Annotated in this window: 42 protein-coding genes and 1 pseudogene; 28 read left to right on the forward strand and 15 right to left on the reverse strand. The window is 66.3% G+C overall.

The genetic code is table 11. From position 1 onward, the window contains the following. Positions 1-2,795, reverse strand: a 2,795-nt coding sequence (locus AC6A67_RS11005) for an autotransporter-associated beta strand repeat-containing protein (protein ID WP_498036603.1), incomplete at its 3' end; no start/stop codon positions are given. A 716-nt stretch (positions 2,796-3,511) separates the two neighbouring features. On the opposite strand from AC6A67_RS11005, the gene dnaE reads away from it, so the two are divergent. The 6 genes from dnaE (at position 3,512) to tgt (ending at position 12,207) form a co-directional block, all read left to right on the forward strand. Further along, the gene (gene dnaE / locus AC6A67_RS11010; RefSeq protein ID WP_498036604.1) at positions 3,512-6,982 is read left to right on the forward strand and encodes a DNA polymerase III subunit alpha; all 3,471 of its coding nucleotides are present in this window, start codon (positions 3,512-3,514) and stop codon (positions 6,980-6,982) included. 647 nt (positions 6,983-7,629) lie between these two features. Next, positions 7,630-8,133 (forward strand): pantetheine-phosphate adenylyltransferase, encoded by a 504-nt coding sequence (gene coaD, locus AC6A67_RS11015; RefSeq protein ID WP_498036605.1) that lies wholly within the window; start codon positions 7,630-7,632, stop codon positions 8,131-8,133. Positions 8,134-8,197: 64 nt separating this feature from the next. Then, positions 8,198-8,776: a peptidylprolyl isomerase gene (locus AC6A67_RS11020; RefSeq protein WP_498036606.1), complete on the forward strand. Its 579-nt coding sequence runs from the start codon at positions 8,198-8,200 to the stop codon at positions 8,774-8,776. Between the two features lie 408 nt (positions 8,777-9,184). Next, complete coding sequence (locus tag AC6A67_RS11025; RefSeq protein ID WP_498036607.1) at positions 9,185-9,634, forward strand: peptidylprolyl isomerase; 450 nt, start codon at positions 9,185-9,187, stop codon at positions 9,632-9,634. 260 nt (positions 9,635-9,894) lie between these two features. After that, on the forward strand, positions 9,895-11,010 hold the full coding sequence (queA, locus tag AC6A67_RS11030) for a tRNA preQ1(34) S-adenosylmethionine ribosyltransferase-isomerase QueA (protein WP_498036608.1): 1,116 nt from the start codon (positions 9,895-9,897) through the stop codon (positions 11,008-11,010). Positions 11,011-11,037: 27 nt separating this feature from the next. Beyond that, on the forward strand, positions 11,038-12,207 hold the full coding sequence (gene tgt, locus AC6A67_RS11035; RefSeq protein ID WP_498036609.1) for a tRNA guanosine(34) transglycosylase Tgt: 1,170 nt from the start codon (positions 11,038-11,040) through the stop codon (positions 12,205-12,207). A gap of 971 nt (positions 12,208-13,178) precedes the next feature. Here tgt and AC6A67_RS11040 read toward each other — a convergent pair. The 4 genes from AC6A67_RS11040 to AC6A67_RS11055 form a co-directional block, all read right to left on the reverse strand. Beyond that, on the reverse strand, positions 13,179-13,739 hold the full coding sequence (locus tag AC6A67_RS11040) for a hypothetical protein (protein ID WP_498036610.1): 561 nt from the start codon (positions 13,737-13,739) through the stop codon (positions 13,179-13,181). A gap of 106 nt (positions 13,740-13,845) precedes the next feature. Further along, entirely contained in the window at positions 13,846-14,175 is a 330-nt protein-coding gene (hspQ, locus tag AC6A67_RS11045) for a heat shock protein HspQ (protein ID WP_498036611.1), read from the reverse strand. Between the two features lie 88 nt (positions 14,176-14,263). After that, positions 14,264-15,307 (reverse strand): HpcH/HpaI aldolase/citrate lyase family protein, encoded by a 1,044-nt coding sequence (locus tag AC6A67_RS11050; protein WP_498036612.1) that lies wholly within the window; start codon positions 15,305-15,307, stop codon positions 14,264-14,266. 159 nt (positions 15,308-15,466) lie between these two features. After that, positions 15,467-16,732 carry an FAD-dependent monooxygenase gene (locus tag AC6A67_RS11055; protein ID WP_498036614.1) on the reverse strand — a complete coding sequence of 422 codons (1,266 nt, stop codon included), beginning with the start codon at positions 16,730-16,732 and terminating at the stop codon, positions 15,467-15,469. A 253-nt stretch (positions 16,733-16,985) separates the two neighbouring features. Here AC6A67_RS11055 and AC6A67_RS11060 point away from each other — a divergent pair, with 253 nt between their 5' ends. After that, on the forward strand, positions 16,986-17,744 hold the full coding sequence (locus AC6A67_RS11060) for a TerC family protein (RefSeq protein WP_498036615.1): 759 nt from the start codon (positions 16,986-16,988) through the stop codon (positions 17,742-17,744). Positions 17,745-18,179: 435 nt separating this feature from the next. Next, positions 18,180-19,157, forward strand: a complete 978-nt coding sequence (locus tag AC6A67_RS11065) for a quinone oxidoreductase family protein (protein WP_498036616.1) — start codon at positions 18,180-18,182, stop codon at positions 19,155-19,157. A 201-nt stretch (positions 19,158-19,358) separates the two neighbouring features. Here the strand turns inward: AC6A67_RS11065 and AC6A67_RS11070 are convergent, their stop codons facing one another. After that, the gene (locus AC6A67_RS11070; RefSeq protein ID WP_498036617.1) at positions 19,359-20,072 is read right to left on the reverse strand and encodes an outer membrane protein; all 714 of its coding nucleotides are present in this window, start codon (positions 20,070-20,072) and stop codon (positions 19,359-19,361) included. 516 nt (positions 20,073-20,588) lie between these two features. Here AC6A67_RS11070 and AC6A67_RS11075 point away from each other — a divergent pair. From AC6A67_RS11075 to AC6A67_RS11120, 10 genes are all read left to right on the forward strand, one after another. Beyond that, positions 20,589-20,915 carry an FtsB family cell division protein gene (locus AC6A67_RS11075; protein WP_498036618.1) on the forward strand — a complete coding sequence of 109 codons (327 nt, stop codon included), beginning with the start codon at positions 20,589-20,591 and terminating at the stop codon, positions 20,913-20,915. 972 nt (positions 20,916-21,887) lie between these two features. Beyond that, positions 21,888-23,012 (forward strand): pyruvate dehydrogenase (acetyl-transferring) E1 component subunit alpha, encoded by a 1,125-nt coding sequence (pdhA, locus tag AC6A67_RS11080; RefSeq protein ID WP_498036619.1) that lies wholly within the window; start codon positions 21,888-21,890, stop codon positions 23,010-23,012. A gap of 108 nt (positions 23,013-23,120) precedes the next feature. Next, a complete protein-coding gene (locus AC6A67_RS11085) occupies positions 23,121-24,533 on the forward strand; it encodes a pyruvate dehydrogenase complex E1 component subunit beta (protein ID WP_498036620.1) in 1,413 nt (470 codons plus the stop codon). Between the two features lie 12 nt (positions 24,534-24,545). Then, the gene (locus tag AC6A67_RS11090) at positions 24,546-25,943 is read left to right on the forward strand and encodes a pyruvate dehydrogenase complex dihydrolipoamide acetyltransferase (RefSeq protein WP_498036621.1); all 1,398 of its coding nucleotides are present in this window, start codon (positions 24,546-24,548) and stop codon (positions 25,941-25,943) included. A gap of 69 nt (positions 25,944-26,012) precedes the next feature. Further along, a complete protein-coding gene (lpdA, locus tag AC6A67_RS11095; RefSeq protein ID WP_498036622.1) occupies positions 26,013-27,467 on the forward strand; it encodes a dihydrolipoyl dehydrogenase in 1,455 nt (484 codons plus the stop codon). Positions 27,468-27,761: 294 nt separating this feature from the next. Continuing rightward, positions 27,762-28,043: a GlsB/YeaQ/YmgE family stress response membrane protein gene (locus AC6A67_RS11100; RefSeq protein ID WP_498036623.1), complete on the forward strand. Its 282-nt coding sequence runs from the start codon at positions 27,762-27,764 to the stop codon at positions 28,041-28,043. Between the two features lie 322 nt (positions 28,044-28,365). Then, the gene (lipA, locus tag AC6A67_RS11105) at positions 28,366-29,376 is read left to right on the forward strand and encodes a lipoyl synthase (protein ID WP_498036624.1); all 1,011 of its coding nucleotides are present in this window, start codon (positions 28,366-28,368) and stop codon (positions 29,374-29,376) included. Positions 29,377-29,698: 322 nt separating this feature from the next. Continuing rightward, the gene (locus tag AC6A67_RS11110; RefSeq protein ID WP_498036625.1) at positions 29,699-30,157 is read left to right on the forward strand and encodes a type II toxin-antitoxin system RatA family toxin; all 459 of its coding nucleotides are present in this window, start codon (positions 29,699-29,701) and stop codon (positions 30,155-30,157) included. A 1,586-nt stretch (positions 30,158-31,743) separates the two neighbouring features. Further along, positions 31,744-32,844 carry a DUF1254 domain-containing protein gene (locus AC6A67_RS11115; RefSeq protein ID WP_498036626.1) on the forward strand — a complete coding sequence of 367 codons (1,101 nt, stop codon included), beginning with the start codon at positions 31,744-31,746 and terminating at the stop codon, positions 32,842-32,844. Positions 32,845-33,073: 229 nt separating this feature from the next. Continuing rightward, positions 33,074-33,523 carry a GNAT family acetyltransferase gene (locus tag AC6A67_RS11120; protein WP_498036627.1) on the forward strand — a complete coding sequence of 150 codons (450 nt, stop codon included), beginning with the start codon at positions 33,074-33,076 and terminating at the stop codon, positions 33,521-33,523. A gap of 245 nt (positions 33,524-33,768) precedes the next feature. On the opposite strand, the gene AC6A67_RS11125 is transcribed toward AC6A67_RS11120, so the two are convergent. The 7 genes and pseudogenes from AC6A67_RS11125 to AC6A67_RS11155 all read right to left on the reverse strand — a co-directional run bounded on the left by AC6A67_RS11125 (position 33,769) and on the right by AC6A67_RS11155 (position 41,801). After that, a complete protein-coding gene (locus AC6A67_RS11125; protein ID WP_498036628.1) occupies positions 33,769-34,743 on the reverse strand; it encodes an ABC transporter substrate-binding protein in 975 nt (324 codons plus the stop codon). 164 nt (positions 34,744-34,907) lie between these two features. Next, complete coding sequence (locus tag AC6A67_RS11130) at positions 34,908-35,729, reverse strand: ABC transporter permease (RefSeq protein WP_498036629.1); 822 nt, start codon at positions 35,727-35,729, stop codon at positions 34,908-34,910. Further along, the gene (locus AC6A67_RS11135) at positions 35,729-36,514 is read right to left on the reverse strand and encodes an ABC transporter ATP-binding protein (protein ID WP_498036630.1); all 786 of its coding nucleotides are present in this window, start codon (positions 36,512-36,514) and stop codon (positions 35,729-35,731) included. The genes AC6A67_RS11130 and AC6A67_RS11135 overlap by 1 nt, the downstream gene beginning before the upstream one ends. A 79-nt stretch (positions 36,515-36,593) precedes the next feature. Further along, a complete protein-coding gene (locus tag AC6A67_RS11140) occupies positions 36,594-37,175 on the reverse strand; it encodes a carboxymuconolactone decarboxylase family protein (protein WP_498036631.1) in 582 nt (193 codons plus the stop codon). An 868-nt stretch (positions 37,176-38,043) separates the two neighbouring features. Continuing rightward, positions 38,044-38,721 (reverse strand): DUF1045 domain-containing protein, encoded by a 678-nt coding sequence (locus AC6A67_RS11145; RefSeq protein WP_498036632.1) that lies wholly within the window; start codon positions 38,719-38,721, stop codon positions 38,044-38,046. 194 nt (positions 38,722-38,915) lie between these two features. Beyond that, positions 38,916-39,956 carry an alcohol dehydrogenase family protein gene (locus tag AC6A67_RS11150; protein ID WP_498036633.1) on the reverse strand — a complete coding sequence of 347 codons (1,041 nt, stop codon included), beginning with the start codon at positions 39,954-39,956 and terminating at the stop codon, positions 38,916-38,918. Between the two features lie 853 nt (positions 39,957-40,809). Then, a pseudogene (locus tag AC6A67_RS11155) lies at positions 40,810-41,801 on the reverse strand (GDP-mannose 4,6-dehydratase). 812 nt (positions 41,802-42,613) lie between these two features. Between AC6A67_RS11155 and AC6A67_RS11160 the strand changes: the two are divergent. The 9 genes from AC6A67_RS11160 to AC6A67_RS11200 all read left to right on the forward strand — a co-directional run bounded on the left by AC6A67_RS11160 (position 42,614) and on the right by AC6A67_RS11200 (position 52,199). Continuing rightward, positions 42,614-43,642: a septal ring lytic transglycosylase RlpA family protein gene (locus AC6A67_RS11160; protein ID WP_498036634.1), complete on the forward strand. Its 1,029-nt coding sequence runs from the start codon at positions 42,614-42,616 to the stop codon at positions 43,640-43,642. 195 nt (positions 43,643-43,837) lie between these two features. Continuing rightward, entirely contained in the window at positions 43,838-45,160 is a 1,323-nt protein-coding gene (locus AC6A67_RS11165) for a D-alanyl-D-alanine carboxypeptidase family protein (RefSeq protein WP_498036635.1), read from the forward strand. Beyond that, complete coding sequence (gene tmk / locus AC6A67_RS11170) at positions 45,157-45,831, forward strand: dTMP kinase (RefSeq protein WP_498036636.1); 675 nt, start codon at positions 45,157-45,159, stop codon at positions 45,829-45,831. The genes AC6A67_RS11165 and tmk overlap by 4 nt, the downstream gene beginning before the upstream one ends. Further along, a complete protein-coding gene (locus AC6A67_RS11175; protein ID WP_498036637.1) occupies positions 45,828-46,913 on the forward strand; it encodes a DNA polymerase III subunit delta' in 1,086 nt (361 codons plus the stop codon). The genes tmk and AC6A67_RS11175 overlap by 4 nt, the downstream gene beginning before the upstream one ends. 181 nt (positions 46,914-47,094) lie before the next feature. Further along, the gene (gene metG / locus AC6A67_RS11180; protein ID WP_498036638.1) at positions 47,095-48,654 is read left to right on the forward strand and encodes a methionine--tRNA ligase; all 1,560 of its coding nucleotides are present in this window, start codon (positions 47,095-47,097) and stop codon (positions 48,652-48,654) included. Beyond that, positions 48,654-49,442, forward strand: coding sequence for a TatD family hydrolase (locus AC6A67_RS11185; protein WP_498036639.1), 789 nt, complete (start codon positions 48,654-48,656; stop codon positions 49,440-49,442). The genes metG and AC6A67_RS11185 overlap by 1 nt, the downstream gene beginning before the upstream one ends. A gap of 18 nt (positions 49,443-49,460) precedes the next feature. Then, positions 49,461-50,258: an MBL fold metallo-hydrolase gene (locus AC6A67_RS11190; protein ID WP_498036640.1), complete on the forward strand. Its 798-nt coding sequence runs from the start codon at positions 49,461-49,463 to the stop codon at positions 50,256-50,258. Between the two features lie 248 nt (positions 50,259-50,506). Continuing rightward, on the forward strand, positions 50,507-51,469 hold the full coding sequence (locus AC6A67_RS11195; protein WP_498036641.1) for a hypothetical protein: 963 nt from the start codon (positions 50,507-50,509) through the stop codon (positions 51,467-51,469). Positions 51,470-51,596: 127 nt separating this feature from the next. Further along, positions 51,597-52,199, forward strand: a complete 603-nt coding sequence (locus AC6A67_RS11200) for a hypothetical protein (RefSeq protein WP_498036642.1) — start codon at positions 51,597-51,599, stop codon at positions 52,197-52,199. Positions 52,200-52,323: 124 nt separating this feature from the next. Here the strand turns inward: AC6A67_RS11200 and AC6A67_RS11205 are convergent, their stop codons facing one another. Then, positions 52,324-54,894, reverse strand: coding sequence for an autotransporter family protein (locus tag AC6A67_RS11205; RefSeq protein WP_498036643.1), 2,571 nt, complete (start codon positions 54,892-54,894; stop codon positions 52,324-52,326). Between the two features lie 1,721 nt (positions 54,895-56,615). Between AC6A67_RS11205 and AC6A67_RS11210 the strand changes: the two genes are divergently transcribed. Next, positions 56,616-56,822 carry a hypothetical protein gene (locus AC6A67_RS11210; RefSeq protein WP_498036644.1) on the forward strand — a complete coding sequence of 69 codons (207 nt, stop codon included), beginning with the start codon at positions 56,616-56,618 and terminating at the stop codon, positions 56,820-56,822. A gap of 471 nt (positions 56,823-57,293) precedes the next feature. On the opposite strand, the gene AC6A67_RS11215 is transcribed toward AC6A67_RS11210, so the two are convergent. Continuing rightward, positions 57,294-57,590 (reverse strand): hypothetical protein, encoded by a 297-nt coding sequence (locus AC6A67_RS11215; protein ID WP_498036645.1) that lies wholly within the window; start codon positions 57,588-57,590, stop codon positions 57,294-57,296. Between the last annotated feature and the right edge of the window lie 81 nt (positions 57,591-57,671).

The following is a 57,671-nucleotide window of genomic DNA, read 5'->3' on the forward strand; positions in this document are numbered from 1 at the left end:
GCGTCGACGCGCACGCGCCCGGCGCGCACGCCGTTCACATGGCGGGCGTCGCCATTGGACTGGCCAATCGCCACGAACACCCCGGCATGGTCGCCGCTGCCGTCGTCCTGCCGCCGCCGCCACAGGTCAAGGCCGAGCTGGATCGCCGCGATATCCTGATTGAACGCGGGGCCGCCGCCATAGATGCCGCCGGCTGAGGTCGTCTCCGCGACGTGCTGGCCGATCACCCGACCCCAGCCGCCGCCAAATCCAGCTGAAGACTGACCTGACGAGGAATTACCTGGGGCCCCACCGTCCTGTCCCTCGCGCCACAGCTGCTGCTCGCCCATGTGCTCATGCATCGTGCCCATGATCGCCCGGCCATAATTGAGCGCCATCGAGGGCAGCGCGGCATAGAGCGAGGTTTCGGCGCGATAATAGGGCAGCGCTGGCGCGCCGCCGCCGGGCGTTGTGGGCGTAGTCGGCACAGGCTCAGGGCCAGGCGTCGGCTTCATCATCATCGAGCGCAGATACCAGGATTCGCCGTCGCCATCCCTGCCGCCACGATGCAGTTCATACTCGTAGGGGCCGGCGACGAGCGGGCCTGCCAGGCTGAAGGCCCCAGGCGTGGTGACCGCGCCGCTGCGGGCCGCCACCACCTCGATGCCGTCGCCATGGGTCTGGGCGCCCGTGCCGCCGGTATTGCTGACGCGCACGGTGGTGAAGCCACTGGCGCTACCGCCGTTGATCGTCAGCTGGTCGGTGGCCGAACCATCGTCGCCGAGCACGGTGCGGATCGCCAGCTGGCCGCCGTCGCCGACCCACGAGCCGACGTTGAGACGGTTGCCGACATCTGACCTGCCAGCGCCAGAGCCGAGGCTATTGCCAAGCTGAACCAGCCCACGGTTGATCACCGTTCCATCGATGGTGAACGCGCCGACGCCGGCGCGGCCAAAGCCGGTGAGGGCGCTGGCGGCGGCGATCACGCCGTCGTTGACGACATCGCCTGCGATACGGCCATAGCCGCCCAGCACGCCGCCGCTGAGCACCCGCGTCAGGCCGCCGCCGGTGAGGGCGGCGTTGGGCTCGCTGGCCCCGCCGATGACGAGACCGCCAAGCTCGACAATGGTTTCACCGCTATAGTTGCTGACCCCGGTCAGCACGGTGTTGCCTGTTCCCCGCTGTCGCACCGCGCCGGATCCTGAGATCGTCGCGGAAAATGTTTTGCTGCCGCCGTAGTTGAAGATCAGTTCACCGTGGTTAAGCACATCGCCAATGACTGAACCATCAGTGCCGCCGTCGCCCAGCTGTAGCGGCCCAGAGGCAATGGTCAGGCCGCCGGTGAAGGTGTTTTCGCCAGCCAGCGTCACGAGGCCAGGGCCGGTCTTGGTCAGGGCGCCTGGGCCGAAGATCCGATTGGGGATGACGCCATGCACACCGGCATCAGCGTGCAGCCCGCCGTTGCGCTCGGTCACGCTGATGCCGCGGCGCGAATCCAGGGTGAAGCTTGAGGCGAAGCCAAAGCTGCCGCCATCGATAATGACGTCGCCGCCATTGGGCCGGCCCACGTCGCCATACACGCCAAGCGCCTGGTCATTGCTGGCTGCCAGCATGCCCTCGCGGATCCAGGTTCCGCCCGTATGGGTGTTTTGGCCGGTGAGGGTGACGCGCCCACCGCCGGTCTTTTCGATAGCGCCAATGCCGGCAATGGCGCCCGCATAGCTCTCGCTGCCACCATCAGCCTGGATGAAGCGCACCAGCCCCCAGTTGTCGATGCGCGGGGTGAGGGACATGCCGCTGCCTTCAAGCACGCCTGGCGGCGCGACCAGCGTTTCGCCGGCAAAGCCGCTGTTGTCGCCGGCAAGGCGCAAGACGCCCTGACTGACCGTGACCTGCTGGAAACCTGTCAGGGTCCCGGTCAGGGTCCAGCGACCGATTTCGGTTTTCTCCAGCCGCTCGAAGTTCTGCAGTCCAGCAGCCGCAACTGTTTCAGGACCATAGCCGGCGAGGACAAGCGTGTCGGCGCCGGCGCCGCCGTCAATTTGCTGGGTGGACGACATGTCGCTTGCGCTCAGGTTGCGCAGCGTCACACGGTCATCGCCATCGCCCATGTCGATGGCGCCGGCGATCGTGCTGCGGTCCTGCCAGAGCAGCGTGTCGTCACCGGCCCCCATGCGGACCGCGCCGCCAATGCGCCCGCCCAGGATGCGCAGGCTGTCCGTGCCGCTGCTGACGCTGACGTCGCCGCCGATCTCACCATCCCAGATGGAGATCTGGTCATTGCCGAGGCCGGTCACCAGATTGCCCCGGATCAGGCCGCCCTCCATGTCAAAAATATTGTCATCGAGCTTCATGTCGACCCGGCCAATGACGCCGCCGGTCATGCGGGCCACGTCGCCATTCAGGAAGGCGCCAGTGATCTCACCGCCCGACATCTCGAACACGTCGCGTTGGTCGCCCTGGTCCAGCATGCCGATGACGCCGCCGGTCATGGTGAAGCTGTCGAGCCCCTCGCCCTGGCGGACCGCGCCGGCGACCGCGCCGCTGTGCATGACGACCATGTCATTGCTGGCGCCCGTCTGCATGTCGCCAGTCACGCTGGCGGAGCCTTGCTCGGCAAAGGTGATGTTCGAATAGCCGAGCGTGTTGTCGTAATGGCTGATGGAGCCCTGCAGCAGCTGAAGGGTGACCGGCGACGGGCCGTTGCCCACCACACCGCCCGTCAGTGCGCCGCCGTCGACTGTCAGGCTGAGCACCGTGCGCCCCACCTGGACGGGCGTCGTCGTAGGGTCTGGCGCGCTCGCGTCACAGCGCATGACGCCGCCCGGCTGGATGGCGCAGGATGCCCAGGCATTCCCTGATGTCAGCCATGCCCAGGCCAGCAGTCCGCTGACGCTGGTGATGGTTTTTAGCATCAAAGACAATAGATGCTCCTTACAACTGTTTATACTGCAAATTAACCCAAATGATTCTGACAATAGTTCTAGCGCAGTTGCCGAGTTCAAAGCTTTATGCGGGTAAATATGCGCCAATCACATCTGCGTTATTATAGATATGTTGATGTTATTATCCGTTGTCGCGCGCAATAATGGCCGATGACCACGCATGTTCGGCGAGTCTTGTCAGAAAAATCTGAAGTGACCTTGGGGCTTCGTGGGCGGACCATCTTCCTGCGCGCGCACGGCGGCGCGGCTGGCCGGTATTGGACGGGCGGCGCGGACAGAATTGGTCGCACGTGCGACGCCATGGGCCGCACAGAGGCGCATCAGGGTGGGTTCGGGCTGCCCTTCGCCGCGCGCTGTATGTGCAGAAATGAGGCGGGCCAGTTGCGCCGCCCATGAGGCCGCGCGGGCAGGCCGCGCCACGGCGTCTCCGCATAAGCCTTGCATGCCCGTGCGGCGGCAAACGCTCCACACGCGAAAGAACCGGCGGTTGAACCGGTTCAGAATGGCGTCATCATGCTCTATGCATGCCGGGTCCGTCAGCGTCCGCCAATTGCGGCGTCTGGGGCGGCGATCAGGAAAGGCGCGTCATGTCCTCGATCATTCGCGACGTCGGATTCGTGCATCTGCATGTGCATTCGTCCTATTCGCTGCTCGAGGGCGCCATGCGCATCCCGACGCTGGAGAAGCTGGCCAAGGCTGACCGGCAGCCAGCCATGGCGCTCACCGACACCAATAATCTGTTCGGGGCCCTTGAGTTCTCCGAGAAATTCGCCGGCTCCGGCATTCAGCCGATCGCCGGGCTGCAGCTCAACATCGCCCTGGAGGAGCCCGATCCCAACGCACGGCCGCAGCTCGAACGGCGGATGCCGTCGATCGTGCTATTGGCCGCCGACGAGGAGGGCCATCGCAATCTGCTGCAGCTGACCAGCCGCGCCTGGCTCGACGCCCAGCCAGGCGAGCCGGTGCACGTGCGGTTGCCGTTCCTGCAGCAGCACGCCGACGGGCTGATCGTGCTCACCGGCGGCCCCAACGGCCCGGTCGATATGGCGCTGGCGGGGGGGCAGGCCGCGGTGGCCGAGCGGCGGCTGCAGCAATTGCAGGATCTGTATGGCGACCGGCTCTACATTGAGCTGCAGCGGCACGCCGACCGGCAGGATTCGCCGCAAGAGGCGGCGATCGAGGCGGAGCTGGTGCGGCTGGGCTTTGCGCGCGGCGTGCCGCTGGCCGCCAGCAATGAGCCCTATTTCTCCTCAGGCGCAGATTTTGAAGCCCATGACGCGCTGCTGGCCATCGCCGAGGGTCGGCTGGTGTCGGATGTGCGCCGCCGCCGGCTGACCGAGCGGCACCATTTCGCCACCCGCGCCGAAATGCAGGCGCTGTTCGCCGATCTGCCCGAAGCGCTCGATTCCACCGTCGAAATCGCCATGCGTTGCTCGGTGCGCACCCGCACCACCAAGCCGATGCTGCCGCGATTCAGCTTGGAGATGGATGAGGCCGAGGATCTGCGCCAGCGCTCCGAGGCTGGCCTCAAGGCGCGGCTCGACGCCCACGGTCCGGCCGAGGGGCTGACCGTCGCCGATTACGAGAAGCGGCTCGACTATGAGCTGTCGATCATCGAGCGCATGAAGTTTCCCGGCTACTTCCTGATCGTCTCGGACTTTATCCAGTGGGCCAAGGCCCAGGACATACCCGTGGGGCCGGGGCGTGGCTCGGGCGCAGGCTCGCTGGTCGCCTATGCGCTGACCATCACCGACCTTGACCCGTTGCGCTTCAAGCTGCTGTTCGAACGCTTCCTCAATCCTGAGCGCGTGTCGATGCCGGACTTCGACATCGACTTCTGCCAGGACCGGCGCGAAGAGGTGATCCGCTACGTGCAGCGTCGCTATGGCGATGAGCGCGTGGCGCAGATCATCACCTTCGGCACCCTGCAGGCGCGCGGCGTGATGCGCGACGTCGGGCGGGTGCTGGAAATGCCCTATGGCCAGGTCGATCGCCTGACCAAGCTGGTGCCGCAGAACCCGGCCAATCCGGTGACGCTGGCCCAGGCTCTGGCCGATGAGCCCAAGCTGGCGGAGGCGGCGCAGGAGGACCCGGTGGTGGGCCAGCTGCTCACCGTGGCGCAGAAGCTGGAGGGGCTGCACCGCCACGCCTCGACCCACGCCGCCGGCATCGTCATCGGCGACCGGCCGCTTGAGCAGCTGGTGCCGCTGTACAAGGACCCGAAATCGGGCATGCGGGTCACCCAGTTCAACATGAAATGGGTGGAGCAGGCTGGCCTCGTGAAGTTCGACTTCCTTGGCCTGAAGACGCTCACCGTGTTGCGCACCGCCGTCGATCTGCTGGCCCTGCGCGACATCCACATCGACCTGTCGAAGATCCCGCTGGATGATCGCAAGACCTATGAGCTGCTGGGGCGCGGCGAAACCGTCGGCGTGTTCCAGGTGGAATCGGTCGGCATGCGCAAGGCGCTGGTCGACATGCGCGCCGACCGGCTGGAAGACCTGATCGCGCTGGTGGCGCTGTATCGTCCAGGCCCGATGGCCAATATCCCGGTGTATTGCGAGCGCAAGCACGGCCAGGGCGAGCCGGAAGAGAAATGGTATCTGCACCCCAAGCTGGCGCCGATCCTGCGTGAGACCTTCGGCATCATCGTCTACCAGGAGCAGGTGATGCAGGTGGCGCAGGAATTGTCGGGCTATTCGCTCGGCGAGGCCGACCTGCTGCGCCGCGCCATGGGCAAGAAGATCAAGGCGGAGATGGACGCCCAGCGCACCCGCTTCGTCGATGGCGCTGAGGAAGAGGACATCCCCAAGGCGCTGGCCGACGAGATTTTCGACCTGCTGGCCCGCTTCGCCGACTATGGCTTCAACAAGAGCCACGCGGCTGCCTATGCGCTGGTCGCCTACCAGACCGCTTATCTCAAGGCCAATTACCCGGTGGAGTTCCTGGCGGCGCTGATGACGCTGGATATGGACAACACCGACAAGCTCTCGGAATTCCGCCGCGAGGCCGAGCGCCTCGGCATCCGCGTCGAGCCGCCGTCGATCAACACCTCCGGCGTCAGCTTCGCCGTGGAGCACCAGAAAGACGTCAGCATCATCCGCTACGCCCTGGCGGCGGTGAAGGGCGTCGGCGCCCAGGCGGTTGAGGCGCTCGTGGCGGCGCGCGGCGACCGGCCGTTCCGCGACCTGGCGGATTTCGCCTCACGGCTCAATCCGCGCCTCGTCAACAAGCGCACGCTGGAGGCGCTGATCGCCGCCGGCGCCTTCGACCTGCTCGACAAGGATCGCGCCCGCGTCACCGCCGGCGTGGAGTCAATGATCGCTTTGGCCAACCGCACCCAGGAGGCGGCGTCGATCGGTCAGAACGATTTCTTCGGCGGGGCGGGCGCGGCGCCGGAGCCGCTGCGCATTCCGGACTACGAGCCGTGGCTGCCAGCCTACCGGCTGCAGAAGGAGCACGACGCCGTCGGCTTCTTCCTCACCGGCCATCCGCTCGATGAATATGGCGCGCTGCTGGAGAAGCTGCGGGTGCAGCGCTGGAGCCAGTTCGTTCGCGCCGCCAAATCCGGCTCCGGCGTCGGCCGCGTCGCCGCCACCGTGCTCGACAAGCAGGAACGCCGCACCAAGAGCGGCAACAAGATGGGCATCATCAATTTCTCGGATCAGTCCGGGCAGTTCGAGGCCATCATCTTCAGCGAGGGGCTCAGCCACTTCCGTGACCTGTTCGAGCCGGGCAAGCCGTTGGTGCTGATCCTGCAGGCCTCGGTGGAGGGCGAAGAAGTGCGCGCCCGCATCCAGAGCGTCGAGCCGCTCGACGCCGCCGTCGCCAAACACCAGAAGGGCCTGCGCATCTTCCTGCGCGATGAGCGCCCGGTCCACTCCATCGCCCAGCGCCTGCGCGAACGCGGCGACAGCGAGGTGTCGCTGATCCTGATGCTTGAGGACGCTGGCCGCGAGGTCGAGGTCAAGCTCAAGGGCAAATACCTCGCCACCCCCCAGATCGCCAGCGCGCTGCGCGCCATCAACGGCGTGGTGGATGTGGAGGTGTTGAGTTAGGGGTGAATGTTAAGGTGATGGGGTTAGTGTTGTTATATAACATACTGATTTTCAATAGGTATATTTGTTCGATATGAGGTCCTTCAGGCAGTTGAGTGGTTTTGGAGGCACAAACGCTGGCATACGTTTCGAAGTTGATAAGGTGAATTAATTTCTATATTCAAACTATTGGCTTTGTTTGTTTTTGTTAGGTCGTCAAAGTCAACGCATGGATGCCCGTGACAAGCACGGGCATGACGCGAGCTTTTCTGGTTGCCGGGAGCATCAGGGCGGTGTGACGGATTGGCTTCCTGGCGTCCCACTGTCCGAGCCCGCCAGGCATCCGGTCGTCGCGCGCTGGACGCCTCCCTCGCCACATCCCCCAGCGTCATGCCCGTGCTTGTCACGGGCATCCACGTCTTTCTGGCGGGCGCCGGAGCAAGCCATGGTCGCCAGACGCGCGTGCAAGCCTTCGCCGCCTACAGGCCCTAACGACGCTGGCGCCCCGACCGTCCCAGCGCACGGGATCCGCCGCCTCCTGTCCGCGGCTCTACCACCCGCACGCACAAATCGCGTAAAACCGCGAAAACCGCGCCGCGCGTGGTTCAGAAACGCAAGATCATGTTCTAACCTCGCCGCAAATCCGCATCGCGACAGAACGGTGGAACATGACCCGCACAGCGCTCTACACGGGCTCCTTTGATCCCGTCACCAACGGCCATATCGACGTTATCCGCGCCTCTTGCGCCATGGTTGACCGGCTGGTGGTCGCCATTGGCGTCCATCCGGGCAAGACGCCGCTGTTCACCGTGGCCGAGCGCGAGGAGATGCTACGCGAATCCTGCGGCGCCATCGCTGACAGCTACAACACGCAGCTCGATGTGGTGACCTTCGCTGGCCTCGCCATTGAGGCGGCGCGCGAGGTTGGGGCGACGCAGATCATCCGTGGCCTGCGCGATGGTTCAGACCTCGACTATGAGATGCAGATGGCCGGCATGAACGGCGCCATGGCGCCGGAGGTTCAGACGGTGTTCCTGCCGGCGTCGCCCGCCGTGCGCCCGATTACCGCCACGCTGGTTCGCCAGATTGCCGCGATGGGCGGCAATGTCGGGCTGTTCGTGCCGGAAGGCGTGGCCGCACGTCTTGCCGCCAAACGTGCCGCAAGGGCCTGACGCTGCGCGCCATCACCGCCTTTCTGACGCTGCGCAAGCGGCGACGTTATCTGGAGCATGTTTCGTGAAGCAATCTCTCGCACTGGCGCTGGCTGCGTCGCTGTCCTTCGCCCTGTTCGCCGCCCCGGCCTTCGCCCAGGTTGGCAAGGATGGCGCGAAGGACGCGGCCAAAGGCGCCAACACCGTCCTGCTCGACACCAAGGACGGCAGGGTCACCATCAAGCTGCGGCCTGACCTTGCGCCGAAGCATGTGGCGCAGATCGAAGCCCTGACCAAAAAGGGCTTTTATGACGGCATCGTGTTTCACCGGGTGATCGACGGCTTCATGGCCCAGACCGGCGATCCCACGGGCACCGGCGCTGGCGGCTCCGATCTGCCCAATCTGCCGGCGGAGTTCTCCAAGGAGCATTTCGTTCGCGGCACGGTCGGCATGGCCCGGGCCCAGTCGCCGGATTCGGCCAATTCGCAGTTCTTCATCATGTTCGACAAGGCGCCGTTCCTTGACGGCAAATACACCGTCGTCGGCCAGGTGACCGCGGGCATGGATGTCGTCGACAAGATCAAGAAGGGCGACAAGGCCGCCAACGGCCTGGTCCAGACGCCCGACAAGATCGTCAAGATGCAGATGGCGCCCGCCAACTAAGCGCCAGGGCCGCGCGCGCCCGCTCAGGCTGCGCCGCCCTCTGCGGCCACCGCCGCCCGGGCGGCGAAAGCAACTGACTAAAGCCGCTTTCGCCACTGTCGCACTCGACATCGGCGCGCGCCGCCGCTAGAGCGTCATCGGTTCGGATCGCCCGGGCCTGCGTCCTGTGGCGCTTGCCCGGCGCCCGCCGCCGTGATGCGGCCGGCGCCTTAACACAAGACATTGCAGCATGGTCGGCTCGCCGTTGAGCGGACCATGCAACCCGCCCGCCATGGCGCAGCGTCTGGTCGTCCAGCCGCTGCGATTTGGGCGCACAAAGCCGCATCGGCGTCCCCGTTGTGGCGGCGGAAGGCGGGATGATAGGGCCAGCACGCGCCGCGCGACGGCTGCGCCAGGAAGGAATACACCATGAGCGATAACACTCTCACCCTTGAGACCACCAAGGGCAATGTCGTGATCAAGCTGCGTCCTGACCTTGCGCCCAAGCATGTCGAGCGCATCAAGACCCTGGTCGGCCAGGGCTTCTACAGCAACATCGCTTTCCACCGCGTCATCGACGGCTTCATGGCCCAGACCGGCTGCCCGCATGGCACCGGCACCGGCGGCTCGAGCCTGCCGGACCTGCCGGCTGAGTTCAGCAATGAGAAGCACCTGCGCGGCGTCTGCTCGATGGCCCGCACCGCCAACCCGAATTCGGCCAATTCGCAGTTCTTCATCTGCCTCGCCGACGCGCCCTGGCTCGATCGCCAGTATTCGGTGTGGGGTGAAGTGACCGAGGGCATGGACGTGGTCGACCAGATCAAGAAGGGCGAGCCGGTGCAGAACCCCGATCGCATCGTCAGCGCCCGCATCGGCTGAGGCCTGCGTCGGTCCATTGGCCATCGCCGCCTGCAGGGGCGGCGCAGGCAGTGACGATCTGTTCCGGGATGGACGCGGCGACGCGCCCATCCCATTGATGTTTTTGGCGTCAGTCAGCGGCATGGCGGGTTTGGCCGCCCCGTGCGCGCCCCCTTTGGACGGCCTTGTGGACGCCCTTGCGGCGCCCAGCCGTCGCCAGCCCGACCCCCAGGGCGGATGGGCGGGACCAGCATGGCCGCGAGGCTCCGGAGCGCAGTGGCGTGAAAGTTGACCTGTTTGATTTCGAACTGCCGGACAGCGCCATCGCCGTGCGTCCGGCGGAGCCACGCGACGCGGCCCGGCTGTTGCGCATCCAGCCAGCGGGCGCTGAACCGCAGCTGAGCGACTGGCAGGTGTCTGACCTGCCGCAATTGCTGCAGCCTGGCGATCTGCTGATCCTTAATGACACGAGGGTTATCCCGGCACGCCTCAGCGGCCAGCGCGCCCGCGGCGACAACATCGCCAGGGTCGAGGTGACGCTGCATATGCGCGAGGCGCCCGACGCCTGGCGCGCCTTCGCCCGCCCGGCCAAGCGGCTGGCGGTCGGCGATATCATCCGCTTCAGCGCCCGCGAGACGGCGCTGGAAGGCGCGGCCTGCGCCCTGGGCGAGTTGCAGGCGGAGGTGGTGGAGAAGGGCGAGGCAGGCGAGGCGCTGCTGCGCTTCTCGCTGTCCGGCGCCTATCTCGATGAGGCGCTGCAACTGGTTGGCGTCATGCCGCTGCCGCCCTATATCGCCAGCAAGCGCCCAGAAGACTCCCGCGACCGCCAGGATTACCAGACGGTCTTCGCCCGTGAAGACGGCGCCGTAGCGGCTCCGACCGCCGGCCTGCACATGACGCCGGAGCTGTTCGCTCGGCTCAAGGCGGCTGGCGTCGATCATGCCTTCGTCACCTTGCATGTGGGCGCCGGCACCTTTTTGCCGGTGAAGGCTGACGACACCGACGATCACCGGATGCACGCCGAGATCGGCGTCATCAGCGCCGATGTGGCGGCGCAGATCCGTGAGACGCGGGCGCGCGGCGGCCGCATCGTCGCCGTCGGCACCACCTCGCTGCGGTTGCTGGAGAGCGCCGCCGCCGCCAGCTCCGACGGTTCGGTGCAGGCGTGGCGCGGCGCCACCGACATTTTCATCACGCCCGGCTATCGCTTCCGCGCCGTTGACGTGCTGATGACCAATTTCCATCTGCCGCGCTCGACGCTGTTCATGCTTGTCAGCGCTTTCAGCGGGCTTGGGACGATGCAGGCGGCCTATGCCCACGCCATCGCCCATGGCTACCGGTTCTATTCTTATGGCGACGCCAGCCTGCTGCTGCGGGCCGCCGACGCCAGCGCCTGAGCGCCGCACATGTCAGGAGAGGTCGCCGTGACCACCGCCCCAGAACAGACCGCCATCGCTGCCCCCGACTTCGCTTATCAGGCGCTGGCCAGCGACGGTCGCGCCCGCACCGGCGTCATCACCACCGCCCACGGCCAGATCCGCACCCCGGCCTTCATGCCCGTCGGCACGGCGGCGACGGTCAAGGCGATGTATCCGGCGCAGGTCAAGCAATTGGGCGCCGACGTGGTGCTGGGCAACACCTATCATCTGATGCTGCGGCCCGGCGCCGAGCGGGTGGCCCGGCTCGGCGGCCTGCATAGCTTCATGAACTGGCCGCACCCGATCCTGACCGATTCCGGCGGCTTCCAGGTGATGTCGCTGTCGAAACTGCGCAAGATCACCGAGAAGGGCGTCACCTTCCAGTCGCATATCGACGGCGCCTCCTATGAGCTGACGCCCGAGCGCTCCATCGAGATCCAGCATCTGCTCGGCGCCGATATCACCATGCAGCTCGACGAATGCGTGCGCATGCCGTGTTCGCGCGAGGAGGCGGACCGCGCCATGCAGCTCAGCCTGCGCTGGGCCGAGCGCTCCAAAGCCGCGTTCGCGGGGCTGAAGGGCCATGGCATTTTCGGCATCGTCCAGGGCGCCGACGTGCCCGATTTGCGCGTTGAGAGCGCCCGCAAGCTCATCGACATCGGCTTCCACGGCTACGCCATCGGCGGCCTTGCCGTCGGCGAGCCGCAGCAGGTGATGCTCGCCATGCTCGACGTGGTGACGCCGATCCTGCCCGAGGACAAGCCGCGCTACCTGATGGGCGTCGGCACGCCCGACGATCTGGTGGAATCGGTGCGGCGCGGCGTGGACATGTTCGACTGCGTCATGCCGACCCGCGCTGGACGCCACGGCCTGGCCTACACCCGCAACGGCAAGGTCAACCTCAAGAACGCCCGCCACGCCGAAGACGTGCGCCCGCTGGACGAGACCTCAGCCTGCGAGGCCTCCAGCCAGTGGAGCCGCGCCTATCTGCACCACCTCGTCAAATCCGGCGAGATCCTCGGCATGATGCTGCTGACCTGGAATAATCTGGCCTATTATCAGGAGCTGATGGCTGGCCTGCGCCAGGCGATCACCGCTGGCCGGCTGGATGACTTTATCGCTGAGACCAAGGACGGCTGGGCGCGCGGCGAAGCGGAGCAGAAGGGCGCTGCCTGAGTCGAAAGCGAGTTGGCCTTGGCCGGAAGGAAGGCGCATGGACGGTAGCGGTCCATGCGCGGCGGCCCATGCGCGGCCGCTTCAGTTTGGCAGGTCGGGGTTCAGACACTCTCGCCGCGGTCATCACCTCGCCACCACTTTCCAACTTCGCTGCGTCATGCCCGCGCTCGTCACGGGCATCCACGTCTTCTCCCCGGCGTTTGATCGCCCACCGCTGACGGGACGAGGCCAGCCGCAGTGCGCGCCGCACCATCCGCCCGCCACACGACCGGCAGTAAACGCGTGGATGCCCGTGACGAGCACGGGCATGACGGCGGGGGGATGAAATTGGGGAGGCGCTATATCGAGGCCTGTCATTACCTTTGGCAGCCTTCGCCAACTCGCCATGCAGTCAAGCCGACCCGCCGTCGGGCCGCCTTGCAGCTTGCCACAAGCCCAGCGTCGCTATCCGCCTTCTCTCCGTCATGCCCGTGCTTGTCACGGGCATCCACGTCTTCGCCTTGGCGTTGCCCCCCCCATCGCTGGCGGGACAAGGCCAGCCGTAGCACGCGCCACACCACCGGAAGCAAACGCGTGGATGCCCGTGACAAGCACGGGCATGACGGTGGGGGGATGAAATTGGGGAGGCGCTATATCGAGGCCTGTCATTACCTTTGGCAGCCTTCGCCAAGTCGCAATGCAGTCAAGCCGACCGGCCGCCTGGCCGCCGTGCCGGCCTGAGCAGCCCAGAGTCGCTGTCCGCCATCACTCCGCGTCATGCCCGTGCTCGTCACGGGCATCCACGTCTTCGCCGTGGCGTTTGACCGAACATCGCTGACGGGACAAGGCCAGCCGTAGCACGCGCTGCACGACCGGAAGCAAACGCGTGGATGCCCGTGACGAGCACGGGCATGACGGTGGTTGGGAGGCTTGCGGCGCATGCCCGCTTAAGGCCTGGAAGGCCGTGGCGTGCGCCGGGGCTGGCGCGTGGACTAGCGGGACGCCTTGACGCCTGCTTCCGCCAGATGCGCGAGGCAAAGGCGGGTGCGGTCGGAGAGGGAGGCGTCGCGTGGGGGCGGGGCGGCGTGGCCGGGGTCGTTGACGCAGGCGCCGAGCAGGCGGGCGAACTCAGGGTTGCAGTCGTCGGGCGTCGCCGCCATCAGCTCGGCGCCGGCGCCGGCTGTCGGTGACTGGGGGACCGCTTTGGCCTGGGTGAGCACCCGCTGGGTGGCGTCGCGCTGGCACCAGGCGTCGGGCGCCTTGGGTCCGGTTTTCATCATGTTTTTGAGGAAATTGCCGGTTTGCTGGCCCTGATCCTGTTGCGGCCTGGGCGCTTCAACGGCTGGCGCGGCGGACGGAGGGGCGTCGCCTGCAGCCAGCGCGACTGGCGCGCCGAACGCCAGCGCCGCCGCCAGCGCCACGCTCGCCAGCGCCGCCGGGAGCGCCGCCAGAGACCGCCGCGACCGCTGCGTGGCTCGCACTGTCAGGGCAGCGCCGCGCGTGGCGCCGCCCTCTACGATCCACGTGACGCGAGAGCGGTTAGCCGGCTGCATGTCGTGCTCCATCGCGTCACTCCTCACGGGCTGCTTCGCCGCGCCATCTATGCGCCCGACGTCAATGCGCCTGGGCTCAATGCGCCTGAGCTTAGTGCGCCTGATGTCAATGCGCTTGTCCTGGCCGCACCCGATAGGCGCCGTCTTCGCCGAGGGTAAAGAACTCATCGACTCGCGGATGTTTCACCGGCGCGCCCGAGGCGTCTGGCACCAGATTCTGCTCGGACACGTAAGCGATATATTGCGTGTCGTCGTTCTCGGCGAGCAGGTGATAGAACGGCTGCTCCCGCGACGGACGGATGTCCTCCGGGATCGATTCCCACCATTCCTCGGTATTGGCGAACTCCGGATCCACGTCAAAAATCACGCCGCGGAACGGATAGATGCGATGGCGCACCACCTGTCCAATGGCAAATTTCGCCGATCCGGTCTTCATGAACTGTGTCTCCGCAAGGGCGCTTCCCTGAGCTGAAGTGTGGGGCGAACGCGCCGTCGGCCCGAAGGCGACGGCGCGCTGCGCAATGTCACAGGCCGTAGAGCGCTGCGTAATCGGCGTCCTTGGCGGCGACGATCTTGGCCAGATCGACGATCACCTTGGCCTGCTTCCAGGTGGCGTCGTCCTGCATCTTGCCGTCGATCATCACCGCGCCGGTGCCGTCTGGCATGGCCTCGAGGATGCGCCTGGCGAAAGCCACCTCACCCTGGTCGGGGCTGAAGACGTTCTTGGCGATGGCGATCTGCGAGGGGTGCAACGACCAGGCGCCTGCGCAGCCGAGCAAAAAGGCGTTGCGGAACTGGGCCTCGCAGGCCTCCGGGTCGGAGAAGTCGCCGAACGGGCCATAAAACGCCTTGAGTCCATTGGCCTGGCAGGCGTCGACCATGCGGGCGATGGTGTAGTGCCACGGGTCCTGCTGGGCGATCTGGCGGGCGGCGCCGTCGCTGTTCGGGTCAGACAGCACCTTATAGTCCGGGTGACCGCCGCCAACGCGCGTCGTCTTCATGCCGCGCGAAGCGGCGAGGTCGGCCGGGCCGAGGCTCATGCCATGCATGCGCGGCGAGGCGGCGGCGATCTCCTCGACATTCTTGACGCCTTCGGCGGTCTCCAGAATGGCGTGGATCAGGATCGGCTTCTTGACGTTGTGGCGGGCCTCGAGCTGGGCCAGCAGCTGGTCGAGATAATGAATGTCCCAGGCGCCTTCGACCTTGGGCAGCATCATCACATCGAGCTTGTCGCCGACATTGGCGACGATCTCGGTGATATCGTCGAGCACCCATGGGCTGTTGAGGCAATTGACCCGGGTCCACAGGCCTGTCGTGCCGAAGTCATTGTCCTGCGCCATCTTGATGAAGCCAGCGCGGGCGGCTTCTTTCTGGTCGGCGGGGATGGCGTCTTCGAGATTGCCCAGCACCACGTCGACCTGATTGATCAGATCCGGCACCTTGGAGCGCATCTTCTCGTTCTGCGGCGGCACGAAATGGATCATGCGCTCAAGACGCACCGGCAGCTCGGTGTAGGGGGCCGGCGCGCCGATCGCGAGAGGGCGGAAGAACTGGCGGGGCAATTTCATCGGGCGCTCCATTCAGGCGATTCTGCGGCGATTTTGACAGGGCCGCATGGTTTTCGTGCGCGTTGAACGCGCCTGGTTCTGCGATAGGTCAGACGGCGGCGAAAAGAAAGATGCGCGACCGTTCAATCCGCCCTGGCCAGGGTCGCGCGAAGGCGGCTGTCATGGCCGGGCGGCGCTCCTGCCGCCATGCATTTGCGCCGGGGTTTCGGCGAGCCCCGGATTGTCACGCCAGGTCTGCATCAGTTGCGGCAGGCCGAGATAAGGCGCGAGGCCCTCGCGCATGGCGATCTGCCGCAGCGGCCGTAGCCCGCCCAGCGCCAGCATGCCGGCGCCGCGCAGCAAATCCATCGCCGGATTGCGGCTGAGCAGCGAGCGGTTGAGCACGTCGATCGCGCCGGAGCGGGTGGCGACGTCGAGGCGGCGTCCCCGGTCATAGCGCGTGAGGCTACGCATGAGACCTGGGCCATCGCCTTGTTGACGCGCCGCCACCAGGCAGTCGCGCAAGGCCGCGACATCGCGCAGGCCGAGGTTGAGGCCCTGGGCGCCGATGGGTGGGAACACATGCGCCGCTTCGCCCACCAGCGCCACGCCCTGGCTGGCGTAGCGCGCCGCAGCAAGGCCGCGCATGGGAATGACGCCGCAGCCGCTCTCGGCCCGCATGGCGCCCAGCATGGAATGGGCCTGGCGCTCGACGGCGAGGGCCAGTTCCTCGGGGGCAAGCGCCGCCAGGCGTTTGGCGTTCTCTGGCGCCGTCACCCAGACGAGGCTGGAGCGCTTGCCCGGCAATGGCACCAGGGTGAATGGGCCATGGCGGGTGTGCAACTCCGTCGACATATTGCGGTGGCCGAGCTGGTGACTGAACACGCCGGTGATAGCGGTCTGCGGGTAGCTCCAGCTGCGCGTCTCGATGCCGGCGCGGCTGCGGATCAGCGAGCGCGCGCCATCGGCGCCCACCACCAGATCGGCGAGTATCTCCGCGCCATCGTCGAGGATCAGTCTCGGTCGCGCCCCGCCGAGCATGGCGTTGCGCACGCTCTGCGGCAGCATGGTGAAGCAGGGCGTGGCCGCCGCCGCCTCGGCCAGCACCGCCACCAGGTCATCATTGGGAATGTTGCAGCCGAAGGAGTCCAGCCCCAGTTCGCCGGCGCTGAAGGTCAGGGGCGGCGCGGCGAAGACATTGCCTGTGTCATCGACAATGCGCATCACATCCATGCTGGCGGCGCGGGCGCTGACGGCGTCCCAGACCCCAAGGGCGTGCAGGAAGGCGGTTGAGGCGCCGAACAGCGCCACGGTGCGGCCGGGCGCGGCGACGGCGGGCGCGCCAATCAGGCAGACGCGGAAGCCCTCACGCGCCAGCGCCAATGCCGCCGCATAGCCGGCTGCGCCAGCGCCGACGACGGCAATTTCTGGTGTGCAATTCGCCATATCCGAGACCTATGCGCTTTCGTGATGAATTAAAAGCGGCCCGCCTCTTCAAGTGGCGGCAACTGGCGCCCATTTTACGCCACAAAATCGGCGCGCGTGGCGCCCTGGCCTCGTGGCGCGAGGCGAGGGGGCGACGTGTCTCCCGGCAAAGATTGAACGCACGTTCCTGACCTGCGGACCAGGCTCCCCCACAGCGCTGCGCGCGCTGCTGACGTGGCCGCAGGCTCACGACGTTTCAGAAGTGGAGATCCCCGTGTTTGACTGGTTGGCAAGTCCGGAGGGCTGGGCGGCCCTGTTGACGCTCAGTGCGATGGAAATCGTCCTCGGCATCGATAATGTGGTGTTTATTTCGGTGCTGGTGGCGAAATTGCCGCCAGAGCAGGCGGAGCGCGCACGGCGGCTTGGCCTCGCCATGGCGCTGGTGTTCCGCGTGGCGCTGCTGTTCGCGCTCACCGCCATCATGAAGCTCACCTATCCGGTGCTGACCATCCTCGGAGAGGAGCTGTCATGGCGCGACATCATCCTGATCGTCGGCGGCCTGTTCCTGCTCTACAAGGCGGTGCACGAGATGCACGGCGAGGTGCAGGGCGACGCCCATGATGAGGTGCGCGCCGCCGCCCCCCGCGCCTTCATGGCGGCGGTGGCGCAGATCGCGGTGATCGACCTCGTGTTCTCGGTCGACTCGATCGTCACCGCCATCGGCATGGCTGACAATCTCACCATCATGATCATCGCCGTGCTCATCGCCGTTGCGGTGATGTATCTGGCCTCGGGCGTGGTAGCGAAGTTCATCGCCGAAAACCCCACCACCAAGGTGCTGGCGCTGGCCTTCCTGATGCTGATCGGCGTCTCGCTGGTGGCGGAAGGCGGCGGTTTCCATTTGCCGCGCGGTTACATCTATGCCGCCATGGCCTTCGCCGCGATGGTGGAGTTCATCAATGTCTGGGCCCGCCGCAACCGCGTCAAGGCGGAGGCCTCCGCCCGCGAGCACGGCCACGGCGAAGACATCTGATACCAGGATGCGAAGATGCTGACGCATCCGCATCCTGGATTGCTCAGGCGCCGCACGGGCTTGACCAAAGTGCGATTTGTCGTGCTCACCGCACTTTGGTATGAGCCGCGCGCCAGCCCGGCTGTCAGGCAGCTGGGCGATTGCACTGACCGCACCGGGGGCCGCGCATCGCGCGGCCCTCTTTTTTTGCCGCCGGCGATCGCCGCGCGAGGGCCGGCGCCGAGCACGTTCGGCCCAAAGCCGCGCGTGGCGTTTTGCTGGGTCGAGTGGTTTCAGGCGGCGCGCGGATGCGGGATTAAACGGGATTGATTGTGCACGTCAGCGGAAAGGGCTGGCGCAGCCGCCCTGCGGACGACAGATTGCTCGCTCAGGGCTGCTGCGGCGCAGCGCCAATGCGCAGCATCCGCAGGACGCGACAGGCGAGGAGACGTGGTCATGACGAAGGCGATGGTCGTGCATGAAATGGGTGGGCCAGAGGCGCTGACCTATGAGGATTTCGATCCGGGCTTCCCAGGGCCAGGCGAGGTGCGCATCCGGCAGATGGCCATCGGCCTCAACTTCCTCGACACTTACTATCGCAGCGGCATGTACCCGATCAAACGCCCGTTCATTCCTGGCGGCGAGGGCGCTGGTGAAATCGTTGCGGTGGGCGAGGGCGTGAGCGACTTCGCCCCAGGCGATCGCGTCGCTTATGTGTTCCCCATCGGCGCCTATGCCGAGGAGCGCTGTGTGCCCGCAGCCAATGTGGTCAAGCTACCGGGGGCGATTGGCTTCGAAACCGCCGCCGCCGTCATGCTGAAGGGGCTGACGGCGGAGTTCCTGCTGCACCGCACCTTCAAGGTTGGCGAGGGCCACACCATTCTGTTCCACGCCGCAGCCGGCGGCGTCGGCCTGATCGCCTGCCAATGGGCCCGCGCCCTGGGCGCGCGGGTGATTGGCACGGTGGGCTCCGATGACAAGATCCCGCTGGCGCTGGCCAATGGCTGCGACGAGGTCATCCAGTATCGCCGCGAGGATTTCGTCGCCCGCGTCGCCGAGCTGACGGATGGGGCCAAATGCGACGTGGTCTATGACAGCGTCGGCAAGGACACGTTCAAGGGGTCGCTCGACTGCCTGCGGCAGTTCGGCCTCTATGTGAACTTCGGCAACGCCTCAGGGCCAGTCGAGAACATCGCCATGGCCGATTTCGCCTCGCGCGGCTCGCTATTCGCCACGCGGCCGACGCTGTTCACCTTCACCTCCGACCGCCAGCGCCTGACCGAGATGGCCGCCAATCTGTTCCACGCGGTGGAGCACGGCGCCATCAAGGTGCATGTCAATAACCGCTTCCCGCTGTCACGGGCCGCCGACGCCCACCGGGCGCTGGAAAGCCGCGTCACCACTGGCGCAGCGGTGTTGTTGCCTGGCGAATAGGGCGCCTTGCGATCAGACGGAGACACCCGGATGATCAGAATTCGCTCCCCACGCGGAGATGGGGTGTAAGCGCCGATCGTGAGCGATCCGACCTCGCTCTGACGCCCGTACCGGCGCGCTGCAGCTTCGAGCTGTGAGTGCGGCAAGGGGCGCCCGGAGGCGTCCCTTGCATGTTCAGCGCCCTGGGTGATGCGCCCTTCATCAGAAGCGATAGTTCAGGCCGACCAACACGATATTTTCGCCAGCGCGCCCCTTTTTACCTGCGCCTTTCCCCGCGCTCGCCACGCCGCGGACGGAGATGTGCGCGGCCTCAGCCCTGACGCTCCAGTTATCGTCGAGGGCATATTCGGCGCCAGCGCCGACAATCAGGCCGGTTTTGAACTGCGAGCGGTTATAGGTCTTGCCGCCGCTGGCGATCAGGCTCTGGCGCTCCGGCTTGCTCATGTCGTTGAATGACGCATTGCGCCCGGCGTTGAACGGCGCGTCGGTGTAAGTGGCCTGGAGAAGCGCCACGCCCCCGAAGCCGTAAACCATGGCGCGATCGCTGGCGAGGCCAAGCTTCAGCCGGGCATCGGCGAATCCGAAACCACTGCCGGCCTTATCGGAGCTCTTACGGCCGCCGAAAGCCGGGCTGACGCCAGCTTCAACACCCAGCACCAACGGCCCATTCTGCCAATTGTAGCCGGCGCGCACATTGCCCAGGACGAATGTCTCGCCCTTGACCCGCCCACCGCTCGCCTTGATCGCCGCGCTCTTGCCGCCGCCGAAGCTGAGGCCGACGAAGGCGCCTTCGAAGCGGTTCATGGGCGGAACGCGGAGTTCCGCAGCGGTCACCGTCGGTGCATTGCGTTCAGACGTCGGCAAATCAGCCGCCAGCGCCGCGCCCGATACGAGCAATACGCCAGTTGTCGCCATCAATAATCGATGTAACATAACAATAAATGTCCATAATGAAGTGAAAACGGCAGCTTTCATAGCGATTACTATGCGTTAGTCAAGTACGCGAAATATTCTTGACTATTCGCTGTAGCGATGCGGAGTATTGCCGCTGCGGATGGCGTGCTAATAATTGTTGGATAGATGCATTTGCATGCCATGTTCTTGGGCGATGTGTCACAGTCCGCAATTGGCGACGCCGTGGGCAGGCGGCGCACGTCGCCATCGTGCTGTGTGGGGTGACGCCGGCCACGCCGGGCTTTCACTGGCGCGCCACGCCACGATTCGCCCTCCGCCAGCGAACCGTCGCCTGCTGTCGGCCTGGCGGACGCCTTGCGCGCCCATGTGGCTGAAACTGTTGGCGGATTGTTTCGCTTGCGACGATTTTAATTGTGGACAGCGTGAAAATCATGCGCGGTCGACGAGGTCCCATGGCGGGCTGGAATATCCGCTTCGGCAAGCCTCTGTTTACCCTTGGCGGCGCATGATGGCGTCATGGTCATCCGTCGCCGATTCCGCTCTGTGCTGCTGCCGCTTGCGCTCTACGCCGTCTCAGGCGGGATCGTTGGCTACTTTGTGCTGCATGCCCAAAGTGGCCAGCGCGGCCTTGAGGCAAAACGCGAAATCAAGGCCGAGATCATCCAGCTGACCGCCGAGCTCAACGCCGTGAAGGCGCAGCGGGCGGTGATGGAGGACCGGATTGGCCGCATGCGCGACGGCTCGATTGACCGCGACATGCTCGAAGATCTCGCCCGCAACTATCTCGGCATGACCCACCCCGACGATCTGGTGATGATCTACGCCCGCAAGGACGACAATTGAGCGCCTCGCCACGGGCGCTCACCTAGGTGCGGACAACGTAACCGCCGCCGCGTGGTCCAGCGGACATCGCCCCCAAAACTTTGAATTTCAACGCGTTTGCGCGAGGTGATTGCTACTCGTCGCCGTGGCCTGAGCGCGTCATTTGCGCATGATGTCGATGATGAAGCGCGCGCTGCGGGGCGGCGGCGCCGTCGCGCACAGGGCGTGGGGCCGCCGGCAGGCAAAAAGCAAGGCAAGGGCAAGGCGTTTGCCGCATGCGCACGGCCGCAAATCAAGCCGGCGAAGCGGACCGCCTGGCGGTTTGGTGGCTGCGACGGCTGCCAGCCGACGGGCGAGAGCCGTCGCAGGCGCGTTTATCAGCCGCCGTCGGCGCAACCCCGTCGCCATGTGATGCGATCTGATCTCACGGCGGCAGCGGCCATCCCGCCATGGCGCAGCGTTGCAAAGGCTGATTCACAGGGCCGTTTGTGGGGCGCGTCCGCTGGCCTGATTGAGGCGCAACGCCACCCCCCGAGGCTCAATGCAGCGTAAACCGCGCCGTGCGATTTCTGGTCAGCGTAGACTGGCTTTGATCTTTCCGGGGGTTTTTCTGGCGCGTCCCCACGATTTTGCGCCGCCTTTGCGTCAGATATCGTCGCCACCTGATCAGTTTACGCTACGTCAGCAACGGAAAGCTGCGGATTGACCTGCGCGCCGCTTCGGTTGAACCTGCCCAGCGATAGTAGGTCGCCAGGCCTGTGGCGAGCAGGCGCCTGTCGCCTGTGGCGCGCTGCAGGGCGCGCCGGGCGTATCGGGCGGCCAGGCTTGTGCTCCAGTGGCATTAGACTTTAGTATGATACCACGTTGAGCAGATGGGAGCGGGCAGGGCTGGAGCCCCCTGGGCCTGATCTGGGTTCGCACGGCGCCTCTTTATGGAGGGGTGGCGAACGACATGGCGGGCGGCGCGCCGCCGCCGCATAATTTGAGGCCGTAATGACGAAGAAACCTGCATCTGCCCTTTCTTCCGGAAACACGACCGAATCCCGGTCTTCCGCCAGTACGCGGCGTGAGCAGGGCTCTCCTGAACCGCAGGCGGACGCTGCGGCGGATGCAGGCGCCGCAGCGCCGCAGCTGGCGCAGCTCAGCCGCGAGGAGGAGCTTGAGGCCTATCGCATGATGCTGCTGATCCGCCGCTTCGAGGAGAAGGCGGGCCAGATGTATGGCATGGGCCTCATCGGCGGCTTCTGCCACCTGTATATCGGCCAGGAGGCCGTGGTGGTCGGCATGCATATGGCGACCAGGGAGGGTGACCAGAACATCACCGGCTACCGTGATCACGGCCATATGCTGGTGATGGGCATGGACCCCAAGGGCGTGATGGCCGAGCTCACCGGGCGCCGCGGCGGCTATTCCAAGGGCAAGGGCGGCTCGATGCACATGTTCTCCACCGAGAAGAAATTCTACGGCGGCCATGGCATCGTCGGCGCCCAGGTTCCGATCGGCACCGGCCTCGCCTTCGCCAATCGCTATCGTGGCGACGACAGCGTCTGCCTCGCTTATTTCGGCGACGGCGCCGCTAACCAGGGCCAAGTCTACGAGAGCTTCAACATGGCGGAGCTGTGGAGCCTGCCGGTCGTCTACATCATCGAGAACAACCGCTACGCCATGGGCACGTCGGTGAACCGCGCCTCGGCCCAGACCGATTTCTCAAAGCGCGGCGTGTCGTTCAATATTCCGGGCGAGCAGGTCGACGGCATGGACATTCGCGCCGTGAAGGCGGCGGGCGATCGCGCCATCGCCGCGGCGCGCGCCGGCAAGGGCCCCTACATCCTGGAGATGCAGACCTACCGCTATCGTGGCCATTCCATGTCTGACCCAGCCAAATATCGCACCCGCGATGAGGTCGAGAAGATGCGCACCGAGCATGACGCTATCGACCAGGTGCGCCAGCGCCTGCTCGGCGAGCACGGCGTCAGCGAGGACGAGATCAAGCAGATCGACGCCGACGTGCGTCGCATCGTCAATGAAGCCGCTGACTTCGCCACCCATGATCCGGAGCCGGATCCGTCTGAACTGTGGACCGACGTGACCTTGCCGCACGACGCCCCGCGCGCCTGAGCAAGGCAGGAGGCCGACGCCCCGGCGTCGCCTCCACGCATGAGACGACGTGCAGCGACGCCGCCAGATGGCGTCACCCGGCAGCCCCATTGTGATCGAGCCAGACCCATGCCCACAGACGTATTGATGCCCGCGCTTTCGCCCACCATGGAAGAGGGCAAGCTGAGCCGCTGGCTCAAGCAGGAAGGCGACTCCGTGCGCAGCGGCGACGTGATCGCCGAGATCGAAACCGACAAGGCCACCATGGAAGTGGAGGCGGTCGATGAGGGCGTTTTGGCGAAGATCCTCGTGCCGGAAGGCGCGGAGGGCGTGAAGGTCAATACGCCGATCGCGGTGATCGCCGCAGAAGGCGAGGACGTGTCCGCCGCAGGCGCTGACAAGCCCGCCGCCGGAGACGTTGAGAATCCCCAGGCGGAAGCTGCGCCGAAAAGCGACAAGCCTGCTGCGGCTGACGCCGATGCCAGCGCCACCTCTGCAGCAGCGCCGCAGAAGCCAGTGCAGGCAGCCCCCGCCGACATGACCCTGCCCGAGGGTGCCAGGCTGGTGAAGATCACCGTGCGTGAGGCCCTGCGCGACGCCATGGCCGAAGAGATGCGCCGTGACGAGACCGTGTTCGTCATGGGCGAAGAGGTGGCCGAATATCAGGGCGCCTACAAGGTCACCCAGGGCCTGCTGCAGGAGTTCGGCGAGCGCCGCGTCGTCGATACGCCGATCACCGAGCATGGCTTCGCCGGTCTCGGCGTCGGCGCCGCTTTCGGCGGCCTGCGGCCGATCGTTGAGTTCATGACCTTCAATTTCGCCATGCAGGCGATCGACCACATCATCAATTCCGCCGCCAAGACGCTGTACATGTCCGGCGGCCAGATCACCTGTCCCATCGTCTTCCGCGGCCCGAACGGCGCGGCGGCCCGCGTCGCCGCCCAGCACAGCCAGGATTATTCGTCCTGGTACAGCCACGTGCCTGGCCTGACGGTGATCGCGCCCTATACGGCGGCGGACGCCAAGGGCCTGCTCAAGGCGGCGATCCGCAGCCCCAACCCTGTGGTGTTCCTCGAAAACGAGATCATGTACGGCCAGTCCTTCGATGTGCCGGACGTCGAGGACTGGATCGTGCCGATCGGCAAGGCGCGCATCGCCCGCCCAGGTCAGCATGTGACGCTGATCGCCTGGTCGCACGCCATGACCTATGCGCTGGCCGCCGCCGAGACCCTGGCCGCCGATGGCATTGAGGCCGAGGTGATCGACCTGCGCACCCTACGCCCGCTCGATACCGAAACCATCATCGCCTCGGTGCAGAAGACCGGCCGCTGCGTGGTGGTGGAGGAAGGCTGGCCGCAGGCGGGCATGGGCGCCGAGATCTCGGCGCGCATCATGGAGGAGGCGTTCGACTATCTCGACGCCCCGGTGACGCGCGTGTCGGGCAAGGATGTGCCGATGCCTTACGCCGCCAATCTTGAAAAGCTTGCGCTGCCGTCGGCGGCGGAGGTGGTCGAGGCGGCGCGCGCCGTCTGCTATCGCTGAGGAGCCACGCGCATGCCCACCAATGTGCTGATGCCCGCGCTCTCGCCGACCATGGAAAAAGGCAAGCTGTCGCGCTGGCTGAAGAAGGAAGGCGACGTCGTCCGTTCGGGCGACGTGATCGCCGAGATTGAAACCGACAAGGCCACCATGGAAGTGGAGGCGGTCGATGAGGGCGTGCTGGCCAAAATCCTCGTGGCCGAGGGCACGGATGAGGTGGCCGTCAACGCCGTGATCGCCATCATCGCCGAGGAAGGCGAGGAGGTGGACGCCGCCGCAGCCGCTCCGGCCTCAGCCGCCGCAACCACGTCGGCCAGCGCCGATGCCGCGGCGGACGACAAGGACAATGCCGACGCTGGAGCCAGCCCGGCCAAAGCAGACGACGCCGGCGCCGCGACGGCCAAGGCCAGCGCCAGCAAGCCGGCTGCGCCGCAGAATGGGGACGCTGCGCCTGCCGCAAAGGCGCATTCGGCGCCCACCGACGGCAAGCGCGTTTTCGCTTCCCCGCTGGCGCGCCGCCTCGCCAAAGAGGCGGACATTGATCTGTCTGCGCTCAAGGGCTCCGGTCCGCGCGGTCGTATCATCGAGCGCGACGTGCTGCAGGCGAAGCCCTCTGGCGTCGCCGCGAAGCCTGCGGGCCAGGCCGCCGCGCCAGCTGCTCTGGCCTCGGGGCCAGATGGCGCTGCGGTGCGCGCCATGTTCGCACCCGACAGCTTCGAGGAGATCGCCCTCGACGGCATGCGCAAGACCATCGCCCGTCGCCTGGTCGAATCCAAACAGACGGTGCCGCATTTCTATCTGACGGTGGATTGCGACATCGACGCGCTGCTGGCCCTGCGCGCCCAGATCAACGCCGGCGCGCCGAAGGGCGAGGACGGCAAGCCGGCCTGGAAGGTCTCGGTCAATGATCTGGTGGTCAAGGCCTTCGCCGGCGCCCTGCGCCGCACGCCCGACGCCAATGTCTCCTTCGCTGGCGACGCCATTTTGCGCCACAAGGTGGTGGACGTCGGCATCGCCGTGTCGATCCCTGGCGGGCTGCTCACCCCGGTGGTGCGCAACGCCGACCAGCTGACCATCTCGGCCCTGGCCAGCCAGGTGCGTGATCTGGCGGCGCGGGCGCAGAACCGTCGCCTGAAGCCGGAGGAATACACTGGGGGATCGGCCGCTGTGTCCAATCTCGGCATGTATGGCGTGCGCGAGTTCGCGGCGGTGATCAACCCGCCGCACGCCACCATTCTGGCGGTGGGCGAGGGCCAGCAGCGGGTCGTCGTCAGGGATGGCAAGCCGGCGGTGGCCACCATGATGACGGTGACGCTGTCGGTCGATCACCGCGCCGTCGACGGCGTGCTCGGCGCGCAATTGCTGCAGGCCTTCAAGGCGCTCATCGAAAGCCCGGCCTCGATCCTGGCCTGAGGCTGGACCGCTGACCTGATCTGCGGACGGCGCGCGCCACGCGCCGTTCCCACCGCGAAAGCGTTCGTTATGGCAGATACATACGACATCATCGTCATCGGCTCCGGTCCCGGCGGCTACGTCACCGCCATCCGGGCGGCGCAGCTGGGATTTCGCACCGCCATTGTCGAGCGCGAGCATCTGGGCGGCATCTGCCTGAACTGGGGCTGCATTCCCACCAAGGCGCTGCTGCGCTCGGCGGAGATCCATCATTACATGGAGCGCGCCGCCGATTACGGCCTTAGCGCTGGCGACCATGGCTTTGACATCGGCAAGATCGTTGAACGCTCGCGCGGCGTGTCGCGCCAGCTCAACACCGGCGTCGGCTTCCTGCTGAAGAAGAACAAGGTCGACGTCATCTGGGGCGAAGCCGAGGTGACGCGCGGCGCAATGGGCGACAAACCCGCGGCGATCGCGGTGAAGGCGACGCGCAAGCCGCCGATGCAGCCACAGCCGCCGGCCCCGAAGGGCGTGAAAGGCGAGGGCGTCTACGAGGCGAAGCACGTCATTCTCGCCACCGGCGCCAGGCCACGCGCATTGCCGGGCCAGGAGCCCGACGGCAAGCTGATCTGGAGCTATTTCGAGGCCATGGTGCCGCCGGCCATGCCGAAGTCGCTGCTGGTGATCGGCTCCGGAGCGATCGGCATTGAGTTCGCCTCGTTCTATCGCGCCTTTGGGGCCGAGGTGACGGTGGTTGAACTGCTGCCGCAGATTCTGCCGGTGGAAGACGCCGAAATCGCCGGCCTCGCCCGCAAACGGCTGGAGAAGCGCGGCGTCAAATTCCTCACCGGCGCCAAAGTGACCGGTCTCGACAAGAAGGCCGACAGCGTCGTCGCCAGCATTGATGACGGCAAGCAAAGCCTGCGCATCGAGGCGGAGCGGGTGCTGAGCGCCGTCGGCGTCGTCGGCAATATCGAGAATCTCGGCCTCGAAAAGCTCGGGGTGAAGACCGAGCGCGGCTGCGTCGTCACAGATGGGCTTGGCCGCACCAATGTGCCCGGCGTCTACGCCATCGGCGACGTGGCTGGCCCGCCGATGCTGGCTCACAAGGCGGAGCATGAAGGCGTCGCCTGCGTCGAGGCCATCGCTGGCCTGAATGTCCACGCCATGGACAAGCTGCGCATTCCTGGCTGCACCTATTGCGACCCTCAGATCGCCTCGGTCGGCCTCACCGAGGCCAAGGCGAAGGAAGCCGGCTACGATATCCGCGTCGGCAAATTCCCCTTCGTCGGCAATGGCAAGGCCATCGCGCTGGGCGAGCCGGAGGGTCTGGTCAAGACCATCTTTGAAAAGGACACCGGCAAGCTGCTGGGCGCGCATCTGGTCGGGCCTGAGGTCACCGAGCTGATCCACAGCTTCGTCGTGGCGATGAATCTGGAGACGACGGAAGAAGATCTGATGGCCAGCGTGTTCCCGCATCCGACGCTGTCCGAGACCATCCATGAGAGCGTGCTCGACGCCTGGGGCCGGGCGATCCACATCTGAGCGGACCTGCGCCGTCAGGTGAGCTGGTTGCGATACTGGCGAGGTTCGCGGTGGGGGACTTGATTGGGCCCAGGGGGGCGGCCTGATGGGGCCCTGACGGATGGCGCTGCAGGCGCGGCGTTATCCGCTCACATCGCCGTGGGTTGGGGCTTCTGGCCCGCGGCGTGGCGCTGAAGCGCTTGCACAGCTGGCGGGGCGACGATTTGCTGTGGCCTGCGGCGACCCTGGCGATTCCACCGCCTGATCCCAGGCGCAGGATGGCGCGGTCGGCCCGTGCGACTGAAGGAGGGGATGATGGAAACGCAGGTGTATGGCGCGCTCGGCCAGCCAGGGGTCGGCTTTATCATGGCGATTGTCGTCGGCGCGCTCGCCGGCTGGATCGCCGAGAAGGTTACCAGCGCCGATATGGGGTTCTTCTCCAACATCCTGATGGGCATCATCGGCGCCGTGGTCGGCAATTTTCTCGCCCGCCAGCTCGGCATGGCCGTCTATGGCTTCTGGGGCAATCTCGCCGCGGCCGTGGTCGGCGCGGTGCTGATCATCTGGGTGTATCGCGCGGTGCGCGGACGCGGCTAAGACCCACGCGGCATGCGTCTCGCAGGGCTGGAGATTGCAACGCCGGGCGGCGGCGACCACATGAGCAGGACACGAGACGGCCTCCCCAATGACGGCTTGTCTCGGCTGGTCACGGCTGGTCCTGGTCGGGATTGACGGCTGGACCTCACCCAGTGGGCGGGGCCAGCCCTATAACATGGCGCCTCAGGCGCTGCGCGGTGCGGGAAACGTGACGGGGCGGTTTGGTGTGTTGGCGCCAGCGGTGTTACATGAGCCGCTGCCTGCCAAGGTGATGCAGCGTCGGCGCTTTTGCCGGCCGCAGGCGTAAGGCGCGGAGCCCGTTATGGCCGTAGTACTTGATCTTCTGAATGAGGGCCGCCGCCCGCAGGCCGCGACCGGCGCGGTCTCCGCCACGCCTTCAGCTGGCGAGAAGACGCTGCGCCACCCCGAGAAGGCCCATCGTCCCGACCAGCCGGTGCAGCAGCGCAAGCCTGAATGGCTGCGCGTCAAGGCGCCAGGCTCCGCCGCATGGGCCGCCACCAATCGCATTGTTCGCGACAAGCGGCTGGTGACGGTGTGCGAAGAGGCAGGCTGCCCGAACATCGGTGAGTGCTGGGAGAAGAAGCACGCCACCTTCATGATCATGGGCGACACCTGCACCCGCGCCTGCGCCTTCTGTAACGTCAAGACCGGCATGCCGCAGCCGCTGGATGGCGATGAGCCCAATCGCGTCGCCGATGCGGTGGCCAGCCTCGGGCTCAGCCATGTGGTGATCACCTCGGTCGACCGCGACGACCTCAAGGACGGCGGCGCGCTGCATTTTGCCCAGGTGATCCACGCCATCCGCAAGGCGGCGCCGGGCACGACGATCGAGATCCTGACGCCCGATTTCCTGCGCAAGCCAGGGGCGCTGGAGGTGGTGGCGGCGGCGCGTCCCGACGTGTTCAACCACAATCTCGAAACCGTGCCGTCGAAATATCTCAAGGTGCGTCCGGGCGCGCGCTATTTCCATTCGCTGCGGCTGCTGCAGCAGGTCAAGGAGCTGGATTCCAGCATCTTCACCAAATCCGGCATCATGGTCGGGCTCGGCGAAGAGCGGAACGAGGTGCTGCAGCTGATGGACGACCTGCGCAGCGCCGAGGTCGATTTCATCACCATCGGCCAGTATCTGCAGCCGACGAAAAAGCACCACCCGGTGCTGCGCTTCGTCACCCCGGCGGAGTTCGCCGCTTACGCCACCACCGCGAGGGCCAAGGGCTTCCTGATGGTGTCGTCAACGCCGCTGACGCGATCGTCGCACCATGCCGGCGAGGATTTCGAGCGGCTGAAGGCGGCGCGCGCGGCGCGTGGCTGAGGGCGCATCGCGCGCTTGGCGGCTTCACGAGTTTAGCCCATACGTAAGCCGGTAGGCTCGCAAGGCCGCTTGTGACGTCCTCTTGCGAGCGCCACTTGCGTGCGCCTCTTGCGTCTCCGGCCAAGCCAGGTATTGCTGGCGCCGCCGACCTGGGCCGGTTGCTCCGGGTCGCCTTAGGTCAGCCATCAGGCGGCGAGCTCCGCTTGAGGGCGCGGCGCATGAAATCATGGGACGCCCCGCGGCGTGAAAGCGTTGCGGCGTCCACAGATCACCCAGAGGCGCGCCGCCACCCTGGCGCCGCCGCGGCGCGGATAATCGCTGGATGCCCACTTTCACCACCACGCGCACGGTCCCTTACACCCCGGAACAGATGTTCGCGCTGGTGGCGGATGTGGAGCGCTATCCGGAATTTCTGCCGCTGTGCACCGGCCTGCGGGTGCTGCGCCGTGAAACCGACGACGCCGACCGCGACGTGCTGGTGGCGCGCATGAGCGTCGGCTATCGCACTATCGCCGAAAGCTTCACCAGCCGCGTCACGCTCGCCCCGCAGCAGAGCCGTATTGTCGTTGAATATGTCGACGGCCCGTTTAGCCATCTCACGAACCGTTGGACATTCACGCCCAATGGCGCTGGCGCCGACGTGCAGTTTTACATCAATTACGAGTTCCGCTCGCGCATGCTCGGATTGATGATGGGCGCCGTATTCGAGCGCGCCTTCCAGAAATTCGCCGAGGCCTTCGAAGAGCGCGCCCGCAAGATCTACGGCCCGCCCGCCGCCTGATTGGGCGATCGTCGCGAGGGGGAGCTGGCCGATCAGGCGAGGCGCGCATACATCCGCCGTCATGCGTCCTCAGGCCGCCGCGTGCAGCAGCCGGTGACACCCCTCCACCGAGGTCTGACGCCTGACGCCTGACGCCGCGTGTCCCAGTTTCCTCCCCACCGCCGCAACACCAGCCGTCATGCCCGCGCTTGTCGCGGGCATCCACGTCTTGCGGCGTCCACGTCGCGCGGCGTCCAAATGTTGCGGCGTCCAAGTCTTGCCGCATCCAAGTCTCGCGGCGTCCCCGTGCAGGCGACTTTAGCGGCAGGCCTCGTCGGCCTTACCCGGAGGCTGTACACGTCTGACCGCCAACAGAGCGTCGCACCGGCAAAGACGTGGATGGTCGGGTCAAGCCCGACCATGACGGCGGGTGGGCGATGGGGACCCGCAAACGCATTGCGCCGCGCCGCTGCCGCGTCTCGTCCGACGCCTGCCTGCCCCTCGGCCGCCTCCAGAGCCGTCGTGCCCGCGCTCGTCGCGGGCATCCACGTCTTGCGGCGTCCAAATCCTCCGGCGGCCCCGTCTCGCGGCGTCCACGTGCAGGCGACTTTGGCGGCAGGCCTCGTCAGCCTTACCCAGAGGCCGTACACGGCTGACCGCCAACAGAGCGTCGCATCGGCAAAGACGTGGATGGTCGGGTCAAGCCCGACCATGACGGCGGGTGGGCGATGGGGACCTGCAAAGGCAGTGCCCCGCGCCGCTGCCGCGTCTCCTCCGACGCCTGCCGTCCCCTCGGCTGCCTCCAGAGCCGTCATGCCCGCGCTTGTCGCGGGCATCCACGTCTCGCGGCGTCCACGTCTTGCGGCGTCCACGTTTCGCGGCGTCCGAGTCTTGCGGCGTCCACGTCTCGCGGCGTCCACGTGCAGGCGACATTGGCGGCAGGCCTCGTCGGCCTTGCCCCGAGGCCGTTCACTGCTGACTGCCGTCAGCGCGCGTCGCATCGGCAAAGACGTGGATGGTCGGGTCAAGCCCGACCATGACGGCGGGCGTGGCCGCTCGTGCGATCTGCGATGCAGACGGCTGGCGCTGGTCTGGTCGTAGCGGCCGCCGATGGATGTCCACTACGGCGGAAATCACCAGGGATGCCGGCCATGGTCCATTGGCGACCTGTTTGGCGGCACCTGAGCCATCCGATTGATTCAACATACCTATTCCCGACGTTTACCCCGTCAGTTTACCATCGCATCACTAGAACAAAACAAAAACGATCACCGGACTTGTCACGAGAACAAACATGGAACATCCTCAGTCTATACACAGGAGGAGATCACCATGCTGACGCACATCGTTCGCGGCGCCGCCGAGCTCGCATCCCTGGTTTTGTTTGTTGGTATGATCGGCGTCTGGGCCGGGCTCGCCGCCGGGGTGTGAGCCCATGTGGCGTATTCAGCCGCGGATGCGTGGCTGACGTCGCTGCAGCGGCCAACAGGGAAGTGATCGGCGACGCATCAGAAACTGCGCGTTGCAGCCGAATTGCGGATTGCCTGGCGGCTGCGTCTGGGCAAGCCTGAACATGAGCGGGGCTTTATCGTCGGGAAGGATATGCGATGCCCGCGAGGGTTCGGAGGGCGATGGCTCCGGTGATCATGGTGGCGGCGCCGCTATTGGCCGCGACGCTCGCGGTCGCGCAGCCCGCCAGTTCCACGGCCAGCGCTGGCGTGACGCAGCAGCCGGTGGCGGCGGCGACGCAGGCGACGCGCCCGGTCGACATCAACAACTTCATCCGCGCCGAATCCGATCGCTACATGGCGGAGAACGCCGCCCAGGCGGGCGGCCCAGGCAAATTGATGCATGTGCGGGAGCCAGCCGACATCGACAATCAGACGGTGATCCGGCTCAATCGCGACACGCTGTATTCCTTCGGCGTCATCGATCTGCAGGCTGGCCCGGCCACGATCACACTGCCCGACGCTGGCGACCGCTTCATGTCGCTGATGGTCGTCAACCAGGATCACTACACGCCCTTCGTGGTCTATGGCGACAAGCCGCTCGAACTCACCGAGGAGAAGGTCGGCAGTCGCTATGCGTTCATCGCCGTGCGGACGCTGGCGGATCCCAATGATCCTGCCGACCTGACGAAGGCGCACACATTGCAGGACGGCGTCCGCATCGACCAGGCGGCGACCGGCAAGCTGGAATTCCCCAATTGGGACAAGGCAGCTCTCGACAAGGTGCGCGCCGCCTTGCTCGGCGTCGCCCGTTTCAGTCCGGATTTTCGCGGCGCCTTTGGGCCGAAGGGGCAGGTCGACCCGATCAAGCATTTGCTGGGCACGGCCGCCGGCTGGGGCGGCAATCCGGACAAGGACGCTGCCTATGACAGCATCGTTCCGCCCAATGACGATGGCGTGCAGGTCTACCGGATAAGCGTGCCCAAGGATGTGCCGATCGACAGCTTCTGGTCGGTGAGCGTCTATAACGCCGACGGCTTCTTCGAGAAGAACCCGCTCAACGCTTATTCGATCAACAGCATCACCGGCAAAAAGGGGCCCGACGGCGCCGTGACCATCCAGTTCGGCGGCTGCGACGGCAAAATCGCCAATTGCCTGCCGATCCAGAAAGGCTGGAATGGCCTGGTGCGCATGTATCGCCCGCGCGACGCCGTGCTGAGCGGCGCGTGGAGTTTCCCGAAACTGCAGCCTGTGCCCTGAGCCTGCGCCCCAGCCCTGGCGGATGCGTCAGGGCTGGGGGATAGCCATCCGTAGGAGGCTACGCCTTTGGCTGGCGGTGGCGTCCGGCTGGGCAATCAGCGTCCATGCGAGCCGCTTGCATCCCGCATGCTTGTCGCTCGCAGCAACCTAAGGCGCGGCTTTGGCGTCGCTGTCATCACGGTGAAATACTGGCCCCTTAGCGGGGCCATTTTGCGTCAGGGAGCCAGTCATGAGCCATGTTATCCGTTCCGCCTGCACCGCCGATGCGGCGCAGATCAGCGCGCTGTGGCGACGTTGCGATCTGGTGGTCAGTTATAACGATCCGGGCGAGGACCTGCGCTTCGCACTGGCGGGACCTGCCTCGGACGTGCTGGTCCGCGAGGCGATCGGCCCCGACGGCGCGCCGGAGATCATCGGCAGCGTCATGGTTGGCCATGATGGCCATCGCGGCTGGCTGTATTACGTCGCCGTCGATCCGCGGTTCAAGCGTCAGGGCATTGGCCGGGCCATGGTGGACGCCGGCGTCGACTGGCTGCGCCAACGCCACGTGCCCAAGGTGCAGTTGATGGTGCGCGACACCAATCAGGCGGTGATCGGCTTCTACGAGCGCCTCGGCTTCGCCGTGGCGCCGCGCACGGTGTTGAGCGCCTTCATCACCCCGACTGGCGTCAGCAATTGATGCGGCGCGTGGCGTGCGACGGGGCAGTACAAGTCGCGTGGCGCGCGGTCGAAACAGCGACGGCGGGCCATTGGCCCGCCGTCGTAGCGCAACAGAATATCAAGTCACTGCAATATCTTGCCAGTTGATGCTAGCACACAACATCAACCAGGGAACGGCTGGTCCTGTCGTCGGCCCATACCATTGCCCGTGCGACGCCTGCGCATGTGATGATGCGCACGCGTCAGCAGCGTGGCATCCTGGGCTTACTTGCCTGTTTCGGCCGCAATCTTGCTGGCGGCGGCGTCATCGAGCCACTTGGCCTGGGCCGGCGCCTCCTTGAGGTTGCCGAGGTCGATCTGGGTCTTCAGCGCCGCCTTCAGCGCCTCCGGCGGCAGGGCCACCGAACGGGCGATGACGTCCGACTTGATCAGACGCTCCACCGAGGCCTTGACCACCGACGGCTTCATGTTGGGGAACAGCTTCTGGCCGATCTCCACCGCCTTGGACGGGTCGGCGTGGATCTGCTTCAGCGCCTTGTCCATGCCGGCGAGGAATTTGCGCGCGATCTCCGGATCGATGTCCTTACGGGTCGAGATGGCGGAGAAGGTGTAAGGGCCCATTTCCTCGGCGAACGGAATGGCGACCTTGAAGCCCTGGTCTTCGGCCTGCGAGCCGCCCGGTTCGTACAGCACGGCGCAATCGGCCTGACCGGCGGCCAGCGGGCCGATCTCCGAGCCCATCGGCACTTCGATCAGCCGGATGTCCTTGTTGGCGTCGAGGCCGTTCTGCTTGAGGATATTGATGAAGGCCGAGGTACTGGTGGTCGGCATGGCGCCCGACGACACCACCTTGCCCTTCAGATCCTTGACGCCCTTGATATTGGCGTCGGCCTTGCACGACAGCCAGGCGCCGAGACGGCCCAGCGTGCCGCCGATCACCTTGACCTGGCCGCCCTTCGAGGCCGAGATCACCGTCCACTCCGGGCCGTGCAGCGAGAAGTCTGCGCTCTTCGAGATCACCGAGGCGAGGGCGTTGGTCGAGGAGGAGGCCACGTCGATGCGCACGTCGAGGCCCTGGTCACGGAAATAGCCGAGCTCGTCGGCCACATAGACCGGCAGATACAGCACCGATTTGAAGGCGGCCGAGACCACGGCCTTCTGCTTCGGCGCCTCGGCCAGGGCGGCGGCGGGGAATGCGACGCCCGCAGCAAAGGCGAGCGCGAGGGATTTGCGGATCATGGTCTGGGTCCTCGATCAGGGCGGCGACGCCGCCAGACAGATGGTGATGCGGCCGCGCCTGGGCGGGGCCAAGGAAGGCGGGGCCAAGGAAGGGGCCATGAGAGACGCCGCCCCAGGGCGGCGCAGGAGGCGCGGCGCCGGAGGGGCGGGACAGGCGCGTGCGTTCAACTGGTGAAGGTCGGGGCGAAGGTGGCGTCTTTCCACGCCAGCAGCCGGCGCTCGACGACACTCGCGGCCATCGACAGCAAAAAGCCCATGATCATCAGCGAGATAATGCCAACCCACACGGTGTTCAGGTCATACATCGACGAGGCGACGAAGATCACATGGCCCATGCCGTGGCGCGACGAGATGAATTCGCCCACCACCGTGCCGACCAGCGCAAAGCCAATATTGATCTGGAAGGCGCCGATAATGTCGGGCATCGACGACGGCACCACCACCTTGGTGAAAATCTGGCTGCGCGAGCAGCCCAGCGACGCCATCATCTTCTGCAGATCAGGGTCAGTGGTGCGCGCGGCGTGGAAAGCGGCGAGCAGCGCCACCACCAGGGTCAGCGAGATCGACAGCGCCACCTTGGACGACACGCCGGTGCCGAACCACAGGATGACCAGCGGCGCAAAGGCGATCTTCGGCACCGAATTGATGGCGGCGATATAAGGGGCGATCACCCGCGCCAGCCAGGGCGAATACCAAAGCCCAAGCCCAATGGCGGAGCCGACCACCGTGCCGACGACGAAGCCGACCGCCGAGGCCCACAGCGTCCAGCCAGCGTCGACCAGCAATTCGCCGGACAGCAGCATGCGCCAGGCGGTTTCGGCGATGCCAGTGGGCCAGCCAAACAGGAAGCCGGAGACATATTCGGCTTTCACCGCCCATTGCCACAGGCCAAGCCCAACGACGAGGATCGCCAGCTGGGTGAACACCGGGGCGGTGACAATGCGCCGCCACAGCGGGGCGCGCTCGCTCTCATGAGTGGTGGACATCAGGCGTCGCCCCGCGCGGTCTGGATATCGAGTTCGCTGCACAGCAGGTCGAAATAGGCGCTGAAGCGCGGATCCTTGCGCGCCTCGACCGGCGAATGGGTGTCCAGCTCGATATGGTGGACGTTTTTCAGGCGACCCGGGCGGGCGCTGAGCACGAAAATTCGCTCTGACAGGGCGATGGCCTCGTCGATGTCATGGGTGACGAGGATCACCGTGCGGCCGCTCTTGTTGACGGTCTCGACCAACAGCCCCTCAAGAAACAGCCGGGTCTGGTAATCGAGCGCCGAGAACGGCTCGTCGAGCAGCAGGATATCTGGCTCTGGCAGCAGGGTGCGGGCAAGGGCGACGCGCTGGCGCATGCCGCCCGACAGCTCCTTCGGCCAGGAATTGGCGAAGGCCGACAGGCCGAACAGCTCAAGATAATGGGTGGCGCTTTCGATCTGCTCGCGCTTCGGCACGCCGCGAATCTCGAGGCCGACGCAGACGTTCTCCAGCACCGTCCGCCAGGGCATCAGCAGGTCGCGCTGCAGCATATAGCCCACCCGGCCACGCAAATGCGGCACATCCGCCCCATCCAGCTGCAACACGCCGCCATCATGGCCGACGAGGCCGGCGAGGATGTTGAACAGCGTGGACTTGCCGCAACCGGAAGGGCCGATCACGGAGATGAATTCGCCAGGGTTGACCGACAGATCGAGACCGCCGAGCACGTCGACCCGGCCATCCTTGCCGCTGAACGACTTGCGCAAGCCGCTGACGGCCAGTTTTGGCTTCAGAGCGCCCATATTATCCTGCATGTTCAGGGAAGAGGGCGGCGCGCCTGTGGCGCCGCCAGCGTGCCCCGGTCGCGATGACGACCGCGAATTATTCGGCGGCTGTCTGCGCCGCGGCCCCGGTCACCTGGGCGAACTCCAGCGCAACATCGGTCTCAAGATCGATGTGCAGCGCCTCATCCACGCGTTTGAAGAAGCTGCACAGGGCGATGCGCAGGGTCAGCTCGACGATCTGCTCTTCAGAAAAATGCGCGCGCAATTGCGCGAACTGAGCGTTGCTGACGCGGGCGGAGTCGCGGGTGACCTGCACGGCGTAATCGCGCACCAGATGATCCAGCGCATCGAAGCCAGGCACCTGCGGCTCAAGCAGATTGTCGATCGACTCTTTGGCAAGGCCCGTGCTGAGCGACTGGTTGGTGTGATGCGCCACGCAATAGGAGCAGGCATGCGCCTTGGAGGCGCTGAGCAGCGCGATCTCAAGGTGACGCGGCGAAATCAGCGCGTCGGCCTTGGACTGCAGCAGATAAGAGAAAATGTGCTGCAGCGCCGGCGGCCGGTGGGCGAAGGCGCGCAGCAGATTGTGATAGGGGCCATAGCTGGCGAGAATGCGCGAATAGACGTCGCTGGCGTCGCCCTGAAGGTCGGACGGCTCAAGTGCGGTGACGCGGGCCATGGCGGTGCTCCCGGTGAGAAAGCGCCAATGGCCGCCGCGGCCCCGCCGCCTGCCGCAGCAGTCTGGAGGGCCTCGCCAGCCAGTAGCGGGAATGACCCAGGCGCCGACGCCGGACTGTAGGTTTGGTCCGGGCGTTCCGACGCATGCGGCCAGGGAAAAATGCGCAGTAATCGCCTGCCGCAAGGCAAGCGGCGCGCGAATTGATGTGCGGGAACATTGCCCATCAATTCACGAAAGCGTCAACTGTTGCGCTGCCCAATATACAGTCAATGCCGGGAAATGGTTTTCAATCCCATGGCCTTGTGGAGAATAAACTGCTGAAAGGGGGGCGGGGGGGCAAACGGCAGGCTTGCTCGATCAATGAACCGCTGGCCCGACAATGAACCGTGCGTTGCGTGTAGGGCGGCGCCGATTAACGGGCGCCTTGCCCGCGCCGCAACTCGCGCCGCAACCCGCGCCGTCATGCCCGCGCTTGTCGCGGGCATCCACGTCTTGCTGCGCGGTTGCGCGGGCGACGACGGCGGTCAGTAGGGAGGCGCCATGGCCAGAGCCGCTCGCCTATTGACTGCCGCGAACGCCTGACAACGGCCAAGACGTGGATGGTCGGGTCAAGCCCGACCATGACGGCGGTGAGGTGAGTGGCGCCAGCAATAGCCGGGCCTCGCGTTGGGCCCTACGCTTGGGCCATCGGGCGCCTTTCCCACACCTTTCCCCAGCCGCAACCCGCGCCGTCATGCCCGCGCTTGTCGCGGGTATCCACGTCTTGCTGCGCGGCTGCAGGAGCGACGTTGGCATCAAGGCGGCGCGATCGGTGCTGCGGGGGCCGGTGCGCCGGGCCATGGTTGATCGATCGCCGGGCAGAGCCTGGTCAGCCGCGGAACATAAACCGCTCGATCACCTGAAATGGCGCGTCGCGATCGCTCTGGCGCAGCACCGCCAGCGCATCCAGATGCAGGGGCGGCTGGCCGAACCAGGCCGCCAGCGCGCCGCGCCATTGCGCCAGCCGCTCCTCATCGAGGCGGTCTGACAGGGTCATGTGGAAACGGAACGCCTCAAACACCCACGGATAGCCCCAGCGCTGCTGCAGCGCCCGCTGGCGTGGCGCAAGCTGCTCCGGTGGGCGGCGGGCGAGGTCTGCGGCGTTGAGCGGCGCGCGGAAGCGGTCGAAAAAGGCCACGATCTCCGCCGCCATCATGCCGAGGGCCGGCGGCGGCGCCACAGGCTCCAGCGCAACGAACAGGCCAGGGCCTGCCACCTGCATCAGGCCAGCGTGGAGCGGCGTCGCAAGGGCGCAAAAGCTCCGCGCCGCCTCCAGCAGATCGGCCTCGGCGACGCCATCGCGCAGGGTGAACGGCGGCTTGAGCGTGGCATGGAAGCCATATTTGCGCGCCTGCCGCACATGCTGCGCCACATCCTCGCCCGCAAGGCCCGCCACCTGCGGCGGCGCGACGGCCTGGCCGGTGTAACAGTCATGGCCGAGCAGGGCGCTGCCCTTGCGAAACAGCCGGGATTGCGGATCGGGAAGGTAATAGAGTGCGTAGCGCATGGCGTCCTGTGCTGGCGCCGGGCTGGCGCGTCAGCCGCCCTGCCTGCCAGGTGGATGTGACGATAGCACGACACGCGCCGCCTGCACGGCTTCGCCACGTCCCGTCACAGCCGCCGCTGGCAAGCCATGCAATGGCCCTGGGCGACGCCGCCGAAGGCGTCGACCAGATCGGCTCAGTCTGGCCCAGCCTCGCCTCAGTTAGGCGTGATCACCGTTTTGACCACGCCAGGCTCGCGCGATTCAAACAGACGGTAGGCTTCGGCGCCCTGATCGAGCGGCAGGCGGTGGCTGATGTAGCGCTCTGGCCGCAGGCGGCCCGATTGCACCAGCGGGAACAGCGCCGGCAGTTCCTCCGGCACCGAGCAGGTGCCGATGCGGAAGGTGAGGCCAGCGGCGAAGGCGCGCTCCAGCGGGAAGGCGTAGCGCCGCGATTGCTGCACGCCGATCACCGACACCGTGCCGCGCCGGGTGACGAGGCGCAGCGCCAGATCCACCGTCGCGTCATGGCCGACTGCCTCAATGACGCAATCCACCTTGCGGCCGTGGGTATCCTGCTTGACGCGCTCCAGCGCCTCTTCTGGCGCAAGGGCGATGGCGCCGGATTCCGCCGCCAGCGCCCGGCGTCCCGCCACCGGATCGATGGCGTAGACCGTATGCGCGCCCATGACGAACGCGCTGTCGACGGCCATCAGGCCGATCGGGCCGAGGCCAATCACCGCGACACTAGAGCCTGGGCGAATATCGGCGTTGCGGGCGCCGAACCAGGCGGTGGACAGCGCGTCGGTCATCATCAGCGCCTGCTCGGCGGTGACGCCCTCGGGGATCTTGACGGCGTTCATGTCGCCAGCCGGCACGCGGAAGAACTCGGCCTGCACGCCCTGCAGTTTCGCCGACAGGCCATAGCAGGCGCCTGCGTTGAATTCGCAATGGATGACATTGCCCGCCAGGCATGAGCGGCAGGCGCCGCAACCGACGGCGGCTGGCATCATCACCTTGTCGCCGACCTTCAGGCGATGCACGGCGCGGCCCGTCTCCACCACCTCGCCAACCGCCTCATGACCGACGCAGAAGCCAACGTCCTCAGAGAAACCATGGCCGTGATAAATGTGCAGGTCGCTGCCGCAGATCGAGCAGGCCTCCATTTTGACGATGACGTCGCGATCAGACTGCAGCGCCGGATCGTCCATCGCCTCGCAACGGATGTCGCGTTCACCAAAATATCTCAGCGCCTTCATCGCACCGCTTCCCCCTTGTTGTTGTCGCCGCCGCCGTTCGACGCTTGACGTCGCCGATGCCGGACATGGCCCGACTTGCGAGGCCGCGACGGTCCTCGTCAGCCGCATACGCTGATTTTCGCGCCGGCGCCAAGCCGGACGCCGCCGCGTCGCGTCCGTGGCGCGCCACGGCCTGCCGGGCAAGCGGCGGTGAGGGGAAGGCGATGGGCCGGGCGGGGCTTGAGCCGCGCGTGGGCTCACGAGGGAAAACCGCGGACGTTGGCGCGAGAGCGCGGCGAGGGCTCGGCAAGGACTCGGCAAGCGCTCGGCAATGGCGCGGCAAGAGATGCGGCAAGGGATGCGGCTAGCGGCGTGGCGGCAGTTTGGGCAGGATGGCCAGGCGAGCACGCGTGGAACACTGGCAGTGCAGGCGACAAACCGGTCCACATCGCCTCACCAGATCATCGCCAAAGCATCGCCGCCCGTTGTGCCGTCGCCAGGGGGATGGGCGACGGAGCTACATGTCAATTGCGATGGTTGCGCGCGCATCTTGTGCGCCGGCGCACGCCAGCCGCCGCGCCGTTTTGGCATGTCAATATCCCAGCACGTTAACCCCATTGCTTAAGGCGTCGCCAGGGCGGCCCCCGCTACAGCCTGAGCAGCAACAGGAGGCGCCCATGTCCATTTTCATCGCCATCATCGCCGGGCTCGTGGTCGCAGGCGCCGTCGGCGCCGCCGAATACGCCAGCCTGCGTCGCAGCGCCCAGGGCTAAGGTCGCCGCCGTTCCCTGACATGGCGCGTACCAGCAGCCAAGCGGGGGGCGGGGTCTTATGGCGGGGGCCGTCAAGCCACGCGATCGCCGCGCCAGCGTCCTCACTCAGCCGCCAGGCTGTCAGCGGAGAGGCGCGCCAGATCGGCGTCGACCATCTCGCGCATGGTGTCGGCGGCGCTGCGACGCGGCGTCCAGCCGATGCGCGCCCTGGCCAGCCGCGCGTCGCCGCGCAGACAATCCACTTCCGCCGGTCGTAACAGCGCCGGGTCGTGGCGCACATGCGCCTGCATATCGAGGCCAGCATGGGCGAAGGCGATCTGGCATAGTTGCCGCACGCTGAGCGCCTCGCCCGTGGCGATCACCAGATCCAGCGGCTTGGGCTGCTGCTGCATCAGCCACATCGCCTCCACATAGTCTTCCGCATGGCCCCAGTCGCGCTGGGCATCCATGGCGCCGAGCGTCAGCTGGCGCTGCCGGCCAAGGCGAATGGCCGCCACGGCGCGGCTGATGCGACGCCTGACGACTCCTCGCCGCGCAGCGGCGATTCATGGTTGAACAGGATGCCGCAACTGGCGTGCAGGCCGAAGCTTTCGCGATAATTCACCGTCAGCCAATGGGCGTGCAATTTGGCGGCGGCATAGGGCGAGCGCGGCTGGAACGGCGTCTGCTCATTCTGCAGCGCGGCGCCGGACTGGCCGAACATCTCAGACGTCGACGCCTGGTAATAGCGCAGGCGCGCGCCCGTCAGCCGCACTGCCTCCAGCATGTGCGCGGCCCCCATGGCGGTGACCGAGCCCGTCAACAGCGGCTGCCGCCACGAGGTCATGACATAGGACTGGGCGGCGAGGTTGTAGACCTCATCAGGTCGCGCCTCCTGCAGCGCCCGCATCAGGCTGGCGAGGTCCAGGGCATCGCCGTCAATCATCCGGACATCGTCAGCGACGCCGAGCCAGCGCAGCCGCTCGGTGGCGGCCTCGCCGGCGCTGGTGCGCCGCGCCACGCCAAAGACCTCATACCCCTTCGAGAGTAACAATCTGGCCAGATATGCGCCGTCCTGCCCAGTAATTCCGGTGATGAGCGCGTTCTTTGCCATGGATCATCCGCTAATAAGTTCGCGCTAGCGTTGTTTTGGCGTGTCTATCACTTTTATATTATCGCCAGTTTGTTTTGAATGTAAAAAATATGCAACTAGATATTGAATATCAACCGACCCAATACATAGATGTCAAGGCGACATCGCGGCGGCGTTGCTTTGACGGCAAGGTCTTGTGTGGTCGGCGGGACGTCCTGGCGCAGGGCGCGGCCCGGTAACGGGCGCGGGGCGCCATCTGTTTCCCGCCCCACAGACTGTCTGTCACCGCTAACACGCTGGGCGTAGCGCCCATGCGTGGTCGCGCCGCCGTCGGCCGGTTCGCCGTACTGCACGAGCCGCCACGTCGCGCGACCGCGCCTTCGGCCCGGCGGCAGGCGGCCCGCGGGGCCGCAGGGCCGCGGGCCGGATGGGGCCGGCCGCGGGCGCGTCCCAGCATGATTTACGCTGCTACGGCGCGCGCGGCTGCAGGACTGGTTAACGCTTCGTCATGATTGCGACGCCTTTTGGGCGTGCGGCCTGGTCTGGGCGTCGGGCGGGCTTTCCAGCAGCATCAACGGCTTGTCACACAAAGGGTTAGCGTCGCCGCTCCGTGAGCGTTACCGCTCCTAGCCCACCACAGTTGCGCCGCCTTTTTGACAAATCCTCATCGACAGGTCAGGTTTTGCGCCAGTGGGGCGTCCCGTTTTGGATCAACTCCCGCATCGCCTGGAGGCTGTATTAGGGTTTTGTTAACGCATTAGCCCGGAAATGCAGTTTCGATCCTGTGAACATGGCGCCTTGCGCGCCTCTACAGAGCAGAGACCAGCCTGGCCATGTCAGCACCCAAGTCTTTTTCGCACACGGACGCCGCACAAGCGGCTGGCCGCAGCGCACGCCAGTCTGATCAGGAAGCGGACGCCAGCACACCCCGTAAAGCGCGGCTACGCTCGGCGCTGCAGCTGGCGGGCGTGACGGCGGCGGCGCTGCTGGCAGCTAATTGCGCAGGCAATGTCGAGAAAGAAGGGGCCAAGCAGGACCGCTTCAACAAAAAATACGGCGTCAGCTCCAGCCCGCGCATGGTCAAGGATGGTCAGCCGGTGCCGAAGGGCGGTGGCCGCGCCATGGTCGGCAAGACCTATACGGTGGCGGGCAAGCGCTACACGCCGGTCGACAATCCAAATTATACCGCCAGCGGCGTCGCCTCCTGGTATGGCCCGAATTTCCACGGCCGTATGACCGCCAATGGCGAGGTGTTCGACAAATACTCAATCGCCGCCGCCCATCCGACCCTGCCGCTGCCGAGCTATGTGCGCGTCACCAATATGGACAATGGCCTGTCGCTGGTGGTGCGCGTCAATGACCGTGGGCCATACCATGGCCGCCGCATCATCGACGTCTCCAAGCGCGCCGCCGAGCTGCTCGAATTCCGCCAGATGGGCACGGCCCGGGTCAAGGTCGACTATCTGCGCAGGGCCTCAGTCGACGGCAGCGATGACACCATTCTCGCCGCCACGCTGGCCGATGGCGTTCCCGCCCAACTGGATGGCGGCCAGAGCCGCGTGATGGTGGCGAGCGCTCCCGCCAGCTCCCATACCCACCAGGCACAACAGCGCCACCACGATCGCCAGACCCATATCGCCGCCACCCCGGCGGCGCGTGACGACAGCACGGCCGGCGGCGCCAGCCTGCATTTGGCCAGCGCTGGCCCCGGCGCGACTGCGCCCGTGCAGCAGGCGCTCGATCACGACGCTTCGCAGGCCTCTGCCGAGGCGGACAGCCAGGCCATCAATCTGCTGGCCGCCCTGCCGGAGACGGCGCCGCTGCCGCCGGTGCGGCCCATCGTGCTGGCGGCGGGTCGCTAAGGCGGACTGGCCGGACACGTCGCGATTTGGCGCGTCGGCGTCCAGCGCGACCGCTTCAGGAGCGTGCTCCCGGGCGCGTCCTGGGGTCATGACGCGACGAGCCATTGAACGTCGGACATCGCCAGGCCGGGAGTTGGGCCTGCGCTCACGGGGCTCCGCCTTGCCTTTACGCGGGCCTCGCCACACACTGGGGCCATGTCGCTGTCTCAGCTCCATTTGCAACGCCTGACCGGGCCCTGGCGTATTGGCCGGTTGCTGGCGCCTGGCGGCTTGCGCCCGCAGGGTCGCTGGCGCGCGGACCGGCTGGCGCTGGTGGCCGCCACTGTGGCGACGCTCGGTCTGAGCATTGTCGCCCTGCCTTCGCCCGCGATCGCCCAGGGCGGGCGCGACAAGGACGCCCATGGCGCCGCCGCCGCCGCCTTCGAAACCCCGGCGACCCAGGTGATCCTGATCGATCAGGGCACGGGCTCGGTGGTGTTTGAGAAGGCCGCCGACGCGCCGATTGCGCCGGCCAGCATGACCAAGATCATGACGGCGGCGCTGGTGTTCGAGGCGCTGGCCAGCGGCAAACTCACGCTTGAGGACAGCTTCAAGGTGTCGGAGCATGCGTGGCGAACTGGCGGCGGCCCGTCCGGCGGCTCGGCCATGTTCGCCATTCTCAACAGCCAGGTGCGTGTCGCCGATCTGTTGCGCGGCATGCTGGTGCAGGCTGGCAATGACGCGGCCATCGTCCTGGCCGAGGGCGTGGCCGGCAGTGAGCCCGCCTTCGTGGCGCGCATGAACGCCAGGGCGCGTGAACTGGGCCTGACCCGCACCAGCTTCACCAACGCCTCGGGCCTGCCAGACCCTGGCCAGAGCACCAGCGCCCGCGACATGGCGCGGCTGTCGCTGCATGTCATCAAGACCTGGCCCGAACATTACCGTATTTTCAGCGAGCCGGAGTTCGGCTGGAACAAAATCCTGCAGCGCAACCGTAATCCGCTGATCCTGGCGGTGAGCGGCGCCGACGGGCTGCAGACCGCCTATACGCGTGACGGCGGCTTCGGCCTCGCCGGCTCGGTGCAGCGGGATGGGCAGCGGCTGGTGTTCGTCATGGCCGGCATGAAAACCGCCGCCGAACGGGCGCAGGAGGCGAAGAAGCTGGTGGAATGGGTGGAGCGCACCTTTGAGTTGCGCCGGCTCTTCGCGGCTGGCGCTCCGGTCGCCGAGGCCCAGGTGTTCGGCGGCGCGCGCGGCGCCGTGCCGCTGGTCGCCCGCCAGCCGGTCGGCGTGCTGGCCCGCCGTGGCGTCGATGAAAAATTCACCGCCCAGGCGATCTATCAGGGGCCGTTGCCGGCCCCGGTGCAGGAGGGCGCCGAGGTCGGCAGGCTGGTTTTGCTGCGCGGCGAACACCCGGTTCTGGAAACGCCCCTTTACGCGGGCGCGTCGATCAGCCAGGGAAGCCTGACGCAGCGCGCCGCCGATGGCGCCATGGAGCTGGCGGGCGGATGGATTCGCAAGGCGTTGAGGCGCGAATGACTGGGACGGCGACGCCGGGACGTTTCATCAGTTTTGAGGGCGGCGAGGGCGCTGGCAAATCCACGCAGATCCGGCTGCTGGCCGGGCGGCTGCGGCAGCATGGCCTCGACGTGGTGGTGACGCGCGAGCCAGGCGGTTCGCCGCGCGCCGAGGCGATCCGCGAGCATATTCTCGCCGGCCACGCCCGCGACCTCGGGCCATTGGCCGAAGCCATGCTGTTCAGCGCCGCCCGCATCGACCATATCGACACGCTGATCCGGCCGGCGCTGGCGCGGGGCGCCTGGGTGCTCAGCGATCGCTTCGCCGATTCCACCCGCGCCTATCAGGGGGTGAATGGCGGCGTCGCTCCTGAGCTAATGCAGCGGCTGGAGGCGGTGACGCTGGCCGGCGTCCGGCCCGATCTGACCCTGATCCTCGACCTGCCGCCAGCCATCGGCCTGCAGCGCGCCGAACGGCGACGCGGCGATGCGGCGGTGGACCGTTTTGAAGGCGAGGGCCTGGCCTTCCATGCCCGGCTGCGCAAGGCGTTTCAGCAGATCGCCCGCGCTGAGCCGACGCGCTGTGCACTGATTAACGCCCAACGCGAGGTCGAGGCCGTGGCCGCCGACATCGCCGCCATCGTGCAGGAGCGGCTGGGCGTGGCCACGCCCGCCGCCGCAGGCGCCCCGTGAGCGCCCGCAAGGCGGCGGCCCCGACGCCCGACGAGGGCATGACTGGCCCCGACCAGCGCCCCGGCGCGCCGCACCCGCGCGAGCAGGCGGCGCTGTTTGGCCACGCCGACGCCGAGCAGGATTTCCTCAGCGCCTGGCGCATTAACCGCCTGCATCACGCCTGGCTGCTTGGCGGCCCTCAGGGCGTGGGCAAGGCGACGTTCGCATGGCGGGCGACGCGGTTCTTGCTGGCCAATCCCGACCCGACAGCGCCTGGCGCCGCCGCCATCAACAGCCTCGACGTTTCGCCGGACTCACGGGTGTTCCGCCAGATCGTCAGCGGCGCCCATCCGGATGTGGCGGTGGTGCGCCGGGGGCTGCGCAAGGATGGCAAGGGGTTTTCGGCCGAGATCGCCGTCGGCGACGTGCGCCGGGCGCTGGAGCTGTTCGGCTCCACCGCCAGCGGCTGGCGCGTGGTCATCGTCGACGCCGCCGATGATCTCAATGTCGCCGGCGCCAACGCCTTGCTCAAGGCGATCGAGGAGCCGCCGCCGCGCGCGGTGTGCTTCGTCGTCGCCCATGCGCCGGCGCGGGTGCTGCCCACTATTCGCTCGCGTTGCCGCAAACAGGTCTTTCGCCCCCTCAGCGACGCCGACGTGACCCGCGCCGTGCACTCACTGGGCGCGCCATGGACCGATGCGGAAGACGCCGCCCTGGCCGAGGCGGTGACGCTTGGGCGCGGCTCGGTGGGCGAGACGCTGGACATGCTCGATGGCGAGGTGCGGGCGTTGATGCGCCAGACCCGCGCCATGCTCGACGCTTTGCCGCAGGTGGATGTCGGCCAGAGTCTGGCGCTGGCCGAACTGACCAGCGGCCGCGACGGCGCGGCGGCCTTCGCCACCATGATGACGGTGGTGGCTGACTGGGTCTCGGAGCTTGTGCGCAGCCGCGCCAGCCTTGGTCCGCGTCGCCTTGCGCCCCTGATTGAGGTATGGGAGAAGAGCGCCCAGGCGGCGCGTGAGGCGGACGCCTATAATGTGGACCGCCGCCCGCTGGTGTTGGCGCTGTTCAATGATTTCGCGGAAGTGGTCCGGGCGCTGTGACGCGTCCGCCGCATCCGGTCGCCGCGTCCGGCGGCGGACAGGCGACGCCGCGGCAGCGGATGGTCGCTCTCGCCCATGCTGCGTGCGGCGCATCTGGCGCAGCGCCAGTCATGCGACGCCCATAACCCGTGAGCCCGGCGCACCGGCGGTGCGTGACGGCTCGAGCGCCGAGTGAGTTCTGATGGCTGGCCGCCCCACATTCTACATCACCACCGCGATCTCCTATCCGAATGGCGCGCCGCACATCGGCCACGCCTATGAGGCCATCGCCACCGACGCCATCGCCCGCTTCAAGCGCCTCGACGGGTTTGACGTCTATTTCCAGACCGGGACCGATGAGCACGGCCTGAAGATGGTGCAGACCGCGGCGAAGGCCGGCGTCAGCCCACGTGAGCTGGCCGACCGCAACGCCGGGCTGTTCCGTGAGATGTGCGACGCGCTCAGCGTCTCCTATGACCGCTTTATCCGCACCACCGATCCGGACCATTACGCCGCCTGCCAGGCGCTGTGGAAGCGGATGCACGATAATGGCGACATCTATCTCGACACCTATGCCGGCTGGTATTCGGTGCGCGATGAGGCGTTCTACGACGAGAGCGAGACCACGCTGAACAATGACGGCGTGCGTCTGGGCCCGCAGGGCACGCCGGTGGAGTGGACAGAAGAGCAGACCTGGTTCTTCCGCCTGTCGAAATACCAGGACCGCCTGCTGGCGCATTATGAGGCCAATGCCGATTTCGTCGGCCCGGCGACGCGCCTCAATGAGGTGACGAGCTTCGTTCGCGGCGGCCTGCAGGATTTGTCGATCTCGCGCAGCACCTTCGACTGGGGCGTGCCGGTGCCAGATAGCCCCGGCCATGTGATGTATGTGTGGATCGACGCGCTGACCAATTACATCACCGGCGCCGGCTTTCCTGATGCGTCCAGCGACCAGTGGCGCTTCTGGCCGGCGGACGCTCACGTCATCGGCAAGGATATCGTGCGCTTCCACGCCGTCTATTGGCCGGCCTTCCTGATGTCGGCGGGCGTGGCGCTGCCGAAGCGGGTGTTCGGCCATGGCTTCCTCTTCAACAAGGGGGAGAAGATGTCCAAGTCGCTGGGCAATGTGATTGCGCCGACCGATCTGGCCCAGGCCTATGGCGTTGAGCAATTGCGCTATTTCCTGCTGCGCGAAGTGTCGTTCGGCCAGGATGGCAGCTACAGCCATGAGGCCATCGTCAACCGCATCAACGCCGATCTGGCCAATGATCTCGGCAATCTCGCCCAGCGCTCGCTGTCGATGATCGCCAAGAACTGCCACGGCAAGATTCCGCAGCCCAACGGCCTCACCCTTGAGGATGAGGCGATGCTCAACCAGGCCGACGCGCTGCTGGGCAAGGCGCGCGTGGCCATGGAACAGTTCGCGCTGCATGGCTATCTCGCCGACGTCTGGGCGGTGGTGGCCGAGGCCAACCGCTATTTCGCGGCCCAGGAGCCGTGGAAGCTGCGCAAGACCGAGCCTGATCGCATGGCGACGGTGCTGTATGTCACCGCCGAGGTGATCCGCAATGTCGCCATCCTCGCCCAGCCGGTGCTGCCGCAGGCGGCGGGCAAGCTGCTCGATCTGCTCGCGGTCACTGAGGACCAGCGCAGCTTCGCCTGCCTCGGCCAGCCGGGCCGGCTGATCGAGCATGTCCATCTGCCTGCGCCGGAGCCGGTGTTCCCGCGCTATGTCGAACCGGAAACAGAAGCCCCTGCGTGATGCTCGTCGACAGTCATTGCCATCTCGACTATTTCGCCAATGAGTTTGACGAGGTGCTGGCGCGGGCGGAGGCGCTGGGCGTCACCCGCATGGTGACCATCGCCACCAATGTGCGCAAGGCGGCGGTCTATCGCGAACTGGCCGAGCGCGATCTGCGCGTCTGGTTCACCATCGGCACCCATCCGCTGCACGCCGGTGAGGAGCCAGATGTCAGCGTCGATGAGATCGTCGCCATCGCCAGCCACCCGCGATGCGTCGGCATTGGCGAGGCGGGGCTCGATTATTTCTATGACAAGGACCCGCCTGAGGTGCAGCAGGCGGTGTTCCGCACCAATATCGCTGCTGCGCGCATCACCGGCCTGCCGCTGGTGATCCATGCGCGCAAGGCGGATGACGACATGATCGCCATCCTGCGCGAGGAGATGGACAAGGGCGCCTTCAAGGCGCTGTTGCACTGTTTCTCGTCGGGCCCGGAGCTGGCGCGCGTCGGCGTGGAGCTGGGGCTTTATGTGTCGTTCTCGGGCATCCTGACCTTCCCCAAATCCCAGGATATTCGCGACATCGCCGCCGCAGTGCCGCTGGAGCGGCTGCTGGTGGAGACCGACTCGCCCTATCTTGCGCCCGTGCCGCTGCGCGGCAAGCGCTGCGAGCCGGGCTACACCGCTTACACCAACAAGGTGCTGGCGGAAGTGCGCGGCCTGAGCGCTCAAGAGATGGCCCGGCAGACGACGGAGAATTTCTTCCGTCTGTTCGACAAGGCCGCCGCCCTGGAACAGGCCGGACAATAACAACAAGGGAGGGAGCGCATGAGCCTGAAAGTCACCATTCTCGGCTGCGGCTCATCCGCCGGCGTGCCGCGCGTGGGGCAGGGCTGGGGCGCTTGCGATCCCGCCAATCCAAAAAATCGCCGCCGTCGCTGCGCCATTCTGGTGGAGAAGCAGGCGGAAGCCGGCCAGACCACCGTGCTGGTCGACATGGGCCCGGACCTGCGCGAGCAGCTGATCGACGCCGACGTGCGCAAGCTCGACGGCATCCTGCTCACCCATGAGCATGCCGATCACACCCATGGCATCGACGACGTGCGGCCATTGGCGCTGAACATGCGGCGGCGGCTCGACGTCTGGATCGACGACAAAACCTTCGGTTTCCTCGATCCGCGCTTCGACTATATCTTCCGCACGCCGCACGGCAGCTCCTACCCGCCGATCCTGCGCCGCCACCCGATGCAGATCGGCGAGATGGTGCGCGTCGACGGCGATGGCGGCGAGATCGCCGCGCTGCCGTTCAATATGCTGCACGGCGACACCACGGCGCTGGGCTTCCGCTTCAATGACCTGGCCTATGCGCCGGACGTGCATCTGATGCCGGAAGACAGCGTGGCGCAGCTGTATGGTCTCGACGTGCTGATCATCGACGCCTTACGCTACACGCCGCATCCGACGCATTATTCGGTGTCCCAGGCGCTGGCGCTCATCGAACGGGTCAGGCCGAAGCGGGCGGTGCTGACCAATCTGCACACCGACCTCGACTACGCCAGGCTGGCGGCGGAACTGCCGGCCCATGTATCGCCAGCCTTCGACGGCATGGTGATCGAGACCGCCTGAGCGATCGCGTCAGCCTGGCCCAGGATGGGCGAGAGCAGGGCCTTGACCTGCCGCCGCACGGCGCTGTTCCCGCGCGAGGTTGCAGGCGCAGGTTCTGGCTGACGCAAGTTGCAGGGCGCAAAGCGCGGGCTGGCGTCGCCCGATTTTGGCGTTACCCTTCGCGGATTGATGCAGCGGCCTGCGCCACGCAGGCGACGCCGCCCCATCGCAACGACCCGGACCACCGGGCGCATGATCAGGAGGAACCCATGGCGGAAAATGCGACAGGCGCGTTCGACACGGCCATTCACGACGATGGCGAAGTGATTTCCGGGCCGCTGCGCGGGCCGAAGCAGATGCTGCACGCCCAGTCCTATGACGATCATGCCTCGATCCATGACGACGCCACGGCGCAAAAGCTGGGCTTCAAGGGCGGCACCATTGAGGGGCCGACGCATTTCAGCCAGTTCGCGCCGCTCGGCGCGCATCTGTGGGGCAGGGCGTGGTTCGAGACTGGCTGCCTGTCGGCGCATTATCGCAGCCCCTGTTATGAGGGCGATGAGGCCCGCGCTTTCATGCGCAAGCCGCAGCCTGGCGAGACCCAGGTCGAAATGTGGATGCAGCGGGCCGATGGCGAGGAAGTGCTGCGCGGCACGGCGTCGATCGGAGCAAGCGGTGGCCCAACGGCGCTGGAGCAGCGTCTCGCCAGCCTCAAGGTGCCGGATGTGCTGGTGATCCTCGCCGATGTCCACATGGGCAAATTCGGCGGCCGTATTCCGGTGCGCATGGACATGCAGCAGCACATGGGGGCGCTGTATCCGTTCAGCCTCGCCGACAAGCTCAAGGTGATCACCGAGCCGTCGCCCTGGTATTCAGGCGCTGACAACCCCTGGGGGCGTCCGATCATTCCGGTGGAGATGATCAGCGTGCTGCTCGGCTCGCCCGAAGAAGGCCGACTGCCGGCGCGCGGTCCGGCCATCGGCCTGTTCGCCGATCAGGAGATCCGCCTGATCAACGGCCCCCTTTTCGTCGGCGAGCCCTATGAGCTGGAGCGTGAAGTCGTCGGTCTCAGCGGCAGCCGCCGCACCGAAAGCGCGTGGATCATCACGCGGGTGTATCGGGCAGGCACGGATGATCTGGTCGCCAGCATGCTGCTGAACAGCGCCACGCTGAAGGATTCCTACGCGCCTTACGAGGCCGAGTTGCAGCAGATTTTGGCGGCGCGCGGCTGAAGTGTCGCATGTTTCGGGTTATGCTAGGGGCATGCGCCATCGCAAGACATGGCGGTTTCCACGCAGCTGGCCGCTTCCATCCCGGCGGTGCGCCCGCAAATTTCCATAGCGCAAATAGGACTAACCCATGTCTCGTACCTGGCTGGCGCCATCGCTATCGGCGACCGTGTTAGGCGTCGTTCTGGCCATGTCAGCCGCATCGGCGGTGGCGGCGTCGCAGAGCGCGGCGCAGCCCTATGCCGAAGCCACGCAGCGCCAGATCAAGGCCCTGTCGGCGGAGCAGATTGCAGGGCTGCGCGCCGGTCGCGGCATGGGCTACGCCATGCCAGCAGAGCTCAACGGCTATCCAGGCCCCATGCATGTCTTGGAGCACGCCGATGCGCTGAAGCTGACAGCGGAGCAGTTGCAGCGCACTCAGACGCTGTTCGCGCAGATGAAGGCGGAGGCGATCCCGCTGGGTGAGCGGCTGGTGCGCGAGGAGGCGGCGCTGGACGCCCTGTTCTCCGGGCGCACGGCCAACCGGGACGCCGTTGCCGCCGCCACCTCAGCCATCGCCGCCACATCGGGCCGGTTGCGCGCCGTTCATCTCAACTATCATCTGGATATGATGCAGGTGCTGACGCCGGAGCAGGTCGCCGCCTATGGCCGGCTGCGCGGCTATGGCGGCGCAGGCGGCGAGGGGGGGCCGATGCGTCATCACCATGGCCATGGGCACGGTCGCCAGCACTGAGCGGCGCCCCCGTGCGACACGTATTTCCGCCCGCCCTGCAACAGCAGGGCGAGCGAGCCATTTCCGGTCGCGGTCGCCCGCCGATCAGGCGCGGACGCCTGATCCCAGCCTCTGCGATCGCCGCTTACCAGACGACACGGAGGCCAGCGCGGCCGCCCCAGCCGCTTCCCTGGCCATCAGCCAGCGCCATATTGTAGTCGCCCGAGACGAAGGCGCTGACATTGTCGATGAGGCGTCCCGACAGGCCGACCTGAATCTGGCCAACCGTGCCGCCGAGGCGGGTCGACAGGGTCGTCGGATTGAGGCCGTAGAGGTTGCTGAACGTGGTCTTCGTCTGAGCGCCGAAGTCATGCCAGACGTTGATCTGCGCCCAGCTCTCCAGCGCCGCGCCCGAGGCCAGCGTCCAGTGGTGGGCTAGCCGCAGACCCAGCCGGCCATGGGCCTCGCTGGTGTTGTCATAGGCTACGCGGCCGAAGGCGTCGTAGCCGCCGTCGAGCGATACGGTCTCGTAGACCAGCTGCGCCTGGGGCGTCAGGGTCCAGGCCTGCGCCAGCCGCAGCGCGACGCCGGTCTCCAGCGAGGCAATCAGGCCCCAGCCGCTGGACGACATGCCCTGTCCGAGCAGCGAGCGCGCTTCGCTCTGATAGTTCGTGCCCTGCAGCACCGCGTCGACATACCAGCCGTTGGTGGCCTTGTGGGTGAAATAGGCGCCGAGGCTGTAACCATTGAGATCAACCCGGCCAGCGCGACCGCCATAGACGGCGTCGATCTTGCCCTCAATGCGACCAGCGCCGACGTAAAGGCCGAAGACGTTCTCTGAGCCGCTCGCCATCATGCTGCGATACAGGTCGAGACCCGCCTGCACCCCGCCCATGTTGTAATCAAAAGACGGGCCGTTGTTACGGAAACGGTTGGCCTGGGCGAACAGCCCCCCGCCATTGTCGCCGACTGAGCCTGTGGCGCCGAACACCCGCGCCCAGGCGGCCATCATCCGCTGCGGCTGCGCCATGGCGGCTGGCGTGGGGCAGGGGATCGGCTTGCCGCGCTCCATGCACCAGGTCTGGGTCGGGGCGTTGGCGGCAAGGCCCGGCAATGGCGCATAGGTGCGGTCGTTCCAGCTGCCGAGCATGGCGAGGCCAAAGCGGCTGGCCAGCGCCGGCGCCGCCATATAGACCGCCGTTTCCGCACGGTAATCTGGCACAGACGGGCCGATCGGGGCGTCTGGCTCGGCCGGTCGCTCGCTGCGCAGGAACCAGTCGCCATCGGCAGCGCCTGCCGCGACGCCATTCTGGTACAGGCGATACTCATAGGCGCCAGCGGCGACGCGCTCGGCAAGTGTGAACACGCCAGTCGACGACCCCGAAACCGACACCACGCGGATGCCGTCGCCATTGGTGAGCGCGCCGAGGCCGCCGCTGTTGAGGATACTCAGGCGCGACTGGCCGGTGCTGTCGCCGAGGATCACCAGCTGGTCAGTGACCGAATTCTCATCGCCAAGCACCGTGTCGAGTTCGACAAGGCCGCCGGCGCCGACATAATTGCCTGAGACCGTGAGCACCGCGCCAGGCGCGCCGGTGCTGCGCACCACGCCGGCGTTCTCCAGCCCGCCAATAGTCTGGGCGCCGGCGCCCGTGTCGAGCACGCCGGTGGCGGAGACCCGGTGCAGCGAATTGTAGCTGAGCGCCCCGGCTGCCGCCGCCAGCAGCGTGCCGTCGATCTGCGTCGCGCCGCTGTAGCTGCTGGGCATGTCGATGCTCAGCGCCGCGCCGCCCAGCACCGCCAGCGTGCCGGAGCCGCTAACGCCGCCATGCAGCTGTGTCTGGCCGGCAGAGACGGTGATGGCGCCGTCATTGACGACATCAGCGCTGACGCTGTTGAGGCCGGAGAAGTCAAACGCCCCGCTGGCGGTGTTGGTAATGGCCCACGAGCCGGTCACCGTGGCGTCGCTGATGAACATCGCGCCGGAATTGCTCAGCGTCGCCCCTGCCGCGGTCACGCTGCCGCTGACATAAAATGCGCCAGCATTGGCGATGCCGGCATTGGTGAGATTGGTGCCGCGCGCATCAAGGCAGCCAAGCGCCGCAGAGCAGTCGCCGACGATGGTGGTCGTGCCAGCGCCAAGGTTGAGCGTCGCATTGGTCGCGTCATTGCCATAGAAGGCGACCTCCGACAGCCCCGCCGTATTGATGGTGATGTCAGCCGCCGAATTGTGCAGAAACACGGCGCGGCTGACGACGGTTTCGCCATCTGCGCCATTATTGATGGTTCCGCCGTCGATGGTGTTGCCGTGCGCCAGAAGCTGCCCGCCATTCACATTGGTGATGGCGCCGTTCAGGGCGCTGTTGAAATTGAGGGTCATTGAGGCGGCGTTATTCGTAATCACCACCCCGTCCACATTGTTGCTCTCGACGTAGAAGTTGCCGCCGTCTGAATTGTTGAGCGTGGCGCCGGCGGCGTAGTTTTTGTAGAGCACGAAGTAGGACTTGGCGCCCTCATTGGTGAGCGTCGCATCGGCGGCGCTGTTGCCTTCAAGCACAAAGAGCTGAGGCTCAGCCGCCGGATCCGATGAATCCGTGGCGTTGGTGGCGGAGTAGCCTGTCGCCGACTGGCGGATTTCGCCGATAGCGCTGTAGGGGGCGGCGTTGAGGAAATCGAGCGGGCCGCCCGCTGTAATGACGCCAGGGGTCTGCTGCAAATAGGGGTTGGCGCTTTGCCCCCAACCCGTAAAGGCGTAACTCGAGCCAGTGTCCGACGTGGTTGGGGTGGGATTGCCATAGCCATCGACGGCCTAGGCTAAACAAGCGCCAGAATATAGCAATGAGGCTGCGGAAACGGTTAGCCACAGATGCGCCTTGCGTTGGCGCAAAGCGGGGCTGTTCGCCCCGCCGTTGCCGGCGTGCGTCGTCATGGTCAGTACTCCTCAGTGGGCACGGGCCGCATTTCCATTGACCCGCAACGCGGCCGGAACACCGGCTTGATGCGGGCAGGGGGCTATGGACGTTGCGGCGCTGCGGGGATGCCCCGCGTCCGGCAGAGCCGGCGCGCGGTGTGTCTCAGGTGTTGTGGGCTGCGAGGCCGCCCTGACCAGGCCATGCGGCGCAGTCGGGGCGTTTTGCGGTCGTCTGGGCGCCGCGCAATCCGTTCCATCGTTGCGCGGTCACGGCCAGCATGCCTTGGGGGCATGCCCTAATCTGGCTGTAGAGCGCGGACGCTGAACGGCTGCCGCGCGTGGGTGATCCGGGTGGGCGCGCCAATTGGGCCGGGTAAAGGGTAGAAGACTGCGCGCCGCCCAAGTGGGGCGGCGCGGCGGCTGGTCCGCGCTGATTTGGGGGGGGGGCAGCGACGGGCCAGCTGCGGGCGCGCATCGACCAGAGACGCAGGGCCTCTGGCGCTCGCACGCCGTAGGGTGTGGGGGTAGCCTCGTGAGCGCCGTGTCACGTCCTGACGCGCCCTGACGCGGGCGCGCAACGTCCAGGTCGTGCCGTTGAGGCAATGCGTAGGCATTCCCGCGCAATGCCAAGGCACAGTTAGGGTTGACCGAGCGACAAATATAGAAGCGCCACGCATATTTCGCCCCCCAAGTCGTGATGACACAGGTTTGTCCTGCGTTTGTTGTCAAAGACAGGCTAAGCAGTTGCGACCGCAACCCTTCCATAACAAATGCGTGATGAAATAATACATGACAAAGAGGTAGATATCAGACTGTGGCCGTGTGACAGAGGAAATGAATGTGGAATCATGCCCTTAAGGCACGCGCCGTCATGTCTTGTAGGGTCGGTGATCTGCCAAAAGGCGTAGAGGGCGCACGCAGCAATACGCCTTTCGGGACGTTGCAACAGGTAACGCCGTCCGTTTTTTCGGGTGCGTCGCCGGGAATCAACTAGCGCCGCGTCCGTCTTTTCTGTCAGCCAAGGCAGGAGAACCACCCAATACTGACTTAACGGCAATTCAGGTGTAACGTAACGTCATCCTCGATGCCATGTGGCGCAACGCCCCGCGGACGCGCGACGTCGGGCCGAAAGCGCCATGGGCGTGGTCACGTGCGTCCAGACCTTCGCCTGCTGGCCGTGTCGGCGGACGCTGCATCGCCGCGCTTCTGCGAAGCCGCGATGGCCGGCGACGTGGGCAGAGACGCGGCCGTGGGCACGTCGGTGATCCACGCCGGCAATCCATGTGTCGCGCACGCCGTCGGATCGCGCTTGTGCGGTGCGTCTGAACGCACTGCGGCATCGCTCCGCGGGGCTGGGCAATCAGACTGCCGGCGCGGTCAGACGGCGCCAGAACGTTCGGCGCCATCCGGTTCATCCCGCCGCCGCGTCGCCAGCCGATGCGCCCGGCCAGTTGCGGTCGCTATCGGCCGCTGCTGGCGCCAGTGCGTGGGGGCGCTGGCGGCAGGCGCGCCGTGCCGCCCGATAAGTGGCGCGCGATCTGGGACCGAGCCGTTCCGGCGGCAGATCACAGGCAGGCAGCCCAGACCCAAAACGTCCGCCGCGCGCCAGCATCGCGTCCGACGCGTTTCAGGCCTTGCGGCGCATCAACACAAGGCACAAGGCGCTCGAGGGCCTGAAAAGCCGCAAAATCGGCCTGGACCTGAAACGGCTCATAACCAGCGCCGAATTTTGATTACATAATATATCTTCTGCGAATTATATATCAGCTCAGGGCCGGCGCTCCCCCGTGTTCCGCCAGCGCACCGATTGGGAATGAAACGCCAGACGCCTTGCTGGTTAACGGTTTCGCCCACGGGTTGGTTTGGGCATCCTGGCTTTCGCGCCATGCTCGCTTCCTGCTGGCCACCTGGTCATTTGCCGGTGTGCTGCGATGCAAGGCGTTTGCTTCGCGCATCGCGGCGTGGCGCAGACGGCTGGTTTGGCAGGTCAATCGGCGGTCGCGCTGCGCTGTGGCCGTGACGGCGCAGGTCCGCTGGCGGTGGACGTGCGCTGTGGCGCACGGCTTCGGTCCGTGCCGTTTGCGGCGCTGCGCCCGTGACTCGCGCTCTGCGCCAGCTGGCGCCCATCTGCCTGTTGCTACAGGCAGAAAAAAACCGGCCTGAAGCGTCAGGCCGGTCTGTTCTGTGCCGAAAACTGGATGAAGTCAGGCGCGCGAGCCGCTGAAACCCCAGCTGCCGATAAAGCCTGCCGATACCTTGCCATCGATATTGTCGCCATTCACGGCGCCCTTGAACTCAAGGGTCAGCGGCATCGGGCTGGTGATTTTCACCTTCCACGACACGTCATTGCCCGAGGTCTTGCCGTCGAACAGTTCGGTCGACTGGCCTTCGGCCTGTTGGGTGCCGGTCAATGCGCCGCCGTTGCTGGCGAGGGTCACAGTCGAGGTACGCTCGCCCATCGGGGTCTGCATGGTCAGGTTCCAGGCGCCGTCAATTGCCATCACAAACTCCATCCTCGGTGTCGCAGCGCGTCAGCCCCTTGGATGGCCGCGCCGTCGATGCGTTTCGCGATTGGTGGGACG

The sequence above is a fragment of the Camelimonas sp. FR25 genome, from assembly GCF_059740505.1.

Coding starts and splice junctions, on each gene's coding strand:
- AC6A67_RS11140 (WP_498036631.1), bottom strand. CDS start 37,175: ATGGCCCGCGTCACCGCACTTGAGCCGTCCGACCTTCAGGGCGACGCC.
- dnaE (WP_498036604.1), top strand. CDS start 3,512: ATGTCCTCGATCATTCGCGACGTCGGATTCGTGCATCTGCATGTGCAT.
- lipA (WP_498036624.1), top strand. CDS start 28,366: ATGGCCGTAGTACTTGATCTTCTGAATGAGGGCCGCCGCCCGCAGGCC.
- lpdA (WP_498036622.1), top strand. CDS start 26,013: ATGGCAGATACATACGACATCATCGTCATCGGCTCCGGTCCCGGCGGC.
- coaD (WP_498036605.1), top strand. CDS start 7,630: ATGACCCGCACAGCGCTCTACACGGGCTCCTTTGATCCCGTCACCAAC.
- pdhA (WP_498036619.1), top strand. CDS start 21,888: ATGACGAAGAAACCTGCATCTGCCCTTTCTTCCGGAAACACGACCGAA.
- AC6A67_RS11185 (WP_498036639.1), top strand. CDS start 48,654: ATGCTCGTCGACAGTCATTGCCATCTCGACTATTTCGCCAATGAGTTT.
- AC6A67_RS11150 (WP_498036633.1), bottom strand. CDS start 39,956: ATGAAGGCGCTGAGATATTTTGGTGAACGCGACATCCGTTGCGAGGCG.
- AC6A67_RS11145 (WP_498036632.1), bottom strand. CDS start 38,721: ATGCGCTACGCACTCTATTACCTTCCCGATCCGCAATCCCGGCTGTTT.
- tmk (WP_498036636.1), top strand. CDS start 45,157: ATGACTGGGACGGCGACGCCGGGACGTTTCATCAGTTTTGAGGGCGGC.
- AC6A67_RS11215 (WP_498036645.1), bottom strand. CDS start 57,590: ATGGCAATTGACGGCGCCTGGAACCTGACCATGCAGACCCCGATGGGC.
- AC6A67_RS11075 (WP_498036618.1), top strand. CDS start 20,589: ATGGTCATCCGTCGCCGATTCCGCTCTGTGCTGCTGCCGCTTGCGCTC.
- AC6A67_RS11120 (WP_498036627.1), top strand. CDS start 33,074: ATGAGCCATGTTATCCGTTCCGCCTGCACCGCCGATGCGGCGCAGATC.
- AC6A67_RS11200 (WP_498036642.1), top strand. CDS start 51,597: ATGTCTCGTACCTGGCTGGCGCCATCGCTATCGGCGACCGTGTTAGGC.
- AC6A67_RS11025 (WP_498036607.1), top strand. CDS start 9,185: ATGAGCGATAACACTCTCACCCTTGAGACCACCAAGGGCAATGTCGTG.
- AC6A67_RS11195 (WP_498036641.1), top strand. CDS start 50,507: ATGGCGGAAAATGCGACAGGCGCGTTCGACACGGCCATTCACGACGAT.
- AC6A67_RS11130 (WP_498036629.1), bottom strand. CDS start 35,729: ATGTCCACCACTCATGAGAGCGAGCGCGCCCCGCTGTGGCGGCGCATT.
- AC6A67_RS11160 (WP_498036634.1), top strand. CDS start 42,614: ATGTCAGCACCCAAGTCTTTTTCGCACACGGACGCCGCACAAGCGGCT.
- AC6A67_RS11055 (WP_498036614.1), bottom strand. CDS start 16,732: ATGGCGAATTGCACACCAGAAATTGCCGTCGTCGGCGCTGGCGCAGCC.
- AC6A67_RS11065 (WP_498036616.1), top strand. CDS start 18,180: ATGACGAAGGCGATGGTCGTGCATGAAATGGGTGGGCCAGAGGCGCTG.
- AC6A67_RS11050 (WP_498036612.1), bottom strand. CDS start 15,307: ATGAAATTGCCCCGCCAGTTCTTCCGCCCTCTCGCGATCGGCGCGCCG.
- AC6A67_RS11110 (WP_498036625.1), top strand. CDS start 29,699: ATGCCCACTTTCACCACCACGCGCACGGTCCCTTACACCCCGGAACAG.
- AC6A67_RS11070 (WP_498036617.1), bottom strand. CDS start 20,072: ATGGCGACAACTGGCGTATTGCTCGTATCGGGCGCGGCGCTGGCGGCT.
- AC6A67_RS11090 (WP_498036621.1), top strand. CDS start 24,546: ATGCCCACCAATGTGCTGATGCCCGCGCTCTCGCCGACCATGGAAAAA.
- AC6A67_RS11165 (WP_498036635.1), top strand. CDS start 43,838: ATGTCGCTGTCTCAGCTCCATTTGCAACGCCTGACCGGGCCCTGGCGT.
- AC6A67_RS11100 (WP_498036623.1), top strand. CDS start 27,762: ATGGAAACGCAGGTGTATGGCGCGCTCGGCCAGCCAGGGGTCGGCTTT.
- AC6A67_RS11040 (WP_498036610.1), bottom strand. CDS start 13,739: ATGCAGCCGGCTAACCGCTCTCGCGTCACGTGGATCGTAGAGGGCGGC.
- AC6A67_RS11190 (WP_498036640.1), top strand. CDS start 49,461: ATGAGCCTGAAAGTCACCATTCTCGGCTGCGGCTCATCCGCCGGCGTG.
- AC6A67_RS11115 (WP_498036626.1), top strand. CDS start 31,744: ATGCCCGCGAGGGTTCGGAGGGCGATGGCTCCGGTGATCATGGTGGCG.
- AC6A67_RS11135 (WP_498036630.1), bottom strand. CDS start 36,514: ATGGGCGCTCTGAAGCCAAAACTGGCCGTCAGCGGCTTGCGCAAGTCG.
- AC6A67_RS11085 (WP_498036620.1), top strand. CDS start 23,121: ATGCCCACAGACGTATTGATGCCCGCGCTTTCGCCCACCATGGAAGAG.
- hspQ (WP_498036611.1), bottom strand. CDS start 14,175: ATGAAGACCGGATCGGCGAAATTTGCCATTGGACAGGTGGTGCGCCAT.
- AC6A67_RS11125 (WP_498036628.1), bottom strand. CDS start 34,743: ATGATCCGCAAATCCCTCGCGCTCGCCTTTGCTGCGGGCGTCGCATTC.
- metG (WP_498036638.1), top strand. CDS start 47,095: ATGGCTGGCCGCCCCACATTCTACATCACCACCGCGATCTCCTATCCG.